This window comes from Staphylococcus sp. 231237_7MaSpsaltlick (assembly GCF_043107035.1).
On sequence record NZ_JBICNX010000001.1, the window covers coordinates 403,700 to 459,808 of the forward strand.

General features: G+C 39.5%; 69 protein-coding genes and 3 pseudogenes (2 of these 72 only partly in view). 6 read left to right on the forward strand and 66 right to left on the reverse strand.

The features are described from left to right. From ACF91D_RS01950 to ACF91D_RS02010, 13 genes and pseudogenes are all read right to left on the reverse strand, one after another. A protein-coding gene (locus ACF91D_RS01950; RefSeq protein ID WP_039069282.1) for a GNAT family N-acetyltransferase crosses the window boundary here: on the reverse strand, positions 1–182 show its 5' portion. The gene continues 337 nt to the left of window position 1, outside the view; 182 of the gene's 519 nt are visible here — the first part of the coding sequence; it begins with the start codon at positions 180–182; the stop codon falls past the left edge of the window. Between the two features lie 295 nt (positions 183–477). Further along, positions 478–807 carry a thioredoxin family protein gene (locus tag ACF91D_RS01955; RefSeq protein ID WP_039069283.1) on the reverse strand — a complete coding sequence of 110 codons (330 nt, stop codon included), beginning with the start codon at positions 805–807 and terminating at the stop codon, positions 478–480. Positions 808–930: 123 nt separating this feature from the next. Next, entirely contained in the window at positions 931–1,335 is a 405-nt protein-coding gene (locus ACF91D_RS01960; protein WP_039069284.1) for an acyl-CoA thioesterase, read from the reverse strand. Positions 1,336–1,471: 136 nt separating this feature from the next. Beyond that, positions 1,472–2,461 carry a D-cysteine desulfhydrase family protein gene (locus tag ACF91D_RS01965; RefSeq protein ID WP_039069285.1) on the reverse strand — a complete coding sequence of 330 codons (990 nt, stop codon included), beginning with the start codon at positions 2,459–2,461 and terminating at the stop codon, positions 1,472–1,474. A gap of 29 nt (positions 2,462–2,490) precedes the next feature. Continuing rightward, positions 2,491–3,012 (reverse strand): VOC family protein, encoded by a 522-nt coding sequence (locus tag ACF91D_RS01970; protein ID WP_069793133.1) that lies wholly within the window; start codon positions 3,010–3,012, stop codon positions 2,491–2,493. Positions 3,013–3,038: 26 nt separating this feature from the next. Beyond that, positions 3,039–3,596, reverse strand: coding sequence for a GNAT family N-acetyltransferase (locus tag ACF91D_RS01975; protein WP_069793235.1), 558 nt, complete (start codon positions 3,594–3,596; stop codon positions 3,039–3,041). A 316-nt stretch (positions 3,597–3,912) separates the two neighbouring features. Next, positions 3,913–5,946, reverse strand: coding sequence for a glucose-specific PTS transporter subunit IIBC (gene ptsG / locus ACF91D_RS01980; protein ID WP_039069287.1), 2,034 nt, complete (start codon positions 5,944–5,946; stop codon positions 3,913–3,915). 230 nt (positions 5,947–6,176) lie between these two features. Next, the gene (locus tag ACF91D_RS01985; protein ID WP_392436357.1) at positions 6,177–7,571 is read right to left on the reverse strand and encodes a YfcC family protein; all 1,395 of its coding nucleotides are present in this window, start codon (positions 7,569–7,571) and stop codon (positions 6,177–6,179) included. A 336-nt stretch (positions 7,572–7,907) separates the two neighbouring features. After that, positions 7,908–9,650: a pyruvate oxidase gene (locus ACF91D_RS01990; protein WP_039069289.1), complete on the reverse strand. Its 1,743-nt coding sequence runs from the start codon at positions 9,648–9,650 to the stop codon at positions 7,908–7,910. 87 nt (positions 9,651–9,737) lie between these two features. Beyond that, positions 9,738–10,424: an LrgB family protein gene (locus ACF91D_RS01995; protein ID WP_039069290.1), complete on the reverse strand. Its 687-nt coding sequence runs from the start codon at positions 10,422–10,424 to the stop codon at positions 9,738–9,740. After that, complete coding sequence (locus ACF91D_RS02000; protein WP_039069291.1) at positions 10,425–10,811, reverse strand: CidA/LrgA family protein; 387 nt, start codon at positions 10,809–10,811, stop codon at positions 10,425–10,427. It abuts the gene before it with no gap. Positions 10,812–11,185: 374 nt separating this feature from the next. Beyond that, positions 11,186–12,061 (reverse strand): cidABC operon transcriptional activator CidR, encoded by an 876-nt coding sequence (cidR, locus tag ACF91D_RS02005; protein ID WP_039069292.1) that lies wholly within the window; start codon positions 12,059–12,061, stop codon positions 11,186–11,188. A gap of 174 nt (positions 12,062–12,235) precedes the next feature. Beyond that, positions 12,236–12,457 (reverse strand): annotated as a pseudogene (locus ACF91D_RS02010) (Na+/H+ antiporter NhaC family protein); the annotation flags it as partial. A 127-nt stretch (positions 12,458–12,584) separates the two neighbouring features. On the opposite strand from ACF91D_RS02010, the gene ACF91D_RS02015 reads away from it, so the two are divergent. Then, positions 12,585–12,812, forward strand: coding sequence for a hypothetical protein (locus tag ACF91D_RS02015; RefSeq protein ID WP_392436358.1), 228 nt, complete (start codon positions 12,585–12,587; stop codon positions 12,810–12,812). A gap of 48 nt (positions 12,813–12,860) precedes the next feature. Here the strand turns inward: ACF91D_RS02015 and ACF91D_RS02020 are convergent, their stop codons facing one another. From ACF91D_RS02020 to ACF91D_RS02195, 36 genes and pseudogenes are all read right to left on the reverse strand, one after another. Further along, a complete protein-coding gene (locus ACF91D_RS02020; protein WP_392436359.1) occupies positions 12,861–13,085 on the reverse strand; it encodes a hypothetical protein in 225 nt (74 codons plus the stop codon). A 22-nt stretch (positions 13,086–13,107) separates the two neighbouring features. Then, positions 13,108–13,557, reverse strand: coding sequence for a hypothetical protein (locus ACF91D_RS02025; protein ID WP_392436360.1), 450 nt, complete (start codon positions 13,555–13,557; stop codon positions 13,108–13,110). A 1-nt stretch (position 13,558) separates the two neighbouring features. Next, positions 13,559–13,714, reverse strand: a complete 156-nt coding sequence (locus ACF91D_RS02030; protein WP_392436361.1) for a hypothetical protein — start codon at positions 13,712–13,714, stop codon at positions 13,559–13,561. 12 nt (positions 13,715–13,726) lie between these two features. Next, positions 13,727–13,915 (reverse strand): hypothetical protein, encoded by a 189-nt coding sequence (locus ACF91D_RS02035; protein WP_358246596.1) that lies wholly within the window; start codon positions 13,913–13,915, stop codon positions 13,727–13,729. A gap of 47 nt (positions 13,916–13,962) precedes the next feature. Further along, positions 13,963–14,190, reverse strand: coding sequence for a hypothetical protein (locus ACF91D_RS02040; protein WP_392436362.1), 228 nt, complete (start codon positions 14,188–14,190; stop codon positions 13,963–13,965). Positions 14,191–14,238: 48 nt separating this feature from the next. Next, positions 14,239–14,571, reverse strand: coding sequence for a hypothetical protein (locus ACF91D_RS02045; RefSeq protein ID WP_392436363.1), 333 nt, complete (start codon positions 14,569–14,571; stop codon positions 14,239–14,241). Between the two features lie 547 nt (positions 14,572–15,118). Further along, on the reverse strand, positions 15,119–16,174 hold the full coding sequence (locus tag ACF91D_RS02050; RefSeq protein ID WP_392436470.1) for a CHAP domain-containing protein: 1,056 nt from the start codon (positions 16,172–16,174) through the stop codon (positions 15,119–15,121). A gap of 237 nt (positions 16,175–16,411) precedes the next feature. Next, a pseudogene (locus ACF91D_RS02055) lies at positions 16,412–16,852 on the reverse strand (N-acetylmuramoyl-L-alanine amidase); the annotation flags it as partial. Further along, positions 16,852–17,148, reverse strand: coding sequence for a holin (locus ACF91D_RS02060; protein WP_392436364.1), 297 nt, complete (start codon positions 17,146–17,148; stop codon positions 16,852–16,854). The pseudogene ACF91D_RS02055 and the gene ACF91D_RS02060, both read right to left, overlap by 1 nt. A 174-nt stretch (positions 17,149–17,322) precedes the next feature. Then, positions 17,323–17,673, reverse strand: a complete 351-nt coding sequence (locus tag ACF91D_RS02065) for a hypothetical protein (protein WP_392436365.1) — start codon at positions 17,671–17,673, stop codon at positions 17,323–17,325. A 17-nt stretch (positions 17,674–17,690) separates the two neighbouring features. Beyond that, positions 17,691–17,843: a hypothetical protein gene (locus tag ACF91D_RS02070; RefSeq protein ID WP_392436366.1), complete on the reverse strand. Its 153-nt coding sequence runs from the start codon at positions 17,841–17,843 to the stop codon at positions 17,691–17,693. Then, positions 17,833–20,343 (reverse strand): annotated as a pseudogene (locus tag ACF91D_RS02075) (tail tube TT1 domain-containing protein); the annotation flags it as partial. The pseudogene ACF91D_RS02075 and the gene ACF91D_RS02070, both read right to left, overlap by 11 nt. Positions 20,344–20,367: 24 nt before the next feature. Next, complete coding sequence (locus ACF91D_RS02080; protein ID WP_392436368.1) at positions 20,368–20,601, reverse strand: DUF2977 domain-containing protein; 234 nt, start codon at positions 20,599–20,601, stop codon at positions 20,368–20,370. Further along, positions 20,601–21,887 carry a V-type ATP synthase subunit I domain-containing protein gene (locus ACF91D_RS02085; protein ID WP_392436369.1) on the reverse strand — a complete coding sequence of 429 codons (1,287 nt, stop codon included), beginning with the start codon at positions 21,885–21,887 and terminating at the stop codon, positions 20,601–20,603. Before ACF91D_RS02085 ends, ACF91D_RS02080 begins: the two co-directional genes overlap by 1 nt. Positions 21,888–21,901: 14 nt before the next feature. After that, a complete protein-coding gene (locus ACF91D_RS02090) occupies positions 21,902–22,819 on the reverse strand; it encodes a phage tail domain-containing protein (protein ID WP_392436370.1) in 918 nt (305 codons plus the stop codon). Positions 22,820–22,892: 73 nt separating this feature from the next. Next, entirely contained in the window at positions 22,893–26,315 is a 3,423-nt protein-coding gene (locus tag ACF91D_RS02095) for a phage tail protein (RefSeq protein WP_392436371.1), read from the reverse strand. A 15-nt stretch (positions 26,316–26,330) separates the two neighbouring features. Next, positions 26,331–26,654 carry a hypothetical protein gene (locus ACF91D_RS02100; RefSeq protein ID WP_392436372.1) on the reverse strand — a complete coding sequence of 108 codons (324 nt, stop codon included), beginning with the start codon at positions 26,652–26,654 and terminating at the stop codon, positions 26,331–26,333. A 68-nt stretch (positions 26,655–26,722) separates the two neighbouring features. After that, a complete protein-coding gene (locus tag ACF91D_RS02105) occupies positions 26,723–27,094 on the reverse strand; it encodes a tail assembly chaperone (RefSeq protein ID WP_232198610.1) in 372 nt (123 codons plus the stop codon). 133 nt (positions 27,095–27,227) lie between these two features. After that, a complete protein-coding gene (locus ACF91D_RS02110) occupies positions 27,228–27,797 on the reverse strand; it encodes a phage major tail protein, TP901-1 family (RefSeq protein ID WP_392436373.1) in 570 nt (189 codons plus the stop codon). 57 nt (positions 27,798–27,854) lie between these two features. Beyond that, positions 27,855–28,247, reverse strand: a complete 393-nt coding sequence (locus ACF91D_RS02115; protein WP_392436374.1) for a hypothetical protein — start codon at positions 28,245–28,247, stop codon at positions 27,855–27,857. Between the two features lie 11 nt (positions 28,248–28,258). Continuing rightward, entirely contained in the window at positions 28,259–28,612 is a 354-nt protein-coding gene (locus tag ACF91D_RS02120; RefSeq protein WP_392436375.1) for an HK97-gp10 family putative phage morphogenesis protein, read from the reverse strand. A gap of 300 nt (positions 28,613–28,912) precedes the next feature. Continuing rightward, positions 28,913–29,248 (reverse strand): phage head-tail connector protein, encoded by a 336-nt coding sequence (locus tag ACF91D_RS02125; protein ID WP_392436376.1) that lies wholly within the window; start codon positions 29,246–29,248, stop codon positions 28,913–28,915. A 13-nt stretch (positions 29,249–29,261) separates the two neighbouring features. Then, on the reverse strand, positions 29,262–29,531 hold the full coding sequence (locus tag ACF91D_RS02130) for a fibronectin type III domain-containing protein (RefSeq protein ID WP_392436377.1): 270 nt from the start codon (positions 29,529–29,531) through the stop codon (positions 29,262–29,264). Positions 29,532–29,602: 71 nt separating this feature from the next. Then, complete coding sequence (locus ACF91D_RS02135) at positions 29,603–30,526, reverse strand: capsid protein (protein WP_392436378.1); 924 nt, start codon at positions 30,524–30,526, stop codon at positions 29,603–29,605. A gap of 20 nt (positions 30,527–30,546) precedes the next feature. Beyond that, positions 30,547–31,176, reverse strand: a complete 630-nt coding sequence (locus ACF91D_RS02140) for a DUF4355 domain-containing protein (protein WP_392436379.1) — start codon at positions 31,174–31,176, stop codon at positions 30,547–30,549. 111 nt (positions 31,177–31,287) lie between these two features. Beyond that, positions 31,288–31,434, reverse strand: a complete 147-nt coding sequence (locus ACF91D_RS02145) for a hypothetical protein (protein ID WP_392436380.1) — start codon at positions 31,432–31,434, stop codon at positions 31,288–31,290. A gap of 172 nt (positions 31,435–31,606) precedes the next feature. Next, complete coding sequence (locus ACF91D_RS02150) at positions 31,607–33,472, reverse strand: minor capsid protein (protein ID WP_392436381.1); 1,866 nt, start codon at positions 33,470–33,472, stop codon at positions 31,607–31,609. A 4-nt stretch (positions 33,473–33,476) separates the two neighbouring features. Then, positions 33,477–34,892 (reverse strand): phage portal protein, encoded by a 1,416-nt coding sequence (locus ACF91D_RS02155; protein WP_392436382.1) that lies wholly within the window; start codon positions 34,890–34,892, stop codon positions 33,477–33,479. 3 nt (positions 34,893–34,895) lie between these two features. Next, positions 34,896–36,173 carry a PBSX family phage terminase large subunit gene (locus ACF91D_RS02160; RefSeq protein WP_392436383.1) on the reverse strand — a complete coding sequence of 426 codons (1,278 nt, stop codon included), beginning with the start codon at positions 36,171–36,173 and terminating at the stop codon, positions 34,896–34,898. Beyond that, entirely contained in the window at positions 36,154–36,588 is a 435-nt protein-coding gene (locus tag ACF91D_RS02165; RefSeq protein WP_392436384.1) for a helix-turn-helix domain-containing protein, read from the reverse strand. Before ACF91D_RS02165 ends, ACF91D_RS02160 begins: the two co-directional genes overlap by 20 nt. 237 nt (positions 36,589–36,825) lie before the next feature. Then, a complete protein-coding gene (locus ACF91D_RS02170; protein ID WP_392436385.1) occupies positions 36,826–37,248 on the reverse strand; it encodes a transcriptional regulator in 423 nt (140 codons plus the stop codon). Positions 37,249–37,261: 13 nt separating this feature from the next. Further along, positions 37,262–38,620, reverse strand: a complete 1,359-nt coding sequence (locus tag ACF91D_RS02175) for an SNF2-related protein (RefSeq protein ID WP_392436386.1) — start codon at positions 38,618–38,620, stop codon at positions 37,262–37,264. Further along, entirely contained in the window at positions 38,610–38,894 is a 285-nt protein-coding gene (locus ACF91D_RS02180; protein WP_392436387.1) for a VRR-NUC domain-containing protein, read from the reverse strand. The genes ACF91D_RS02175 and ACF91D_RS02180 overlap by 11 nt, the downstream gene beginning before the upstream one ends. A 415-nt stretch (positions 38,895–39,309) precedes the next feature. Beyond that, complete coding sequence (locus tag ACF91D_RS02185) at positions 39,310–41,784, reverse strand: virulence-associated E family protein (RefSeq protein ID WP_392436388.1); 2,475 nt, start codon at positions 41,782–41,784, stop codon at positions 39,310–39,312. 14 nt (positions 41,785–41,798) lie between these two features. Further along, entirely contained in the window at positions 41,799–42,008 is a 210-nt protein-coding gene (locus ACF91D_RS02190) for a hypothetical protein (RefSeq protein ID WP_392436389.1), read from the reverse strand. A 1-nt stretch (position 42,009) separates the two neighbouring features. Continuing rightward, positions 42,010–42,270 carry a hypothetical protein gene (locus ACF91D_RS02195; protein WP_392436390.1) on the reverse strand — a complete coding sequence of 87 codons (261 nt, stop codon included), beginning with the start codon at positions 42,268–42,270 and terminating at the stop codon, positions 42,010–42,012. Positions 42,271–42,352: 82 nt separating this feature from the next. Between ACF91D_RS02195 and ACF91D_RS02200 the strand changes: the two genes are divergently transcribed. After that, positions 42,353–42,667, forward strand: a complete 315-nt coding sequence (locus ACF91D_RS02200; RefSeq protein WP_392436391.1) for a hypothetical protein — start codon at positions 42,353–42,355, stop codon at positions 42,665–42,667. A 22-nt stretch (positions 42,668–42,689) separates the two neighbouring features. Here the strand turns inward: ACF91D_RS02200 and ACF91D_RS02205 are convergent, their stop codons facing one another. The 14 genes from ACF91D_RS02205 to ACF91D_RS02270 form a co-directional block, all read right to left on the reverse strand. Beyond that, positions 42,690–42,812, reverse strand: a complete 123-nt coding sequence (locus ACF91D_RS02205) for a hypothetical protein (protein ID WP_392436392.1) — start codon at positions 42,810–42,812, stop codon at positions 42,690–42,692. After that, positions 42,800–42,970 carry a hypothetical protein gene (locus tag ACF91D_RS02210; protein ID WP_392436393.1) on the reverse strand — a complete coding sequence of 57 codons (171 nt, stop codon included), beginning with the start codon at positions 42,968–42,970 and terminating at the stop codon, positions 42,800–42,802. Before ACF91D_RS02210 ends, ACF91D_RS02205 begins: the two co-directional genes overlap by 13 nt. Then, positions 42,970–43,281, reverse strand: coding sequence for a MazG-like family protein (locus ACF91D_RS02215; protein WP_392436394.1), 312 nt, complete (start codon positions 43,279–43,281; stop codon positions 42,970–42,972). Before ACF91D_RS02215 ends, ACF91D_RS02210 begins: the two co-directional genes overlap by 1 nt. Positions 43,282–43,346: 65 nt before the next feature. Then, the gene (locus tag ACF91D_RS02220; protein ID WP_392436395.1) at positions 43,347–43,814 is read right to left on the reverse strand and encodes a nucleoside 2-deoxyribosyltransferase; all 468 of its coding nucleotides are present in this window, start codon (positions 43,812–43,814) and stop codon (positions 43,347–43,349) included. Then, positions 43,815–44,225, reverse strand: a complete 411-nt coding sequence (locus tag ACF91D_RS02225; protein WP_392436396.1) for a DUF3310 domain-containing protein — start codon at positions 44,223–44,225, stop codon at positions 43,815–43,817. After that, positions 44,226–44,816, reverse strand: coding sequence for a hypothetical protein (locus ACF91D_RS02230; protein WP_392436397.1), 591 nt, complete (start codon positions 44,814–44,816; stop codon positions 44,226–44,228). 1 nt (position 44,817) lies between these two features. Next, positions 44,818–45,036 (reverse strand): hypothetical protein, encoded by a 219-nt coding sequence (locus ACF91D_RS02235; RefSeq protein WP_392436398.1) that lies wholly within the window; start codon positions 45,034–45,036, stop codon positions 44,818–44,820. A gap of 14 nt (positions 45,037–45,050) precedes the next feature. Further along, positions 45,051–45,347 (reverse strand): hypothetical protein, encoded by a 297-nt coding sequence (locus ACF91D_RS02240; protein WP_392436399.1) that lies wholly within the window; start codon positions 45,345–45,347, stop codon positions 45,051–45,053. 16 nt (positions 45,348–45,363) lie between these two features. After that, positions 45,364–47,313: a DNA polymerase gene (locus ACF91D_RS02245; protein ID WP_392436400.1), complete on the reverse strand. Its 1,950-nt coding sequence runs from the start codon at positions 47,311–47,313 to the stop codon at positions 45,364–45,366. Positions 47,314–47,365: 52 nt separating this feature from the next. Continuing rightward, positions 47,366–47,926 carry a DUF2815 family protein gene (locus tag ACF91D_RS02250; protein ID WP_392436401.1) on the reverse strand — a complete coding sequence of 187 codons (561 nt, stop codon included), beginning with the start codon at positions 47,924–47,926 and terminating at the stop codon, positions 47,366–47,368. Positions 47,927–48,031: 105 nt separating this feature from the next. Beyond that, the gene (locus ACF91D_RS02255) at positions 48,032–49,210 is read right to left on the reverse strand and encodes a DUF2800 domain-containing protein (RefSeq protein ID WP_392436402.1); all 1,179 of its coding nucleotides are present in this window, start codon (positions 49,208–49,210) and stop codon (positions 48,032–48,034) included. Continuing rightward, positions 49,203–49,574 carry a hypothetical protein gene (locus ACF91D_RS02260; protein WP_392436403.1) on the reverse strand — a complete coding sequence of 124 codons (372 nt, stop codon included), beginning with the start codon at positions 49,572–49,574 and terminating at the stop codon, positions 49,203–49,205. Before ACF91D_RS02260 ends, ACF91D_RS02255 begins: the two co-directional genes overlap by 8 nt. An 80-nt stretch (positions 49,575–49,654) precedes the next feature. After that, a complete protein-coding gene (locus ACF91D_RS02265) occupies positions 49,655–49,813 on the reverse strand; it encodes a hypothetical protein (protein ID WP_392436404.1) in 159 nt (52 codons plus the stop codon). A gap of 114 nt (positions 49,814–49,927) precedes the next feature. After that, a complete protein-coding gene (locus ACF91D_RS02270; protein ID WP_392436405.1) occupies positions 49,928–50,116 on the reverse strand; it encodes a helix-turn-helix domain-containing protein in 189 nt (62 codons plus the stop codon). Between the two features lie 379 nt (positions 50,117–50,495). Here ACF91D_RS02270 and ACF91D_RS02275 point away from each other — a divergent pair, with 379 nt between their 5' ends. Continuing rightward, positions 50,496–50,837: a helix-turn-helix domain-containing protein gene (locus ACF91D_RS02275; protein WP_392436406.1), complete on the forward strand. Its 342-nt coding sequence runs from the start codon at positions 50,496–50,498 to the stop codon at positions 50,835–50,837. Between the two features lie 15 nt (positions 50,838–50,852). Then, a complete protein-coding gene (locus tag ACF91D_RS02280; RefSeq protein ID WP_392436407.1) occupies positions 50,853–51,458 on the forward strand; it encodes an ImmA/IrrE family metallo-endopeptidase in 606 nt (201 codons plus the stop codon). 43 nt (positions 51,459–51,501) lie between these two features. Here the strand turns inward: ACF91D_RS02280 and ACF91D_RS02285 are convergent, their stop codons facing one another. Beyond that, on the reverse strand, positions 51,502–52,059 hold the full coding sequence (locus ACF91D_RS02285; RefSeq protein WP_392436408.1) for a DUF4352 domain-containing protein: 558 nt from the start codon (positions 52,057–52,059) through the stop codon (positions 51,502–51,504). Between the two features lie 99 nt (positions 52,060–52,158). On the opposite strand from ACF91D_RS02285, the gene ACF91D_RS02290 reads away from it, so the two are divergent. Continuing rightward, a complete protein-coding gene (locus tag ACF91D_RS02290) occupies positions 52,159–53,547 on the forward strand; it encodes a recombinase family protein (RefSeq protein ID WP_392436409.1) in 1,389 nt (462 codons plus the stop codon). Here the strand turns inward: ACF91D_RS02290 and nhaC are convergent. Further along, positions 53,544–54,758 (reverse strand): Na+/H+ antiporter NhaC, encoded by a 1,215-nt coding sequence (nhaC, locus tag ACF91D_RS02295; RefSeq protein ID WP_392436472.1) that lies wholly within the window; start codon positions 54,756–54,758, stop codon positions 53,544–53,546. The genes ACF91D_RS02290 and nhaC overlap by 4 nt on opposite strands. Positions 54,759–55,126: 368 nt before the next feature. Here nhaC and ACF91D_RS02300 point away from each other — a divergent pair, with 368 nt between their 5' ends. Next, complete coding sequence (locus tag ACF91D_RS02300; RefSeq protein ID WP_039069294.1) at positions 55,127–55,558, forward strand: CHAP domain-containing protein; 432 nt, start codon at positions 55,127–55,129, stop codon at positions 55,556–55,558. Positions 55,559–55,657: 99 nt separating this feature from the next. Here ACF91D_RS02300 and ACF91D_RS02305 read toward each other — a convergent pair whose 3' ends face one another. After that, positions 55,658–56,109 carry the end of an SMP-30/gluconolactonase/LRE family protein gene (locus tag ACF91D_RS02305; protein WP_327620976.1) on the reverse strand. Its footprint extends 523 nt past the window's final position, so 452 of the gene's 975 nt are visible here — the last part of the coding sequence; the start codon falls outside the window, past its right edge; the stop codon is at positions 55,658–55,660.

The window sequence follows — 56,109 nt, forward strand, 5'->3', positions numbered from 1 at the left end:
ATTTGATTATTTTCCGACTTTACCCCTATATAAAAATTGCGCTGTATGTCATCAATAAAACGTTCTTTATCGAAACTTCTTTCATCTGGCAAATAAAGCATATATTGGGACTCTTGATCAATTGTTCTCATACAATCATACAGCGCTTCCGCTTCATTTGGACAAATTCTTTCAATTCGCATAAACATCCCCCTTAGCACTATGAATTTTTCTTATCATACATTATTTAATATAATTATGACAGTTTTTATCAAATTTTCCACTCTTTTATAATGGACAATTTATTTTTTTAACTATATAAAGAAAGGGAGCTGTGAATACAATGAAGGAGGCTAAGACAATTAGTATGTCTAGCCTCCTTCATTATTTTTGCTTCATAGATTTTAATTCTATATTAAAACCGCTAGAAATCTGTATTAAAAAGAATGTATTTACCCAATTAGATATGACTAAATATAGAAAAACGCTTATCAAATTTTAACTATCTAAACTTTGATACATTAAGTTCAATTGGTGTTCAAATTGTTGCATATCAATGAAACGACCTTGCCGATGCATTTCTTTCCCATCTAAATATATCAAATCTACTGGTACAGTAAAGATAGATAATTCACCCGCTATCTCTTCTAACTCACTTTGATTAACAATGCCCAAAGGAACATTAGGAAAATCCTTCACTACGTCCGCTATTTGAGGTAATACTGCATGACAAACACTACAATTATCTCTCATAACGTGTATGACAGCCAATGGATGACGAGCTATAAAATCATGAAATGAATCTATCGTTGCCAATATTTGTTGCATGGTTGAACACCACCTTCATTTTTATATATTGAATATTATTATGCTGTGTTTAAATGTCATATGTTAAATTTTTGCTTACCTGTATCATACGTAACCCCGTTCACATATATTGGTAAAATAATATTAATCTTGAACTACATTTTGAAAGACTTCAGGTAACTTTGTCACTTTTTGTTTTTGTAAATCAAAAAATGTACCGTTTTGGTAGCCTAAGCAATGTACTTTTCCTTCAGACACAATCTCGAACTCGAATTCCCAACGCAATTTGCTTGCTTTTACAATGTAGCAACGACCTTTAGGCTTATCATGTATAGTTATAGGGGTTTTATATTCTGCCGTTGTTTTCATTAATATTGGCGAAATATGTTGGTTCATCATTTCAGAATAAGGCATGTATTGATTTATAAAATCCGTACGTAAGTCTTCGAACCACCTGATATATACTATGTTACTTACGATACCCATCGCATCTATATCGTAACCATTTACTTCTATTGCTTTTTCTGATACCAATTTTCTAACGGTCATGCTTCATTACACTCCTTAGATATTCACACTGTGTGCCACATCTCATATTATAAGTATAGTAGTAATAAAATGCACCAAAATGAAATGCAAATATTATACACTAGCTTAATATATTAATAAAATAGTGATGCTTATATTACTGCTTTTTATCGTCTGTGATTTCTGGAAGTAACTGTTGAATACGTGCTCTTGTCTCTTGTGTGTAACCTTGTAACCCGCCTGTGTGAATAAACAAAATATTATTTTGATCGTCGTAATTACCAGCTTTAATTTCTTCTACTAAGCCTCTAAAAGCTTTTCCAGTGTACGTCGGATCTAAAATAATACCTTCTTGTTGGGCAATATCAATATAAAATTGCAATTCTTCATCTGTGGCTTGTCCATAACCTAGACCAATATAATCATCATTAATAAATAGTGTTTCGTATGATGCTATATTATCATCTAAATGATTTAATATTTCGATGATTTTTGTTTTAAATGCATCGGTACTTTGATCGACTGCGAAACCTATGATATTTTTATTTAAATCGTGACTTATATTACCATACCAAAGACCTGCATAAGTGCCACCTGAACCAACTGCTAAATTTATGGAATCAAATTGGACGTTCATATCTGATTCTTGTTCAACAACCTCATCAAAGGCGTTGATATAACCGTGCGTGCCTATCCAATCGGAAGCACCTACCGGTATGGTAAATGGATGTTTCCCTTGTTTTTCTAGCTCAGCTCGTAATTGTTCCATTGTTTCTTCTCTTGAAACTGATGGCTCAATAATGTGGATATGGGCGCCCAACATCGCCTCTAAAAATAAATTACCTTCAAACTCTGCCATGTTACCTCGAAGTACTAAATAACATGTTATATTGAGCTGCGCACATAATGCAGCAGTTGCTCTTGCATGGTTAGATGTTATGGCACCTGTTGTAATCACTGTATCGTAACCATTATCCAAAACATATTGCAATGTGTATTCTAATTTACGCACCTTATTACCAGAAATTTCAGTTCCAGTATAGTCATCTCTTTTAATATAAATATTTTTATTTAAAGCAGCACTTAACTGTTCTAATTTATGAATTGGTGTGTTTAAATTAGCTATGTTTAATTTGTTTTGTAACATTTTTCTTTCCTCCTTATGCTCATATGCGTTTATGGGTCAGGTGTAAAAACGGTTGCTTCACTATTTTCTGGATAATAAAAGCCATTTGGTACTGTTTGTAACTCAATCAGACTGCCCCATGGCGTTTTAATATAAACTGTTTGATTGCCTGCCGTATCCTCATACCTCGTATTAGCATGGGGCTCAGAGATAGGTAAACCGCCTGCTTGTTTAACTTGAGCAAGTGTTTTGTCAAAGTCATCTACGTAAAAGGAAATATGTGTAAATCCTATATCCTGTAAGGACACTGGATTATTTTGTGTAGCATGTTTAAATTCAAACATCTCTATATTAGGGCCATTATTAAATACCATCATTCTTTTTTTAATAATTACTGCCCCTTGTTCAATATTTAAAACATGTTCAACATATGAACCCCCTCGCGGCTCTTCTGCTTTAGTCTGACTATCATACGCAATTTTTCCGTCTAAAGCTTCTTTGAAAAATTGGGTAGCACTTTCAATGTCAGGAACTGTTAAACCTATATGATTAATACCTCTAGTGAGTGACATATACTCCTCCCTTTAATAACAAATTATTATTGTTGCTGTTCAAATTGTTTTTTTAATAGGACATACCGATTCATATCTCTATAATTTTCACCGTCAAAAATGTCTTCTACATCTGTAGCTAGAAAAGTAAATCCTGCTTTTTCAGCCACTTTATTGCTGGCTATATTTCTAACATCTGCTTTAATTATAAGTTTGTTAAGAGATAACGTTTCAAACGCAAAATGACATAAATGATTAACACAATTTGTTACTATGTTTTTACCCGTATATTCTTCAGCTATCCAATAACCTACTTCTGCTTTATGATTACTATTATCTATTTTATGTAAATCAACAGTACCTATAAGTGTTGTTTCATAATAAATTAAGAATAATCTCGCTTTATTGTCCGCATGTTGCTGAATCATCATTTTTAAGTATGCGCGTTCATCTTCCACTGTCACATCTTCTGTTATAAAATCTAAAAATGGAGCTAAGTGTATAAAATTATCTTTAATAGTTTGATATAGTGGTTCGGCCATGTTTAATTCTGGTGGTACCAATGATACCTTTGGCATTACGTTCATTGCTGGTTTAAATTCCATTTCATCACCCACTACTTTCTCTTTTGTTAACTCTAATGATATTTACAATTTCAGAATATTTCAACACTTTTATTTCAAAATAGGCACTATAAACTACAGAACAAAGCAATTATTTTTCTAAGAACAATATATTTTTCTTACAATTCTTTATATAAATAACTGATGATAACGCGTAATCAATGATAAGTGGAAAACCTGTGTTTAAACGTTGATTACGAACTTTTAATTTTGTAAACCATTATCATGATAATAAACAAAAAGCTCGCGACATATCATAGTATGCCTCGAGCTTTCTTTGTTTTATTTATGTCAGTTATTATTTTTGTGTGATTTTCATAATTACTTCTTCAACAGTTACATTTTTCGCATCAGCCGTTTCAATAATACGATCTTCTAAATTGGTTACGATTAAAGGAGTAACGATACTTGGTGCGTTAGACTTAATAAAGTTTAAATCAACTTTCATAATCGGTTGTCCTTGCTTAATCGTATCTCCAGTATTCACAAGGCTTTCAAAGCCCTCACCATTTAACTTAACTGTATCGATGCCTATATGAATCAATAGTTCTAATCCTTGTTCAGATTCTAAGCCAATAGCATGTTTTGTCGGGAAGATTGTTTTAACAGTTCCATCAAATGGTGCAACAATTTCTCCATCTTCTGGAATAAAGCCTACACCATCGCCCATCATTTTTTGAGCAAATACTTGATCAGGCACTTCTGATAAAGGAATAAGTTGTCCTTTCCCCGGAGCATAAACTTCTGTATCTGAGACTTCACTTAATTGAACAGTATTTTCCTCATCTTCTTCAGTGATTGTTGTCTCACTAGGTTTTGTGATTTCACCTTTCATAATTAAGGACATATCATGTTTGATTTGATCAGATTTAGGCCCAAAAATTGCTTGCATATTATTACCTACTTCAAGTACACCTGAAGCACCTAATGCTTTCAATTCAGCAGTATCCACTTTACTTTTATCTGCTACTTCAACACGTAATCTCGTAATACATGCATCAAGGTGTTTAATATTTTCTTCTCCACCCATTGCGTTTAAAACATTAAACGGTAATTCGCTTGCAGATGAATTCGAAGCTTGCGCTTGTTTATCTTCGCGACCTGGTGTTTTGTATTTAAATTTAAGGATAAAGAATCGGAATACAAAGTAGTAAATCACTGCGTAGACAAGCCCCACAGGAATGACTAGCCACCATTGCGTTTTATTAGGTAAGACACCTAACAAGACATAATCGATAAATCCACCTGAGAAAGTATAGCCTAAATGTATATCTAGTAAATATAAAGTTAAGAAAGAGAGACCATCAAGTATTGCATGAATTAAAAATAGTAATGGCGCTACAAATAAGAATGAAAATTCTAATGGTTCTGTAATACCTGTTAAGAAAGAAGTTAAAGCTGCTGATCCCATTAGCCCAGCTACTACTTTTTTATTTTCAGGTTTTGCTGTGTGATAAATCGCTAAAGCTGCTGCTGGGAGACCAAACATCATAACAGGGAATTCCCCTTGCATAAATTTACCAGCAGTTAAATTACTACCTTCTTTAATTTGTTCAATAAAGATACGTTGGTCACCGTGAATTATTTCGCCAGCAGCATTTTTCCAAGCACCAAATTCAAACCAAAACGGTGCATGGAAAATATGATGTAAACCAAATGGAATTAACAAACGTTTAATAAATCCGAATAAGAAAACTGCGACCCCTGTATTTGAATCTAATAAACCTTCACTAAATGCGTTTAAGCCAGTTTGAATACTTGGCCATATTAATGCCATTGGGAACGCTAATACAAACGAAGTGGTTGCCATCATAATAGGTACAAAACGTTTACCAGCAAAGAAACCTAAGTAAGATGGTAATGAAATATTATAGAACTTGTTATAACACCAAGCTGCTAACGCCCCAATAATAATACCGCCAAATACACCCGTTTGTAATGTAGGAATTCCTAAGACACTTGCGTAACCACTTGCTGCATCGTTAACGTTGTCTGGCGTCACATGTAAAAACGCACCCATCGTTTTGTTCATAATAACATAACCGACAAATGCTGCAATTGCTGCAACACCATCTCCGCCTGCTAAACCTATCGCAACACCCAAAGCAAATATCATTGGTAAATTATCAAATATACTACTACCGGCGCCGGCCATCATTTCAGCAACGCTTTGTACGCCAGCATTTTGAATAAATGGTAAATAGTGTTGTAGTTCCTCACCTTGTATAGCTGTACCTATTGCTAGCAATAGTCCGGCAGCTGGTAAAATAGCGACTGGTAACATTAAAGCTTTACCTATACGCTGAAGTTGTCCGAATAGCTTTTTAAACATATAAAAACATCCCTTCCAAAAATATAATTTGATCGCTATTAACGCGCAAAAAAAGGCATGAGCAAACAGACTATTCCCTATAGTCTTTCTGTTTGCTCATGCCTGCTTAACCAGTAACACGCAAAGTAACGATATGTTTTTTTCATTATATAACGCTTTCATAAAATATACAATATAAATTTTGAATTTTAATTTGTATAAGCTTATATCATTGCGCCAAATGATTCACGTCAATATCCAACTAAAAGCGCAACGGACATACCGATACAACATATGATAACCCAAGCTAAAATGACTTTCCAAGCAAATTTTAGCCATTGTGTATAGGTTATTTTGCCTACTGCTAAGGCTCCCATTAAAATAGCTGACGTTGGAAATAATACATTACTAATGGCATCGCCGTATTGGAATGCTAACACTGTAATTTGTCTATTAATATCTAACAAATCAGAAATAGGTACCATTAAAGGCATTGTGGTCAAGGCTTGGCCAGATCCTGAAGGTATAAAGAAATTGAGCATAAACTGCAATATAAACATAGCAATAATAACTAAAGAAGATGGTACATCTGCAAGTAACGTTGTCATCCCATGCACAATACTATCAATAACTTGACCATTTTCTAAAATAACAATAATACCTTTTGCAAATCCAACTATCATAGCGCCAAACAGAATATCTTTCATTCCGTCAATCATCGCATCAAATGTACCATTTAATCCAAGGCCACCAATGAAACCAGCGAGCAAACCAGCAAATATAAAGTTAGCGCTCATTTCATTAAATGACCACCCATACGTAAAAATACCATATACATTTAATATAATTACCATGACTATTAATCCTAAACCAACTGCTTGTCTTTTTGTAAAACGTGCTGCTTCCATCACACTGTCATCGAAACCTTCAACTTGTTCCAATTCATATACTAAAGATTTAGACATGTCGCGTTTTACAGTACGTGCATATAACATAACGGAAGTAATTGCAGCAGTTAAAATAAACACATAAATGATGGTCCGTAGCCCCCATCCTGAAAACATAGGTAGTTCTGCCACTGTTTGTGCCACGCCTACAGTAAAAGGATTTAACATCCCACCGATAAAACCACTTGCCGCTCCCCAGATAACCATTGCTGCACCAGTCAGTGCGTCATACCCCAATGTACGTGCGATAATAATTCCAATAGGAACAAAGATAATCGTTTCTTCTGCTAATCCTATTGAGAAACCTAATATTGAAAAGATAGTCATCGTTAAAGGAATCATCAACACTTTATATGAACCTAGTGTTTGCATTACTTTATTTACCCCATTTTCAAATGCACCAGTCTTACGTACAATTCCAAATGCACCACCGACTAGAAAAATATAAAATACAATTTCTCCCCCACTAATTAGTCCTTCTGGTATAGCTCTAAAAATATCAAAGAATGATACACCTTGTTGCTGAACTTGTTCATATGAACCTGATATAACTAAAGTCTGTCCATCTTTCTTCTCTCTTGCATACTCACCAGCAGGAATTAAATATGTCAATACACTAGAAAAGATGATAATAAAGAGTAATAGTGCATACGTATGCGGTGTTTTTAAGTGATTATTTTTAAATATTTTTTTAATCATTTTTACGTCCTCTCCATTTTAACTACACTATGCTATAAAATAACCAAGGCACTATAAATCCTAAATGTTATTAATGCATAATACATGCTTTTCTTCTTTTGTCTGAAAATTTAGTTAACTCTATTATTCCATAGTCTGGGTTTTTATCAATATCTTAATACATAAAAAAGAGCGAGACACAAACCAAAAGTTACTTTGATTTCGTGTTCTCGCTCTATAAAATCACTTATTTTGTTTATCTTTGCCGACTATCTTTCAATAAAATATCTCATCAACTTTTATTATTAAGAAATATTTTAACGCTCTATCTATAGCGACTAACACCTCATCGTTATTTTAGAAGAAGCGTTTTACTGCTGTTGAAATAGGTGGTAATTCATCAAAGTCTAATTTTTTATCTTCAGTAATAGATCTAAATGCCCATTTACCATAATTAATTGCCTCTTCATTCACAATTTTACCTGGTAATGGGGCTGCATTTTCATCTACATAAACATTAACTATCGTTGGTCTATTTTCAGCCATAGCCGCTTCAACGACTTCATCAATTCTATTTGGATCTTTAAGTGTATAACCTACTCCGCCACAACTTTCAGCAAATTTTTCTAAGTCAATATCAGTGAAGTTAATGGCATATTCTAATTCACCAGCAGCTTGTTGTTCATATTTAATAAATGAAAGTTGTTCATTATTTAATACAAACAATGTCATTGGTAAGTCATACTGCACTGCAGTTGCAAAGTCTTGCATGACCATATCAAACGCGCCATCACCAATAATACCAACTACTTGGCGGTTTGGATATTCACGTTTTGCAGCTATTGCAGTAGGTAACGCACAGCCCATTGTACCTAACCAGCTGGAAATAATAAATTTATTATTAACTGTTAAATTTAAATAGCGTGTAGACCATACTGTTGCTGTACCGACGTCTATAGAGAAAATGGCATCGTCTGTTCTAACTTTATTTATAGCATCCATTAAGCGTTCAGGTCTAATAGGTTTACTGTCATTAGCCATATCTTCAGCCATCCAAGAATCCCATGTCGCTTTTCTTTCTAATGTTTTATTTAAGAAATCACGATCTGTAACATGCTTGGCCATATCAGTTAATTGTAGTAATGCTAGTTTGCTATCGCCAAGAATACCCACATTAACATCAAAACGATGTCCAATGTTTTTTGGATTTGTATCAATTTGTATTGCTTTAATATTTTTCTTTGGTAAATAATCTACATAAGGATAATTAGTACCTACCATAATTAATAAATCTGCATCTTGCATCGTTTGATAAGCCGTTTTAGTACCAATTTTACCCAGATTCCCTATGTTGTAAGGATGTGCATCTGGAAGAACTGTTTTTGCTGGTAACGTTACAATCGTTGGTATCTTAAATGCTTCTATAAATTCACGGACTTCATCTTTTGCATGTTGTGCACCAGTACCTAGTAATACTACTGGTTTTTTACTTTTGTTAATAAGTTTAGCCGCTTTCTTTATAGTATTTGGTTTGGGTGCTACACGAGCTGGTGGCGCAGTATCTACTTTTTGATTAGTAGTGTCTTTAACTTTGCGCGTCAATAAGTTGTTTGGCAAAATTAATACAGATACACCTTTTTTCTCGTAAGCTGTACGTATTGCTTCGTTTACAATTCCAAAAATATCTTTGTCATTTTCAGTTACTTGATGTTTATATACTGCTACATCATCAACCATTTTATTAACGTCTGTTTCTTGGAAAGCTTTTGTTCCTAAAGCAGTACTGTCTGTTTGACCTGCTAAAATTAATTGTGGCACATTATCCATTTTTGCATCGTACATACCATTTAATAAATGGATAACTCCAGGACCGCCGATACTTAATGCGACACCGATTTTACCAGTTAATTTTGTATAACCCGCAGCAGCTAAACTTGCAACTTCTTCGTGACGAACATGAACAAATTCAATATTATTTCTTTCCGTTCTTAAACTATCGACCACTGCATCAATAGAATCACCAGGAATACCATATAAGTGATCAATATCCCATGCTTGTAATGCTTTTACTAATGCTTCATTTGCTTTAATTTTTGCCATTATCAAAATAGCTCCTTTCAAAATTCAAATTGATTTCCCATAATTTTTAATTAACTTCGCAATCTATCATTACTAAACAGTATATATTTAGTATAAGAAAAGGATTAAAATAGGTAAGATGATTGAACTGAGAACCGCTGTTAGTATCATTCCAATAGAGCTAAATGCGCCAGATTCTAAGTCTATTTCTAATGCTTGGGCCGTGCCAAAAGCATGTGAAGCATTCCCATAAGTCAACCCTTTCGCAATCGAGGTTTGAAACCTACCTAATCTCAATAAATAAGAACCTAAAATACTACCAATCAACCCAGTAGTTACTATAAACATAACTGTAATAGTATCGACGCCTCCAAGTTGATTTGACACTTCTATGCCTACCGCAGCAGTCATTGACCTTGGTAACATTGTCACAATCACTTCTTTTGAGTATCCTAAAATTTTTAACACACTATATACAAATATGAAATTTAACATCACTGCTGTCAGTACACTACTAAAAATAATACTTGCATTTTGTAGTATTTTATGGCGGTTTTGATAAAGTGGAAATGCTAAACAAACAACAGTGCAATTCAATAAATAATGAATCCATTTTCCACCAGTCATATAATCTTGATAATCTTCTTTAAATAATAGAAGTACAATAATAATTCCTATCGATGATATTAAAGCCGGATTTAAAAATGGTGTCTTATATTTTACCTGTAATTTCTTGGCACCTATAAACATAGCTAGTGTTAAAACAATCATTAAAAAGCCTTTTAAAAATATCATCTAATTTTGTCCATTCCCGTATCGCGCAGTTTTAACCATTTTCTCAGCTATAAAACCGGAAATTAACGCGACACAACACGTTCCTAAAATAATCATTGAAAAGAATAGGATGAAATTTAAATTAATGTCAGATACAACGTCCATAACACCAACTACTGATGGGACGAAGAAAAATACCATCGTTGTCAGGAAAAAGTTAGAGCCTTCATTCACCCATTTTGACGGAATTATTTTAAATTGTAATAAGAGGAAAAATACAAGTAATCCTACAATGCTACCTGCAATTGGTATATGCAAAACAGTCTGAATTACATTGCCTATATATGTGATTCCCATAATTAATAACACTTGCAGTAAAACTTTTGATACCTTCTTTGATATTTGCAATATTCATCATCCTTTATTGCATTATTGTCTTAATACTTTATTGATTACATCTCTTAGTATAAGGCCTCTAATTATATAATAAAAATATTGATTTTTAATATTACTTATTACTTTTATGAATGGAAGCGATTTATCCAATTATATTTATTTATGATTATGTCATATGAATTAATTTCTAACAGTTACTGGCAACATGGTTAGTAGACCTTAAATTTGCTTCCTTGGTTAAATCTTTTTAAATAAAAAAGAGTGGAACAACGAAAACACGCTGTACTTAAATGTTTTCGTCGTCCACTTCTTTTAAAATGATGGGGTGCTTAATATATTTTATAATGAAGATTTTGTTACTAGTGCAGTCCGTTACAAGTCATACTTTATAAACGTTCTTTCATAAACTCAATCCATTTTCTCGTTGCATGACTAAGATATTTATCCCGTTTCCAAATAACACCTAACTCCCAACGCATACCTGGGTCATCAATTGTAATATTTTTAAAGTTGCCATCTAATAAATTCACAATATTTTCCGGTAATATGCTTACGCCTAAGTGGGCACTTAATAAATTCTCAATAAAATTCCACTGTGAAATTTTAGATATTGTTTTAGGCACATAACCAGCATTTTTTGCTGCTTCAATAATTTTATCATTTAAATAAAAGTCTTCATTAAATAAGATAAAGTCTTCATCTTTTAACATAGCCATATTAATCTGTTCACGATTCGCTAACCTATGCTCTTTATTCACTACTAATTTTAAGTCTTCTTGGTAAAGTGGTATAGAGTGAAAAATATCTTGGTCTACGGGTATCGTCGTGATGCCAATATCAATTTCATCATTGATCAATTGTGTCTCAATCATTTTGCCACCTTTCTCAACAAGATTGTAGGTCACATTTGGGTATTGCTGGTGAAACTCTCCTAGTATATGTATAAATTTATTCATGTTCATTACTGCTGATAACCCAATACTTATATGGCCTGTTTCTAATCCTAATAAGCTATTAATTTCTTTTGGTAGATCTTTATATAACGTCAATATTTCCTTACATTTCTTGTAAAATACTTTTCCTGCATCTGTTAAAACGAGTTGCCGCTTACTACGATCAAAAAAAGTCATATTAAGTTCTTTTTCTAAGTCTTTTATCGCTTTACTAATCGTAGGCTGAGCTATATATAATGATTTTGAAGCGTTAGTCATTCCTTTTTGATCTACGACTTCGACAAAATATTTCATATGTTTAATATCCATATGTTCACACCTCTATTTGAAACATAGTTAATACTGTACAGTATACGTAGAATTTCTAATAATTCAATCATATATTTTATATAGTCCTTCACAAACTTTTAGTATAAAAATCAGAGCGGAACATCTAAGATGCCCCACTCATTCGTATATATTACAAATATTACTCTATTATATTTATGCTAAATTTGTATCGTTTGATTTTGATTCTTCTGTTTGTTCACTTTCCGATTCATCTAAACCAATAATTTTAAAACCGATATAACCAAATATAATCGAAATGATTGGTACAGTATAATTTAAAATAGCAAACGGTGCATATTCTATCACTGAAACACCTAAAGTTGATGCAATAAACACACCACACGTATTCCAAGGAACAAACACAGACGTCAATGTTATGAAACACTAACAACTTTATTGCTTGCTACACATGGTCTGAGCGCTTTTGTGTGTTTCAAGTCTGTTTTAGTTTCTGCAAATATTCTATACTATTAATTGAGTTTAAAATACAAGGAGCGATAATATGAGACAATTTACGGAAAACGAAATAGAAAAATATTTAATTTACACAAATGAGAATGTAATTGACGTAAACGACGAGGATATAAAAGGTCGTTGTCATTCATGCGGGAAACTTTTAATCGAGGTTGATGTTCCTGCTGGTGCTGAAAGCAAAGTGACATGCTCAAACTGTGTAGAGTATTTCATAGAAAGGTACGAAAGTTTAGAAGATGACGGCGAACTTAATTAAGTAGGAGCGCCAAAATAAGAGCCTAGCCTCATTTGAGGTTAGGCTCTTTTATTGCTCTTTTAGAATTGTATCAGAATATTCATATAGCGTCATAGCTTTTTGAAATGTTACGTTTTCAAGTTTAACCTCGCCACGTCTCAACTTGCTTATAAGTGAACGCTGTAGGCCTGTTATAGCTTGTATTCTATTTGCTGGTACATTTGACCCTAATACTTCATTTATGCGCTCTGTGAGTCGCTGAGTGGCCTCTGTGTTGATTTTAGCATCTGTCATGGTCAGCACCTCCTAGTCAATATTATTGTGTCCAGCCTCCGTCAAGGTCTAGTTCATCTGCATGTTGTGTTGCATAATCATCTAGTTGTGACTGTAGTTCGTGTAACTCGTCTGCGTCAGCACCTTGACTTGCTCTCTCTTTCATATGTTTTATTAATCCATTATATTGCTCCTGTATATACTGATTATCTGACATGCCTTGTTTCATGTCCTGTTTCTCTGTATTTTCATTCTCATGTGATGGTATGGTTGCTGGTGCTGTTTGTCCTACATTTTCAGTATTCTCTTGCTGTGCTGGTGCTGTCTGTTCGTTATCAACTTGTTGTGCTGGCGTTTCATTTGATTGGTTGTTCTGTTCATTTGTTTGTGCGCTATCATTTTCGTTTGGTTTAAGTTCTTTATAGGCGTATATGCCTGTTAAGGTTAGCGCAATGATTACTGTTGCTGAAATAAACCCGATGAAGAATTTCATATTATCCTATGTCCTCCCATGTTAAGTTTAGCTCTTTCATTACTTCTTTGATTTCCCCGTCAAGTCTGTCTCTCGTTGCTGGGTCGTTCGACTCTTCCATAATCTCTAATAGGCTGAGAAGTAGCCCTGAAAATACTGCATGTTCTTTTTTATCCATTGCTTAACCCTCCTAAAGTTGGTCGTAGTTTTCGCCTTTTTCAAACACTATTATGTCAGGGGCGTTGTTAAAATCTTTATAAACTATATAACCTCTTTTCTCAAGTTCATTGAGGTTTCTGTAATCCTCTCTTGTTACATTGTGCAGCTGTTGGTCTTGGTTTGCTACGGCCTTTTTAATTAATCTAATTAATTCATTCATTTTATTGCCTCCTAATTTGTATTTAGGGGCTTAACGCCCCATGTGTTTTATTGTAGTCTCTCTAGTTTCTTGTGAACTTCTACAAGGTCGACATCTTCTAAGTCGTACTCATCTGAGTTGACTGTGTCCTCGTCCCAAAGCATATCGAAAGCTCTTTCGTCTATATCCATGATATTTTTCACTATCGTTCTGAAATCGCCGTTATATCCACAGCTATCAAGTGCCTTTGCGATTTTATCCTCTGCTACTTTAAACATATCTTGTAAATTATTCATTTTATTTTAGCTCCTTTTTATTTAGTAGGGGCTGTGCGCCCCTGTGTTTTATAATACTGTGTGTATTCTATAGCGAGTGCCTGCTGCATCTTTGTCGTTCAGCATAGCTTGCAGCAAGCCTCTTTTAGTTTTGTATGTTTTAACAAGTTGCTCTTTACCGATTTGCATTTCCTGCATTTCTTCTAGTGTCGTATCTTGTTCTACCATGATAGTAGACTCATAAACCTCATAGTGAGTTATGCCGTCCTCTGTTTGTTCCTGATAGTTCACTAAGGTCATTAATGTAAATTCAAATTCATCAACTTGTAAATAGGCTTTGACTTGAGTCAATACGTCCTGCAATTCTTGATTAGTGTAATTTGATAAGTTTTTAAGTTTCATTTTATTCGCTCCTTTGTTTTCGTCTACGGTTACTACTATAAATCATTTGTACCAATATTGCAACAAGTTTTATGCATAAATGCTAAAATCTTTCATTTTTTCTATGGACACGGCTCTCAGCCCTAGAGGCTCTAATGCTCAACCCTTTGCGTATCCACTTGGTCGACTCACACACGCTCAACATTTTATAAAATGCTTGTTAGGGAGTATAGCATATACCCTCTATTCCCTGTACTCTGTTTAAAGTCAGTTAGGGTTTTTATGGATACTATGGATACGATACCCTTTAATGTGTTGGTGTGATTGAGATTGAGCCGTATCCATTGCCGTATCCAAAATGTGACAAGTGGATACTATGGATACGCAGGAAAATTTACACTTTGATAAAAAAGGATACTTGGATACGCAAGGATATTTGAATAGATATGCAATTTTTATCCTTATATTGTATTGATATGCAGCTTTATGCACATAAAAAAAATAGGGCAAGCACAAACCAAAGTGCCTACCCTAAACATAATATAGTATTGAATTTTTATTTATAACTTTAGTAAATCTCTGTAACTCTTAGGCGTTCATGCCACACCCAACCATTATTGCTTGAGCTGTACACGCGCGCCCAACCGTCTAATATCTCAAATATATAGAAATCATCATAGCCCGCTGCATAACTTTCATTTGTAAGATGCCATTTGTATTTGTTTTTCTTCCCTGTACGTTTTGCAATCGTCGCGCCGTAATAGTCGAGCTTACCTCTGAACTTCGCCTTACGACCCCATTTGATTGTATCGGGTGGAATACCTCCGACTCTTAACTTGCTAGCTGCTTTTGATTTCTCTTTTTGACTTACTGCTTGTTTGTCAGCCTTGTCGTGTTTGCTGTCGCCACCTGCTGGCTTGTAAATCTCAGTAATGCGTAAACGCTCATGCCAAACATAACCATTATTGCTAGGGCTGTACACGCGCGCCCAACCGTCACGTATTTCATAAACATAGAATACATCACCCTGTCCGTATTCTTCGCTAGTCAATGTCATGACATTATTATGATTAGGCTTGCAAATTGTAACGCCCTCATTGTCTGCGACTGCTTTGAAATATGCCTGATTTGACCATGTAAGGTTTTGAGGCGGTATCGTGTTGAGTTTCAACGCTTTGCCTGATTTCTTCTCTTTAGGCTTAACTGCGCCGATGTCTGCAAGGTCGACACTGTCGTCAGCAAAGTCAGGGACGATAAAGTGCGTTAAGCCTGAGTAGTCATCGACTCTTAGCTTAGCTGGGCTGTTTGCTAAAGTATCAAAGTTCTGCTCTAATATTGTGAATGTCTCAGTACCGCCTGAGTTATCCCACACTAGGCCTGTATGCCCCCATTTGCTATAGATGCCCTCTGTATATACAGCAATTGCTGTTACAGGTGGTATATAGTTTTGCGTGTTCTCGACAACTTTCCAGCCTTTAGGCATAACATTATTGATAAGGTCTTTTGCGTTGCCCCAAAATCTGACACCTTTTGTGACATGATGTACAAAATCAGTAATAACATCGACACATTGATATGCAAACTCGTCGTCAAAATCAATGTATTGGCCTTTCATACTGTGCATGTACTCAATAGCCTCTTTCAGATTGACATGCGACTGAGGTGATTGCGTCGGTTTTTCTTTTGTCGGCTCTTTGACCTCATCGGGCATGTTGTCATCTTCTTGCACACCGCCGATGTATTTGTTCACTAGCTTATCAAGATTGCTGATATTGCGGCTGTAACCTGCTGCCTCGAGTAAGTTGCCAGGGTCAACCTTACCTGCTTGAATGTCTTGGTGGCCTGGCATCTCTGTTTTGTGGTCTATCTTCCAGTAGTCGCAAAGATAAGCCAAGATACGCGCTAAGTTATCAAGTGACTTTTTAGAACGTGCTTTATCTGTGAAATACGACCCCTCAACGCCAAATGCGGCATCGTTTGAGTCTAGGCCGTACCAGTTGTTATCCGTAACAGCATTATAAAGCACATGCCATGCTTTCTCTGTAACAGGTATGCAAATGATTGCCTCTTTGTCATCAACGAAAACATGCGCACTCGCTACAAGCGCCCAATCAATGTTGTAAGAATTTCTATAATAATCCACGTTGTTTTGTGCTGTGGTGTTTAAGTTGCCTGTGTCATGTGCTACTGCAAATGCAGGCGTGCCTGTTGTGAGCTGTTGCCCACTGCGTCTTGTGCCAATCGGCAATAAGTCGAAATATACATCTACGCCGTTCCATTTACCTATATATTCTCTTGCCATTACTTAACGCCTCCGCCTCCGATTTTATTTACGTTTTTGCCCTCACGTTTCTTGAATGTTTCCCAAATACCAGTTGCCATTAAGCCACTGATTAGACCAGCTAACAATCGACCTCCAATAGACAATTCTGAAACTATTTCAGGAATGAAAGTTGTTACACCGCCAATGACTACACCGACAACCATGCCTGCAACGGGCAGCCAATTTTTAGGTACTACATTCAATTTCTTTAATACTTGAACTAATGCGATTGTGATAACTGAAATCACACCCGCAAATGCGATAATCTGCTCCATTTATATAAACCTCCGATAATTTAAAATAAAAAGGCCACCACAATAAGTGATGACCTAACTGAAAAGTTAGCCGCAATGGTCAAACCAAAAACACGTCCAAAAATCAACGCCGCCTAACGCTAAACTGTTAAATATATCTAACATATACTCACCTCCTCTCAGTGCAGCATTGAGTTACAAGCCTGCCCACATTCTCAAGCCCGCCCATGCTGCTGAGGTAAGTATCGTAATAACCCCGCTTATTATAAGCCAAGATAAACGGCTAAACCGCTTTTTACTTTCTTCTCGCTCCTTGTTGACTGCATCAAGTGTAATATTCATTTTTTGATTTGTTAGTTCTTGCGAATGTTGCCCTCTTTCAATTTCGCGTAACGAGTCGTTTATCTTCTCGATAGAGTCCCGAAAATGCTGCCTGTCCTCTTTTTGTATATCTTCGATTTTCCGAAAACGTTTGTCGTTATACCTGTCTTTATCCTCCAGTATACCGACACGACGCTCAATATCATTCGTTTCTACCTCTGCCAAAGTTACACCTGCCAATGCTACTCGTCGTTATGGTCTACTTGCGATTTGTACGCCTCTAATTCTCTATGAGTCGCCTCTAGTTCAGTTTGTAGCTGCACTGAGCGTTGAATTTCTTCAAATAGTCTGTTTTGTAATACTGCTTTTTCTATATCTTGTTCATTATTTGCCATTTTCTAATGCCTCCAATTGTTCAATTCGTTTTTGCTGTTCTTTAATAACGGGAATTAAATGCACCCAAAGCCTGTCGTACTCAATGCCCTCAACTTCGCCGTTCTCATTACGAACAACATGCTCGTTGAGACCTGCACTTTCAACTTCTTCGGCTATTAGGCCTACATGTCTATCTAGTTTAAATGCGTCAGCACTGCAAGCGCCCTCAACTTCGCACTCTTTTGCCGTTATTTCCGACTCCTCTTTATCAAACCAGTGGCGGACATCAAGATTTAATAAATTCTTAGAATGGTTGAGTTGCTCACTCTCAGTTTTGAATTGATTTTCTATGCTCAATTTGTATTTACTAGCTGATGTAGCACGGCCTAACGTGCCGTAACTCGTAACGTAAACGTTGGCACTGCCTGAATAAGCCCTGTTGTAAATCGTTTCCGATGCCACTCTGTCTTTACCGTCACTACCGACTTTAAGTAATTGAGGGTGTACGATATTCAGATATTGGTTTCCGTCACGTCTGCTGACTGTGTTGAAACTACCATAGCCCGCCTCTAGTGTCGTGCCGCCGCCTGTACTGTAGTTCGTATCTACGACCTCAAGTTTTGAGTAAGCTCTGCTAAATCTTAAGCCACTTGCATATACGCCGTTGTCTTGGTCGCCAAACATAATATAGCCGTCATTATATTTTCTATTATTTGCTATGTTGAATGAGAATGAATTTTCGCCTAGTTGGCTTGTATCAGGACGTATATAAATGTTTGAGTTTGTACTTTCCAAATTGACTGAGCCGCCCGCTGCGACCATGACTCTGTTTTTATAACTTGTAAGTGCAGCAACGCCTCCGTATGAGTTGATAGTGATACCATTTGCACCACTAGGGCTATATGTTTTATCCCACCAAGCAATCGTTCCTGACGAGTTACCAGGTGCATCTAAATACTCGCCCGTTTGGTCTACATAGGTAGATATGCCGAACTCTGACATGTAAAGAGAACGACTTAAATCATTATTTCTAAATCTCAAATAACCGTTTTTCATACTTGTAAATACGTTTGCAGTTGTCGTCTCGCCTCGCCACATTCTAGTGTAAGTACCATTTAGCCTTAGCTCATCGTTTGTTAATGAAATATATTTGTCGCCGTCGCCACCGACCACATTGACAAGGTTTGCATCTAGTGTGCCGCCTCTGATGTAATCAGCGTTCAAGGAGCCTGCTGTAATCAAATCGGCGTTTATCTGACCGCGTGTGATTGCATTGTGGAACGTTTCGCCCCCGTCCTTGCTGACACCTAAACCGCTTGAGTTGAGCAGCGTCACATAGTTAGGGTTGTCTTTATCAACGGCCATGATGCCTTGTTCACTGAATGACAGCTCACTTGCTGTGTCCATTAGCATTTGAGTTGACTCTTTGATAGCTGCAGGCAGCACAGACTCTTTTATTTTCGTACGTCCTGCAAGCAAATCATTCATGTTAGATATTGCGCCCGATTGGGCTTGCTTGTATCTCGTCTCACGTTTAGGGTCGCCGACCACGATTGACTGCTTAATAACTTTATGGTGAGCGTCACGTGTTGTTTTAATCTCTTGTATTCTCAGCAATCTATTAAAGTTGATTGTTTCATCAATAACGGGTATCTCGTCACCTATCTCGGGTTGTGCAAACGGGTAATTTTTACCAAGCGTTACGAAATCAAGCTCAATACTCATCTTGAGTGATTGCTCAACTTGTTGCCTCATCATATCGTCCATAAGGTCTTTATCTGTCACACGTCCGTCAGTGACGGGAGGAGCCTCTCTGATACCGAATAGCTCAATCATCGGGCTTGTCTTGCCTTGAGGATATTCCAGCTTATAGTTAGCTGCATGTAAGTTGTCAGCCCCGTCATAATCAAAATAACCTTGAACATAGGTATAAAAGTTTGTTGCGTCCTCCTCAAAACTGATGTCATTCGCGTTGAGTTTCTTAGAAATGTAATAAGCTGGACGACGCGAAATGCGTTTGCCCAGCCTAAATGTTTTTGAAGATGCTACATACTGAAACTCAAAGCCGTAACGGTCTAGCCAATTAAGGAACATTTCAAACTTGCTTTGCCCGTCGCCTGCGTTTTCCCATTCCTTAGCGTATACGCCGTCTAGCAATGTATAGCTGTATGGTGTGTCATCAAATATATAGTTTAGGAAATCTACGCCTGTGCGGCTCCCTGTGATATTCTCATACACCCTGTGTGTTTCTAAATAGTCGAACTGTGCCTCTTTAGCTGTGATTTGCACGACCTGCTTATCTTTATACGCTTTTCGGTTTGCGATAACGACAACATAAACCATGTCGTCAGGTCTGCCTGTGACGTTCTCTACTTGCCATAGTTTAGAAATGTCATTAATAAAATGCGCTGTTTGGTCGTTTTCAATCACATTGAACGTCAGCATGCCGTCACTGTTCATTCTAACTGTGTGATTGGTAACGGTTTCTACAGGATAGGCTTTCCCGTCTAAGTCTTTAAGAATTAAAGCCATGTAATGCACCCCCTACATTTCATTTATAGGTTCTTCATAATCAGGGTTTTCTGAGATTTCCCCGTTTTTATATAAAAAATATTTAGGAGCAAAAACCTCAACAAAGTTTGCGGGCGCTTTCTCGTAAGGAACGCTTATTTGTCCTGAAATACCCCCTACAATTGCATAACCGATAATTTCGTCTTTATCATTTACATATATTTTTAGTTCATCATTTCTGTTTGCATCTTCGTTTTCAAATTCCATTATTTAACACCTACAATTCTTAATATATCGGGTACATAGTCCTTACCTGTTGCGGTATCTGTTTCAACGCGCACACTGTTTGTTATGTTTAATATTTTAGGGTCGTCGGCATCAAGCCTCATATCTGTCTCAATCATCGTTGCCCCGCTGCCACTATTGCCTAAGTTGAAACTTCTCATTACAACGTAATCTTTTATAAAACTTACAAAAGCTGTATCGTCGCCGCCTATAGTGTTTAATTCTATTTTTATAAACTCATAGTTTCTAGGGTCGTCGGATAAACCTATAGGAACATCTTTACTAGAAACGCTACCGCTGAAAAGCTCTACATTAGTTCCGTCTACAGGCTCCCATTCATTCCACTCGTTATAATATCTTTTTACAAACTCTTGATTTGAGTTGTAAGGTCTAAATCTAATATGTTTTAAATTATCATATTCACTGCGTGTAGAAACCTCTGTAAAGCCTGCTGTTGAAGATACGGGAAGGTCTATAGGTGTGTCTGTCGTGTAGTGAAAACCTGCCTCTAAAGCGTGCAGCTTGTCATAATCTTCATCTAATGAAATTTTTCCATGAGCGCCCTCGTCTGTAGTGAGTTTATATTTCTGCCAATTGCTAGTGTCGATATTTTGAAAATCTTCAATCGCTGCAATAGCTGCCTGTTTGGCACTATCCACCTCAGCAAGTGCTGTATCTTGCTTGCTAGTGAGCTTATCCATTGAGTTATTAAATAATGTCGTCAGTTCTTCCGTTTTACCTTTAAGCGCTGCCGTACTATCGCTTATTTGGCTCTCAGCCTCTTGCTGTGCTTTATTAATTGAATTTACGGCGCTTTGTTCGGTTTGTTTAATATTGCTCTCAGATTGGCTCTGTGTGCTTTCTAAGGACTCGATAGCTGAGTCTTTTGTAGATTGCACCTCTTGCGTGATGTTTTTTATTTGCTTTTCATAAGCAGCAACGATTTCAGATAACTCATCTTTGAACGGGCTGAACGGGTCTAGGTCTATCTCGCTGAATGGTTGCCATTCACCATTTACAAAGCCATAAACACGTTGCTCGTCAAGGACTGTAATGAGCGATTTGTCAGCCGCCTCACTTGGCAAGTCTGCAGCCGTCTGTACTGGCTCAAGCATTTTCATTGTGTTAGCGTCTTTGATTTCTTCCCACATGTCCTCGCTGATGCGTCTGTCGGTTTCATCAACCAAACCGTATAGCTCATCATAGTTGGAATTGTGATTATCAAGGTTTTTCAGGTCTAATGGTGTGGTGATTTCTTTTCTTGCCATATTGTCATGACCTCCTATAAGTAGTAAAAACGACACTCGACCTCGATAGTCAGGTCATAAGTGCCGTCAAACATTAATTTGTTTAAGCCCTCTTGTAAATCGGGCATTTTGTAATTTGTTGCGTTTAATATGCTTAAATCATTATTGAAATAGCCGCCCATTTCATAAGTGATAGTGTCGCCTGCGCTGATGTTAGCTGCAGCACCGTCAATATGAATGTCAGTGTCGTTAAAACCAAATTTTATCGTGTCGTCTAAATCTTGATTGAACTTAAGCCTTAAAACTAAATGCTGATTGAATTGGTCTATAGGCACATCGCCGATATTGTACACATCGAACTCAGTGCTTGTGTTCACATCGAACGTATATTGTCTTGTAGCAGGGTCTCTATTCAAGCCCATGCCGTATGACCATATAGGGTTTTTTGTGTAATGCAAACCGTCGCGCTCTAAGTCTATTGATGTGCCTATGCTTTCAGCAAATGGCAGCTCTGTCGTATGGAACGCTAGCTCGCCTTTGCCTTTAGCATTATGCTTGTTTTGCTCTATCTCAGTAGCGCCTGAAAGCCTTACAAGGTAGCGTTTGCCTGTGCTGACCTCATTCTCTGATTGCGTCTCATCAAATACGGTATCTTTGCCGTACTGGCCAATTGATACTGCGTTTGAGTCCTTTACATCTTTGAATGTATAGCCTGCCACTTGTGGCCTGCGCATTTCCTGAATATAAAAAGGCTCAGTTTTAGTCGTTAATTTATATATTAAATCTCTGAATAGTGGATAAGATGCCAAATTCTGACCTTGAAATGAAAAAGGAACGCTAATATCGCGCCCCTTGTATGTTGCCCCCATGTCAAAAGTGCCGTTAAGCCCTTGTATGTCACGGGTTTGCTCCTCCATTTCGACACCACTAATCACAATATCAGTAACGTCCACGCCGTACTCACCTAATGTGAATGAGTCGCCGTTTTGTCGTGTGATTTTTAGGTCGATAGGTCACACCTCCTTATTAGAATGATAGAACTTCGCCGTCACGTGCGTTTACGCCGTTGACCTTAGCTGTCAGAACTTCGTCGTCAGTGTCTAGCTGTATGCGTAAGTTCATTGTGCTAGGCTCGGCTTTGACTGTCGTCGTATGGTTTGCCGTAACATGACCGCGTGTAGATAAGTTGTTTAATTCGCGATTAATGCCTTTGACTGCAGGTCTAGCCTGTAAGTCAGGGTTGAAACCTTGTGACATCGCTTGAGCTATTCTGCCTGTGTCGCGTACAACTTTTCTGCCTCGGTCATTAAGGCCAATCTGCATACCCTGCATAGTGTATTGTCCGATTTCTTTGAACACTTTAGAGGGTGAATGTATGCCTAATAGGCTTTTAGCGCCGTTTACTGCGTTAGATACAACGCCCTTAGCAGCACTCACTAATGAGCCTGCCATGTTCTTGATACCGTTTATCATACCTCTGATTAAGTCGCCACCTGCTGACACCATGTCACCAACGAATGACTTAGCCGCACTCACTGCGTTTGATACACCTGATGTGACTGCGCTGACTACGTTGCTCATACCTGATGTGACTGCACTGATAATGCCGCTCATTGCTGATGTGATAGCGCTTAGAACATTGTTCCAACCTGATGTTACTGTGCTAACAATATTTGAAATGAATGAGCTTATCGTGCTAACGATTGACGACCAAATGCTTGATACGGTTGATGCAATTGAGCTTAGAATTGATGAAATCGTACTCATCACATTATTCCAGCCGCTTGATACCGTACTAACGATATTTGAGATAAAGCTAGAAATCGCACTCACGATTGACGACCAAATGCTTGATACGGTTGACGCAATTGAGCTTAGAATTGATGAAATCGTACTCATTACGCTGTTCCAACCGCTCGACACGGTACTGACAATGCTTGAGATAAAGCTAGAAATCGCACTCACGATTGACGACCAAATGCTTGATACAGTAGATGCAATCGAGCTGAATATTGATGAAGTCGTGCTTGATATGCTCGACCACGCTGAACTTACTGCGCTTACGATACTTGAAACGATTGAGCTTATCGTGCTAACTAGCGACCCCCAAATTGAGGACGCTATGCCGACCAATCCTGACCACATAGAGCTTGCTGTGCTAGTGATAGCCGACCAAATAGAGCTTAATATGCCAACTAGCCCCTGTACTACGGCTTGAATACCTGAAACGATACTCTGCCAAATTGATGAGGCCTGCCCTTTAAGCGCGTTCCACGCTGTTATAGCGTTTTGCTTAATAGAGTTCCACAAATTCATAAGCCAATCTTTTAAAATATTAAAAATATTCTGTGCTGCTGTAACAATGGCCTGCCAAATATTCTCGCCTGCTGATTTAATCGTCTGCCAAGCGCCTGACCAATCACCTGACAAGGCTTGAAGTAGTGCCGTTATGGTACTAACCACAACCTCCATTGCGACTGTTATGACCATTTTGATAAGCTCCCAAGCAACCTGTGTTGCGGCCTTAATGGTATTCCACGCTTGCTGCACGATTGGGGCGATTAAGTTTACCGCCGTCTCTACAACAGTGACAATATCCTGCCAAGTTTGTTGGAAAATTGGCACAAGTGGCGCTACGATTTCTTGTATTCTTGAAATCAGTTGAGATACAAATTGGATAATAGCCTCGACGGCTTGCATTACTGCATTTTTAATCGCGTTCCATGCGTCTATCATTTGGCCTCTTAGCTGCTCTGAGCTAGTAAGTAGTGCTGCGAATATGCCTATAAGTGCTGCTACTACGCCGATTATAGCCCACACTGGAGCTGTAACTGCGCCAAATGCAGCCGCTAGGGTTGATAGCATACCTTGAACTACTGTGCCAATGCCTAGAAAACTAGAAAATTGAGACGCTAAAGGAATGATAACCTGTATCACAAATTGAATTGCTGGCCATAATGCCATAAATGCGCCTGCAAGTGAAGTCACAACGCCGATTAATACGCCGATGACTGGGTGTGTTGCTGTCAATTGAGCTAACCACTCAGCAAATGCGTTTGCGACTTCTAGCACTTTAGCTCCTAGTGGGGCTAACGCTACGCCGATATTGACTAATACTCTAATAATATTGCCTATTAGGCTGATTAATACAGGGCCATTTTCTTGCACATATTGCACAAATTTTTGGAAACCGTCTGACTCAGCAATCGTCGCGCTCCACTGCTCGAAACGGTTGGCCATTTGAGCTAGTGACTCAAATATAACCTGTGAGTTAGGCGCAAATGCTTTCATTAGGTTGAATATGCCCTTAAATGTTGAGCTGAATATATCGCCAATGATAGGCAAGTTCGTTTTTACAAAGTTTGTAAAGTCCTGAATGGCTGTGCTGCCCTCAACACTTGTCGCCCACTCATTGAACGATTTACCCATGTTCTCAAAGCCTTTAGACACCCATTCAGTTAGTGGCGCAAGATTGGTTAATACTGCGACCAAGCCTGAGCCGAAATTGCCTGCTGCGCTTAGCATATTGTTGAATATGCGCACGCCTGTGCTACCCATCATATCAAAGAAATCAGATGCGACTTGTGAGTTTTTAGCCCAATCAAGTGTCGCTGCACTGGCTGTTTCCATGCCTTGTGCTACACCTGATAGGAATGGTGTTAAACCTGCAAGTGCGGCCTTAGCTGCGTTCACTGCATTGGCTAATGTGTTGAATATCTCAGATTGGTTTTGAGAAATAACGCCTTGCCATGCTGATTTAAGACTCTGTACGGCTGATTGATAGTTCTGCACTTCGCTAGTAACTGCAAGTGTGCCGTCCTCGACCATTTGCAATGCACTCATAGCCATTGCTCCGAAACCGACAACGCCTGCGCCTGCTGTAGCGAACGCGCCAACCATTCCTATTGCTCCCCCGCCTACGGCTGCTGCTGCGTTAAGTACAGCCATTAAAGCAGGAACTAATGACGCTATTGCAGGAACTAAGGCTGTGATACTTGATAGGAACATTCCTTTGAACACGTTGCCTGCTACAGTTCCGACTGTGCGGATATTGCCTGCTATTGTGCTTAATGTGCTTTTGAAATTATTAGTTGCTGCTGTAATAGCCCTGAAAGCACTTAGTGCAGGTCTACTGTTTACATCGAGCCGTGTGCGATGTCTGTTCGGAATTGATTTCAACATGGCTTTAAATTTTGCAATTTTAGCTGATGCTGCTGAGCTGTTCACGTCTAGTGTTGACTTAGCTCTCATTCGGCTGAAACTTTTCATCGAGTTTCTTGCTGCTTTCATCTTAGCCCTGAAACTTGAAGTATCAGCGTCAACGTCAGTATCTTCCATACCCTCAGTAGCAGCTTTAAACTGTTCAGCTATACGTTTAGCCTTATTGAAAGCACTTCGGAACTTCGACACGTTAGCATCAATACTTGTACTTATCTTGTAGTCTGCCATGTATTCCCTCCTCTGCTATGATTTATTATGATTTCTGATTTGTTTCAACACATCAAGGGACGGTTTGTCATCTTCCTTATTTGCTGACTCGCCCATTTGTACTGGCTCACCACGATTAAGCCTGTCAATGTTCTCTTGATAGTTGATAATATCGTCAGCTCCATTATATTTGAACTCATTCTCGCCTTTTTTGCCGCCTTTTTTCTTTTGCTCAGCTTTGGCATCACGTATAGCAAAGGCTAAACGATAGATGTCGTATTCTTCCTTGAGCATCTCGTACTCGCGGGCATACATGCGATAATTGAACTCAGTCAATGTCATCATTTCAATTTCTTTCATATCATAAACGCCTAGCTCACTCATGCAAAGGATAACCGCTCTGTCATAGGTGAGCTTGGGCTGTTCTTCTATTTCTTCGCTGCTGCTTTCTTCGCTTGTCTGTATTCTTCGGGAACGAGGTTTTGGGTCATAGGTTGCTTTCCCAGCTCCTTAATGATTTCTTCTGCGAACTCGTCGAGTCCTTGCTCTGAGGCAATATCATTTAATACTTCTGAGATTTCTGCATCTGTTTTAGGGGCTTTCTTGTGGTGAGAAGTTGCAGCAATGATAGTATGACCAATTGCTACGGGGTTGCCGCTTTCTAAGTTAGGCGCTAGCATTTGAATACCTTGTCCGAAACTCATTTGCTCCATTTCCATGCCTAATTTCTTATCAATGTCATTCATGAACTTAAAGCCAAATGATAATTCGATTTCTTTTCCGTTAAATTTAATTTCCATAATATAATTACCTCGCTTATTTTTGTATTAAGTAAAAAGACGGGCTATGCGCCCGCCTGTGCTGTCTTTCATTCCCTACTGAACTGATAACCTAACGCTTTTAATATTAGGCTTTACCTCAGTTATTTCAGGCTTAACTGGGTGTAGACTCACCTGTGCCGCCGTCACCTGTGCTGTCGTCAGGTTGTGGAATAGCCACAAGTCCGTCGTCTGCAGGGTCGTCAGATGTTGTATCGTGGAAACCATAAGCCGTTTTGTTTTGCTCTACGATTTCAGGTAGTGAGGCATAGCCTCTTTGTTTCTTAGCGTACACGCCGAACTCAGTCTCGAACTCTGCAATAGAGTCAGCCTCATTGGTACGTGTAATGCTGTTCCAAGTGCCTTGACGGTACTCAGCCTTATATTGCCCTTGTTCGTTTTGGACTTTTTTATTAATAATCCATAACTCGTAAGCCGTACCCTCCTCAGTAGCGTCCTCAATCTCATCGCTCAACTCGTCCTCAACGTCCATATAAGACGTGATAGTTACAGTTGACTCTAATGTACCACCTGAGCTAACTGAGCCGTCAATTGTCGCCTCTTGGTCTGAGTCGCGTTCTGTTTCACGCTCAAGTTCAGTTATCCACATAATTTTGTTTGCCTCTACGGCCTCGCCTGCTTTACGAATTAATGCAAGCTCGTCAGTACCTTGTTTAATTGCCATAATGTCATGACCTCCATTTATTTAATAATAAAACGGCACACCTGCTGTGAGGCATGCCTAAATTGTTTGAAATTCTGCATCAACGATACTGTGCTGCAAATTAGTGTTTGTCGTATCGTCGTTTATGTCATTTGTATTGATGCTGACCAATGAAACACGATAGGAGGGTAGCTGCTCAGTTTTCATGAGAATATCTTGAATTTGAATATATAGCCTGTCATGCGTCTGTAGGTCGTCCGCGTCGCTCCATAAGTGAATACGTGCATTAGGCTCGCCGCCGTAATTGTCGAATGATTGAACTGTTACAAGGTCTTGTATTTCTTCAATCGCAATAAACGGATAACCTAGTTCTGTGTATTGGTCTACTACTCTGACGACTGGAACGCCTAGCTCGCTGAACGCTCTATATAAATAATTAAATAGTTCATATTTTATTGATTGCTTAGCCACTGTCTTGCCTCCTAACTGTTTATAAGTCGCTCAATATCTGCGTGAATTTGCTTATCATATTTCTGATAAATTTGATACATGAAAGTCTCAGGTGCCATGTAACGCGTACCATATTCAAGAAAACCTGAATAGTGGGCGTTTGAGGTTATGAGGTAGCTCAGCTTACCTTGCTTGGTGTCCTCGACCATGCGGGCTAGGTTGCCCGTCCAATAACCTTTGGTCATAACACGGCGTGCCTCTTTCACTGTATCAGCCCGAAACTGCTGACTTCTTTTCTTGAGAATGAAATCAACATCGTCCTCGATGTCGTCCTCAGCATCTTCTAACGCCGCTATTAGCTTGCCAAGCCCTTTAACCTTTGCCATTGTTCACCTGCTCTAAATACATCACTGTATCGTGTCTGTAATAGGTATGGCGTACAACAATGTACTTGAGGTCATTTATATAGGCATGGCTGACGTTATCTAATATTTGGCCTCTTAGCCTTATGATGCTTACATCACGCTGCACATTGCCGAACTCGACGGCTGTGCGTTCAGGTGATAAGGGCGACTTGTGACAAGGTATGCTCTTATAGATAATACGTTCATCTTTTTCGGTCTTACCTGTGCTGGGGTTGTACCGCTTATTCCCCTCAAACACAAGTTTAGCGCGTTGGTCATACCTCAATAGAATGTCACACTGCCTGTGCGGCCTGTGCCTTGCTGAGGAGGGTATAGACGCTCAATGAAACTCAGGAACTCGTCAAAGTCATCGTCTTGGAACTTTGTTGAGTGTCCGTCTAATGTTTCTGAGGTCATGCCCTCTGCACCGACACGGTTATATCTTTTGACCGCTACCTCCTCGACAACGAAATCAAGCCTTTGCGGTACATCTTTTTCGTTGAGAGGTAGGAATGTGAACAAACGTTTTTCAGTATTATCTATAATTTTGCTGAGCAATTCGTCCTGTTCATTATCCGAAATGGATAACAAAGTCTTAACATTTTCAAGGTAAGCCATTCGCTATGCCTCCTTATTCAGCGCTTACGTCTGCTGTGTCCTCAGTTGTTTCAGTTGATACATTTTGAGGCTCAGCAGGTGCGCTTTCCTTAGTAGTGAAAGCTGGTACGTCAACCTTAGCTGACTCACCTGCATCATTGCTGAAAGCCACTTGATAAGTGCCTGCTGCGTACTCAGTAGCAGCATCTAAGCCGTCAATCGTAACTGACGCTGTGCCGTCTGATGCACGCTCTGCTTGTCCTACAACGTTTTCACCTTGATATACTTTTAATACGTCTGCCATATTGTAAAACCTCCTAAATTTATTTCACTGTCAGCCTAGCTGATTTGACGTTCGGTCTAACATCAATGCTATTAGGCTTCACTGGGAGTAGTTTCGCCGCCGTCTGCAGGTGCCTCAATTGCTACTGACACAACTGCGTCAACGTTTTCAGGGAACATTGAGATTGCTGATGCGAACACTGTATCTGCTGTTAAGCGGTTTGATTGGATATCGTGTAGCACGCCTACAAAACCTGTTTGGTCTGTTGCAAAGTTAAACGCACGGCCTAACTCACCTTGAGGGTTTGCATAAGCAACGTTTAAGTTTTCTGCTGTAGTCATGTATACAGTGCCTTGTGGTACGTCAGCGAACTCGATTACTTGCACGCCTACATATGGCGTTAATAAGTTTAAGCCAAATTGTGAGCCGTTTGAGTTGATGAAACCGTCTGCTAAATGACCCGCTACATCATTAGGGTTTACTAATGCGATAGGTGTCACTTCATCATCAAGTAATACTGATAAGTTAGCGCGGCCTCTTGATAACGCGCCTTGTAAGTTCTTAGCTGATAACGCCTCGTTGTTCGTACGGTCAGGGTTGTTCACTGCACCCTCGATAGTTTCAAAGAAGTCAGTTCTGAATTTCTTCTGAACATAGCGGATAAGCTCAGCGTCTGTACGGTTGATTGCTAAATCATAGCCGTGTGACTGAATAGCCTCTGCTGATGTTGACTTACGGAACTTGCGGAACTCAAGCTCTGTGATGTTCACTAGCTCACGCTCAACTTTAGTTAATGGAATGATGTCGCCCTCAGCAACGTCACCGTTTGGAGCCTCTGACTCAATTACGTTGAAACGATACTGTTTTAATGCTGAGCCTACGTTCATTGGAATTTTGTTTGTGATGCCTAATGCTGTGAACAATTTGTTTAAGCGTTCACCCATTTTATTTGCGAAATCAATCGACTTTGCCTCTCCTAATGCCTGTACATCAATTAAGTTGTTTTCTACTGCCATAATGTAATACCTCCGAAATTTTATTTAAATAAATGCATATTTTGTGCAATGGCTTGCTGACGTGCTGAGTCATCTTTGATTTGTTCGATTGACTCACGTGTAACGCCGCCACTGCCATTTGAGTAATTCTTAGGTGTGCCTTGATACAATTTAGCCTGTACCTGCTCTTTGACCATGTTATTAAGCACATCATTGAAAGCCTGCACGTTTGCTTGAGTTTGGTCTGCTGTATCAGCCGTGACTATCTCAAGCAGCTCGTCGTTTGGTGTGATTTCATTATTCTTGAATACATCGCTTGCATGCTTTTTCATTTCGTTGCGTGCCTCTTTAGCCTTGTAAGCGTCTAGCTCTTTTTGCATTTGCTCGCGCTCATATTCAGCCTTTTGGTCTTTGTTCATTTTTGCCAACTTCTCAGCCTCTTTGACTGCGTCCTCTTTGTTTTTCTTCTCACGTGCTAAACGGTCTTTAAGAATTTGGTCAACTTCTTCCTGTGTGAACGTTTTTCCGCCTTGCTGGTCGTCTTTATCGTCAGAGCTGTTGCCTTGTTGGTCGGTTTTGTCCTCATTGCCGCCTTGCTGGTCGACTTTGCCCTCATTGCCGTCGCCTTGCTCAGCGAAATGTTGTAAATTTAATCTTAATTTTTCAGTCATATTGTTACCTCCATTTATAGCCCGTCGGCTGTGATTTCCATACATGCTTTTAATGCCGTCAGCACGTTTTGGGCATAATAAAAAGCCACCCCCCAGCAATAGGGAAGTAGCTTAAATAAAGTTATTTGGTTTAAATTGCTTTTCTTTTTCTTCGGGTTTAGCTTGATTGCTCGGGTGCGTTTGATTAAGTTTTATCAGCTCTTTGTGTATGCCATATAGGCTTTCAGCAATAGAGCGTAAACATTCAATAGCTTTCATTATGAAAAGTAGCCCTCCTCGTTGGCATGTTCGCCGAAACTCTTGCCGTCCGCTACACGCTCATTGATTACTGCAGCTTGTTCATCTAACGTTAAGCCTCTCAGGAACATTAGGGGCGGCTCCTCATCGAACTTAGCCTCATAGGCCTTGTATGCTTTATCTAATTCAGTCATTATAACCCCAACCTTTTCACTATAGATTTGAGCATTTCTAAATATAATGCGTATGATTTGGGAACTTCTTTTTGTAAAACTTCCCGTTTGCTTTCACTCATAAACGTTTCTGACATCTCTGCAAAGGCCTCAAGGTTTGCTTGTAGAGGCGTTTTGTATGCAGGGTGTTTCTTCCAATATGATTTGCCGTGACCATATGCAATGTTAATTCTGCCGTTAGTCGCTGCCTCAATCATATCAGATAAGCCGTCAGAGTCGCCTAGATGATATTGCTCTCTGAGTCGTCTGACCATTTTTATGCGCCCGTCGTCTATGCGCGGCTTGCTTGGTCTGTCCCATATATCCGTGTTGCCGCTCTTGTGTGCGTCTTTAAGCGTCTTAAGCTCGGCTTTGGCCATGTCGTCTATTTCTTTTTTCAGAACGTCCGCCAACATTTCGCGCTCGTCCGTTTCTTCATTCATGAAATAGTTAGGGTCGGCTGAATAAGCCCCATTCAGCATGTTTTTAGCGCCTTTCAGCTCTTTTTGGATAGATAGGTCAATCATGTGCGAAAACTCGTGTATGACTGTCTTATAGCTGTCTGTACCCTCACGTATTTCGCCACTTATTCTTACTTGGTCACGTTCACCAAGATTTGAGGTCTGCATTTTCACTTTTTCTGACATCGGGTCGAAATGAGCCGTTTTGTTACTAGGCAAGTTTTGAATGGTCATATCAGGTGCAAAGTGATTCCATATTTTACGGTATTCCTTAGCGCCCTCAGCATCTTTGTTGTTATCAAGCTGACGTTTTATTTCGTCTATTTGCTCCTCACCAAATGCCTCAGTGAGCTGCTCATTGAAAACTATTTCTTCGGGTGCTGGCTCAGGGTCGAGCTGTTCATCAAGCTCATCATCAACATTCTTGAGATTATACTTGCCCTCACGCTCTTTGAAAAACGCCTCTAGCTCGTCCTCAATCTCATCAACGGCTGGAACTGTTGTTGACCTGCAGTAAGGGTGGAGCGGCGGAACGTTCACGCCTGCGACCATTTCAGAAACTTTTATCTTATTGCCGTCTGCATGTCTGCACTCGTCGGACGTGCGGTCATCTAGCTTAGCGACAAATTCGATTGTGGCATCTTCCCCGATTGTTTCCTTGTAGTGCAGCTTTTGTGCCTCTGTCTGCACTCTAGCCGTTTCTGTGATAAGCAATCGCTTAGCATCTGAGGTTGTAACGCCTAATTTCTTTTTAAGCTCAGGAACGAACTCGTCAGGGTGTCGACCTCTCAGCATTGTGTTTTGCACTGTCTTGAGTACGGTCTTGCGTGTCTGCTCCATATCTGCCCATAAGCGTTCGCTCCATGTTTCACCGTGAAAATCAGCGTTTACAATAGCTCTTACATGATTAGGCTTGATAAGTGCGCTCTCGCCTAGTATGCCTGCCTGACGTTCGACCTCTCTGTCGACTGAATTTGTCAGGTACTCGTTCATTTCTACCTCAGTGAGCGCTGTGCCGTTCACCATGATAGCCGAAAGCTGCTGCAATAACATGCGCTCACGGCTTACATACATTTTAGTATTGTATTGTCTGAGTTCAGCATTGGCTTTCTCGCTGAAATCTTTATTCTTAACGTATTGAGCGACTCTGTCCTCGAACTCTTTGATGTCCGTCTTTTGAATTTTCTTCTTAGCCTCGTCGACTGATATGCCCTCAGCGTCTGCATATTTAGCATAAAAGCTGTATATCTCATTGGCTAACTGGCTCATTGTCGAGTTGGTTATGCTGCGTACCTCGTCGATAACATCATCGTCTTTTTTAGCCTCAACTGCTATGATACGTTTTGCTCTATCACGCCAATATTTTTTGCTTGTTAAGTCTGCCATTTAATCACTCTTTCAGTTCGTCGTTAAAACTGTACTCGCGATTGTCCGCACGTGTGAGCTGTTCGTCCTCCTCTTGCTGCAAGCGTTCAAGCTCAGCGTCAGGGTCGTCGATAAAGTCCAACAATCCTAAACGCGTTTTCTCTGATATTGTGCCTGCAAGCAAGTTGACTACTTCCACATTGTCTTTCATGGACTTAGGCAGGTTAGGCGTAAAGGATATATCCATTTCTTCATGGTTATGCGTTTTAGTGCCTAGAATGTTTAAGTTATTGAATAGCAGCTTGTAGCGTTTAGCCAATCCTTTTTTAAATAAACGCTCCTTAACAGCTCTTGCTTGCTCTAATCCGAATAATTTATATTTCATCGCCTCACCTGACTGCGCACCTGTGAAATTCTCATCTGTCAGGTCAGGGGTGTTAGTAAATTTATGAATATCGTTTTGCAATCTTGTTTTGTAGGCCTCTGAGCCTTGCACATCGTATTGCTTATAGATGTATTTGACATCGGCATTACCCTCGCTGCCGTTTGCGTTCATTTCAGGCTTAACATGTATCATGTTTGCATCTTTGAATTTCTGTGCGTCCTCGCCGTCCATTTCAACGTTGCCGACTACTGCAAGCATTGCATCGTTTGTGTCAGTCATATAGTTCGCTGTGTCTGATTGAGCTGCATCGTACAAGTCAATTAAGCTGAGGACGTTCTCAAAGTCGCCCTGCTTAAATTTATTGTTCAGATACTCAATGATTGGCACATCGTTATAATGATGTTCAATGTCCTGTACGCTGTTTAGCTCACCTTTGCGGATAGTATAGCTGTGCAGGTGTGTTGCTGTGTACACATCAATATGATTGGTTGTATAGCCCTCAGCGTCCACTGTGTCATAATATCTCACGCCTGCAACAATTTTCTTATCAATATCATAATTGTAAATAACGAACGTATTCTTAGGGTCGAGTGTCAGAAATCTATCTTGTTCATTTTCATCTCTGAATACAATCTCGTATGCTCTGCCATATATGCTTAAATCAAGTGCAATGTCACTGTTCACTGCATCTGCATCGTTTGCATCGTTCAACTCATATATAGCCTGCTGTGTGTCCTCATCATCGTGTGCGAACGTCAGCGGATTGCCTGTCAGATAACCGACAATAAACTGCGAAATGTATTTTGCAAAATTATGCACTGCTCTATGGTCAGCTTTCTCTGCGTCTTTTCTGCGCTCGCCTGTCATTATGCCTGTGTTATCGCTTAGGAAATACTGCTCTAACATATTTAGGCGTGGTGCCTGTTCTATTTTGTGTCGCTCTACTAGCCTCTGCAGCTTAGTATAGTCCTGCACAATCTCGTCAGCATTTTCTGCCAATAAGTCTGCGTTTGCTAATGTGCTAAATTTCTTTTTCAGTTTAGACAAGTGCTGCACCTCCTAGAAAAATTGTTTTAATCTGCGCAATTCGTTTGCGTCTTTCTTTTCTTCTCTGTTTTTAATCATAAGCTCCTCAACTGCATATCTGAGTGAGTCAATACAGTGATTGTAAGTATCAACAGGCTCGTTGTAATACTCATCGGTTTGCTTATCTTTTTTCCATGTGTAATTGTCTAGCTCCTCAATTGTCTTGTAGCATCTTTCATCTACCACAATATCGAACTGGCTTATGAACTGTATGCCTGACATGATACTGTCAGCGCCTTTCATCGACGGCTTGATGCGCTCAATGCCCTCGCGTTTCATTTCTGCAATTGATTTCTTCTCAGCACTGTCTGCTGTGATGCGTTCCTTTGCATAGCCTAGCTGATTAATGACATTGGCTAGCTCATCGTTTAACATGCCTGTCTTGACGTATTCCTCTAATATATAAAGTTTCTTATTTTTCTTATCAATCTTCACATGGATAAAAGCACTCGGGTCGTTAATGTAACCATAATCGAGGCCGAAAAACGACGGTAAGTGCTTTAAATCATCTTTGTTTAATATGTCTGTGTCGTATTTAGGAAATACGCGCTTATCGAGTGTAGCAAATTCACCTAATGCGTATATTTTGTAATATGCAGGGTTTCTGTTCGCTAAATCTTCAAGGTTTTGCTTGGTCATTTCATCAAGAAACTTATTATCTTTATAGCTTGATTGCTTAATCAGTGTATTGTCATGCGGCTCACCTGCAAAGAAATATTTATATACCCAATTCAATTTGCTTACAGGGTTGAACATCAAGAATATTTGCTTGTTGAGGTGTTTCTTTTCTCTCAGCCTTAATGTGAGCTGTGTATAATCGTTCATCACAAACTCTGAGGCCTCCTCCATGACTACATCACTAATGCCTTTGATTGATTTAATCTTTTCTGAGTTATCCATGCCCTTGAATAAGAACACGGCTCCATTTGGCAATGTGACACGATTGTCTGTTTTGTTCCATTCGCAAAGCTCCCACACCTTAAAGTCTATAAGGCAGCTTTTCACGTCTTGGAATAAGCTGTCTGCAATCGTTGCGCCAACTTTCCTGAGCCATAATATCTTGCGCGGATATTTCCAATCCTGCAGCGCTTTGATAACTACCTTTTGCACGACACCATGTGACTTGCCACTTGAGCCGCCTCCATAATGCACCTCTGTAAAATGGCTGTAATCTGTCAGCACATCAAATATATTGCGGTTAAATACTCTGTGCGGCTTTGAGATGTTAAGGTTAATCTTCGCTGTCGTCATCGTACTCACCTATGTTTATATCAATATTGCGCTGAGTGATTTCTTGCTCCACTTTATCTCTGTACTTAGCAGGTAGCCTATTTTTCAATGCGAAAATGAGGCTGGTAGGGTTTGCGTGTTCATATTTCTTAACCTCTACTACATCACCTGCATTGGTCACGGCCTCCTCTGTATAGTAGTAGCCTATTGCTCTATTGTGCAGGGCGTTCTCGAGTTCGTAATCAGAAACCTCTTTGCCCTTTTTTATGGCGTCCTTAAAATCCTTTTTCTCTTTTTTCCATTTGATAATAGAATTTTTTGAAACGCCTAGATTTTCTGCAATCTGTACATCGGTCAATCCGTCACGTTTCCAACCCTCGACCAAACCTAGTTTATCTTTAATATCTAATTTCTCGTATAGTGTTTGACGTGCCATGCCAAATATCACCTCTTTCACGTTAATAACTTGTTTAAATTTGTATATAAAAATAGCCGCCTGAGTGTTCTCTCAGACGACTTAAAGGAGTATAAAATGCGTAAAGGAAAATTATTAATGCCCTAGAAAAATCAGTAACCACATAGAAACAACTTGAAACGTATGTTGTTCAATTAAGAACATAATACTATAATAAGACTTTTTTTACCGAAGTTTAAGGGGGGTAAACTATCACTTTTAAACATAACCGATATATTTTGCTAATTCATTAAGCATTGCTGCACGTCGTCTATAGATAACGGCCTCAGATACGCAAAAATGATTGGCTATGTCTTTCCATTCACAAGCATTAATAGGGCAATCCCAATATCTCAAACGTATCAGCTCTTGTGTGTCTAGGTCTGAATTGTCATATAAGCGCTGCACACCGCTGACTACATCGTTCAGATGTCTGTATTTCTTATCTTCATTCTTCTTAATGACCTCAGCCTCAACTGGACGACCAATCATATTGCTTTGGCCACCCTCTAAATTGTCAGGCTCGTGATTTTCCATGATTAAATACTCAGTAAATCTCAATTCCCTTTTATAAAGTTCAAAATTTGATATATATTCTTCTAATTTCTTACGGTCTAATCTGCTAAGCTCTAACATTTGCATATAGCAGCCTCCTTTAAAGTATTTGAGCCTTTACGGCTTGCATTAAAGCATTTTGTCCTAACTGCTTATTTTGCAGCCCTTTATACACGTCTTGGTCGACGCTGTTCTCAGTCATGATGTGATGTATAACAGTCGTTTCAGTCTGTCCTTGTCTGAACAGTCGTGCATTGGCCTGTTCGTATTGTTCTAAGCTCCACGTAAGCCCAAACCATACGGCAATTGAGCCTCCATATTGTAAGTTAATTCCGTGGCCTGCACTTGCAGGGTGTGCAATAAGCAGCTTAATATCACCATTGTTCCAACGCTCCATATAATCACCCTTTAGCTCCTCTGCAAAGTCATAACGTTCAAGTATGCGCTCTTTGTCATGTTTGAAACTATAGAACAATAATATCGGCTTACCTTGTGCCTCCTCGATGATTTCATCAAGACGCTCAAGTTTCCTGTCGTGTATGGGCTTATATGTGCCGTCTGAGGTGTATACAGCCCCATTGGATAGCTGCAATAGTTTTTGCGTCAATGTGGCGCTTGTGAGTGCCTCTATATCTTTATTAGCATCTGCCTCGTCCTCTATGACCATATCTTCTTTCAGTTGGTCGTATACGGCACGCTCTTTTTTACTGAGTTTCACCTCTTGTACATTGTCTATACGCTCAGGCATTTCGAGATAGTCCTTACTTTCCATGCTGACTGTGACATCGCTTATCTTGTCGTATATTTCATCTTTCGCACCCTCTTTCAGTTCCCAATTGAAAACATGCTCTGTCAGTTGATGCGTCGGATAGAAAAAGTTTTGCCTGAACTTAGTCATAGACTTGCCTAAACGTTCACCGCCGTCAATCAGATAAATCTGTGACCATATATCTATTAAGTTATTAGGTGCTGGCGTTCCTGTAAGGCCTACAAATCGGTTGACTAAAGGCATCTGCTTTTTAAGTATTTTAAAGCGTTGGCTGCTTGAACTTTTAAATGTCGATAATTCATCAATGACTAACATATCGAACGGCCAATCTTTTCGATACTTCTCACATATCCATTTTGTGTTTTCTTTATTTGTTACATAAATATCAGCATCTTTAGCCAATGCCTCTGTACGCTGTTTAGAGGTACCTAGAACAAGCGAAATGGTCAAATTGGATAAATGGTGCCATTTTTCTATTTCTTGCGCCCATGTGTCCTCTGCAACGCGTTTAGGGGCAATCACCAATACTTTATCCACTTCAAGATAATCATATTTGAGTTGTTCAATGGCTGTAAGGGTTGAAACTGTCTTGCCTAATCCCATATCCAAGAAAAGCCCATACTTTTTATTATTTATGATTTTATCTATGGCATGCGCTTGATAGTCATACGGCTTAAAATCAATAGCCATTCTTGACCACCTCTTTTATAAATTTATCAACATCATTTTTCGAGTAAGGCACATAAACATGTACGCCTAACCTTTTAAATTTCTTATGCAAATATTTTTGAGGTACTGACAATTTGCCCTGCTCGTTTTTCAACTCAACAAAATAAATTCTATTTTCAGGAAGTAAAACAATTCTATCAGGTACCCCTCGAATTGAAGATGTAAATTTCAGGCACAAACCGCCTAATTTTTCCACCTCATCTTTTAAATATTTTTCAATTTTACTCTCTCTCATTTTCCTGCCTCCTAGTTAGTACCAATAAAGAGCGTATCCATTTGGTGCATCCACAACACGCTCAACTTTTATACAATGCTTGTTAGGGAGTACAGTATATACTCTCTATTCCCTAACACACTCTCAACTCTCAGAGGGGTTTTTTTTGGATACTATGGATACGATAGGGTTTAGCCTTACGGGCAGTAAATGGCAAGCCGTATCCACCCCCGTATCCCCGAGTGGTTTGGTATGGATACTATGGATACGCCCAATATTGGCACGTATCCACTTTTTGGATACGCGGATACTGGTAATTTTACACTATTTACGCCCTAACAGGCATTTTCAAAAAGTTGCTAGTGAGTGGATACTCGGATACTTGGATACAAAAACCTTGAAAAAAGTTTATAAATAAGTGGATACTTTGGATACTTTACTCATCACGAACATATGCTTTTTGTAAGTCGTAACCATTTCCAAATTTCAATCTGCCTCTACTACCTTTCGTATATGGCTCCCAATTTTTCATACCTTTTAGGGCTGATTTTATTCTGTGCTGCTCAGCTTTCGGAAATCTGCTGCGGTCATTACCTAGACACTCACACCACACCTCAACTGGGCTTATCTTGTCTCTCAGCTCCCAATCTTCATCGTTGTCAGGTATCAGGTTAGCTGGTAGTACGCCCTCATCGCCTGATTGGATAAATTGACGTTTCGTGTCTACGTCTAAATCACGCCACTTAGGCGGTATTGGTGTGTTCACGTAAGCCTCAATGATACCCTCGAGATAATCGTCCTCAGTGTGTGAGGCCTGTCTGTCGTTCATAAGCTCCTCAAGCTCAGCAGGTAAATAAAGCTGCTCGCCCTGCTCATAACGATATTTAGCCTCTGCCCACATCTGCGCAACGAGTGCAGGGTCTTTCAGCTCTGCAATTGGCTTACTTGCATTGTGCTTGTCAACGGATAACGTCCAGAAACGACGGCCACCTGTGTCATCACGTAAGAAATCAGGGTTGTTTGTAGTTCCAAAAAATACACACTGGCGCGGAAAATCTTCATTATGTCGACCATAAGCCACACGGAATGAGTCGGTTTGCTTACTGATAAAGTGTTTTATAGCCTCCACTTCGGCTTTCTTAGTAGCTGAAAGCTCGGCCATTTCTATGAGCCATTTACCTTGCAGCGCCTCAAATGCGCCTTTGCCTGTGACTTCACTCAAGCTGTCACTAAACCAATCGCCGCCCATAAGGCTTAGGATTGTAGACTTGTTATGCCCTTGTTTGCCGTATAGCGTTGTCATATAGTCAAACTTGATTGCAGGCTGATAAATACGTGCCACCCCTGCCGTAAAGGCTTTTCTCGTCACTGCTCTATTAAGCTCTGAGTCCTCAGCGCCTAAATAATCAATGAATAACGTATCAAGACGCTCTACGCCGTCCCATTCAAGCCCATTCAGGTATTCACGGACGGGGTGGAATGTTTTCTCTAATGCAATTTCGCTCACTGCATCATCGGTCTTGCTGCGGTGGTAGATGCCATGTTCCTGTTCAAGGTACATTCTCAACCCTGCATCATCTGAGTCGCGCCAATAGCGCACCTTGTCCTCTTTGTGCCACGGTACAGAGCCTAGTACGCTCAGACGGCTGTTAAATTCATCATAGGCTATCTTGCCCACTAATCGGTCATCATTACGCAATATCAAGCCTATATTAGGCGTTGTCGCTAACACATTACCTGATTTATCCATTTCGAGCATTGTCGCCCATTTGTACTTATCACGCTTAGCGTCTTTGTCTATAAGCTCAGCGAACTCGTCCTCAGCGTCCTCATAGCGCTCAACCATTGTATTGATTTTAACCTCTGAGTCGTTCTGTGCTAGTTTCTGCATTGCTGTGTATGAGGGTAGGCGGTTGATTGGCGTATCTTCGGGCGCGTCCTCATCTTGCAGGCCGAACTTGTGTATACGCAATAGGTCGAAACTGTTGCATAGCTCGCCGCCTGCAGGGTCTGTCCCGTGATGTGAATAGGCAAATTTGCCATTTTCATAAGTGACTAAACCGCCTGCCGTTGAGCCTCCAACGTAAGTGAAACGGTTATCGTCGTACTTCTCATATACGTCAGATAGGAATTGCTCGATTACGTCCTCAATGTCGTACGCTCTACAGAACGCGCCGACGATGCCTGCTTTCTCGTGCGGGTCGCCCTGCTTATCTGCTAAACGGTTATAACTTGCACTCTCACGCTCGGAATATGGCCACTCTAGCGGGTCGCGCCAATCTTTGTATTCTTCCAATATCTCGTCAGGGTCAAGGAACTGCTCATCTGCATATGTGAAGTAATACTCAGCGTCATCACTTGTACTTGGCCAATACATAAGCCTGTGTGGCTCGTATGTCGTATCGTCAAAGTAATCAATGCCGATTGACTCGGCCACCTTACGTGCTACTGCCTCATACTCGTCACCGTCAACGTGGCGTTTAAGTGGAATGACTAAACGCAAACGCGGGTTTGAGGGTCTATGCTTATGTGTTGAGTAAAGGGCGTAGGCCTTATCAAAGAATAACTCTATAATCTCGTGCATGTTCTCGTCAGCAAAGTCAATGTCTAACGTCAGCATTGACCTGTTCATCACGTAACCTTTACGGCGTTTGCCCTCTTTAAGGAAACCTCCGACAAAGCCTCCGACGTCCTTGATTTCTGATTGCTCATCACGTTTCATGCGGTTGTACTCGTCAATTGTTTCCTTTGTACGTGTCGTGTGGGCTAGCTTATTAAGAAATTCGCCCCATGTTTTCTCGCTGTTCTTCCAATAAGTTGATTTTCTGCTTGTTGCAAATGCGTAAGTGATTTTCCCGTCGTGTTTAAGCGCTTGCTGCTCAAATGGTGTTACGTTGTCTAATGCGTGCATTGATATGCTCCTCCTTAATCTATTTCAACCGTTGTATGGTCTGCCCATTCATTAGGTACGATGTCGCTGTCATCTTTAATTACTTGCTCTATTAGGCTCATGTCCTCAGTGCTGAGGCCTAATCTCATCTGTAAGGCTTTCAGCCTCTCAGGGTCTCTCAGTTCCATTGTGTAGTGTCGTGATAATTGGTTTTTATCCTCTAACTCTTGTATTGTTCTTAGCATTTTATTCGCCCTCCTTGATTGCTTTCTCATATGCCTCGTTGGTAAGTGGCACACCTTGCACGCTGCTATCTTTAGTCAGTTGCAATTCAGTCATAGGCTGCACACGTCTCAAAGCCTCATTCTCACGCTCTAACCTGTTGACTTTAGCCTTGAGAATAATCATTTCATTAATCATGCTGTCGTTTTCTTCCCATGCGTTCACTAATCGGTTGTAGTCATCGCCTGTCATTGTCACTGTGTCGTTTTTAATATCTATGTTCATGTTTTAGCCTCCTGAAAATTAAATGTGTGGCGGTAAACTTTTCTGGTATACTTAGTTTATTAATATATGAAAGGTTGATTAAATGAATTACTTCATACCACCGTCGCTGTATTTCAAAATGTTTACTGCCTATCGGAAAGGTGAGGTTAAAATACCCGATGATTACAAACACCTAGATTGGATAAAAGAAGATAAGCTGCTCGAGGCCGAAGCCACTGGGGGAGGCATAATTGATAAAAGGAGCCGTACCCCGCGCCTGAAACTCTTCTATAGTGATAAATTTAAGTTAACTACTAAAGGTAAAACTTTATTTTTCCGTATCACATGGGGCTTATCTATTGCTGCGTTCGGTCTTGTAGGTGCTGTTATTGGTTGGGCAATTTCATTTTTTGCTTAATTTGAGGGGGTGCTTTAGCCTCCTAGATTAATAGTGAAAATATGCTCTGTATGCCTAACATCAATAAGCCTGTGAGTACCAAGCCAATGCCAAATACAACGATTAGAACAATAAGGTGTACAAGGTAAGTAATTACTTTCTCCATTGCTTAACCTCCTCAAGTTCGTTGATTGTTCTTTGAAGTTTGTCTATGCTGCGTCTTTGCATTTTATTGATTTCTGATTGGTGCTTAGCATCTACAAAATGCAGCAGCAGCAAAGCAATCGTTATGCCGTGAAAAACTGCGTCCATTAGCTCACTCATTACAGGTCAGCCTCCTTGATAAATGTGCCGTCTCTCATTTCGCCCTTGCGGCCTTTAATCTCGTTATAAGCATATGTTGTGCATTGCTCAAGCGTTAGGCCTAGCTGCTGCGATAAGATGACAAGTGTCACGACTGCATCGCCTATGCTATCTATAACTTGCTCTCGGTTATCTTTCACCAATCCTTGACTTAACTCGCCGATTTCTTCTACGACTTTAAGCATTTGCTTATTAGGGTCTGAGTTGTGCAACCCTTTATCTGCTGACCAATCCTCTATATTTTCTACTAATGTCTGCATGTCATTTGTCATTGTTTTTGTCCTCCTTATGATTGACGCTTTTACACCCTGCGCCTCTAGGGTTTGCTTAATGATGTTCATTTTAGTGCTTGTCGGATAGCCTCAAAGTCTTGTATGCCTACACCCTCAGTGATTTCTAAGATTACGCCATACACATATTGATTGATTGAGAACTCAGCTCTGTCCTGCTCAGTTGGAATGTGGCCTGTGCCTTGCCTAACATCGGTACAATGTACATAAACCTCAAGCTCAGGTTTGTCACGTTTCAGTTTTTGGATATACCCCAACTCGCAAATGCTGCCTTGTGCATGCGTCAAGTAGTCAGCGACAATGATGTCTGCGCTCTCAATACCTGCTGTATCATTCGCCACGATACGCTCTGCTAGGCCTTGCTGGTCAGCGTTTGTTTTGTCATTGATGCTCTTGTCGTCTTGAGGGTTATGCACGTTATAGCCTAAGTCCCTGAAAGCTGATTTTTCATAAGCTCGGCGCAATTGCTGCCCGTGACTTAGCATGTCGCCTAAAATGTAGATTGTTTTAGCCATTTAGTCAGCCCCCTGCAAGTAGTTTCTGTATCGTTCTGCATAGTCGATAATCTTATTAAGCTCTTTGGCCTTATCGTCTTTACGGCCTAAACGTATAGCGTATTTGCTTATTTGCGACTTCATAGCGCCCTGAAATTCTTCATCGGTCATTTGCATATGCCAAAAGTCTATAAGGTCAATGCCGTCCTCTGTGTTGCTCTGATAGTGTTTCTCTTTAGCCTTTTCAGCTTTTTCAATAATTCGGATAGCGTACTTGTCATCAATGTGATGTGTTTCTGTGCCGTCGTACACTGTCGCTCTCATAACATCGTGGTGCAGCTCAGTCACTTGCGCCTTTATAGGCTGTCCTGAGTTAATCGGATATTCAAACTCTATAATGTCGTCAATATCTAACAAATGTATCTGTGTCATCTATTTGGTGGCCTCCTTGCATTTAAATGTGTAGCTGTCTGCTAGGTACTGAGCGTATTCCCCGAAACTGTGTTGCTGCTTTGTGCCGTCGTACATGTGAGGGCGACGCTCTTTGTCTCGCTCAATTCTGTACATTTCCTTAATTTCCCTACGGCGCTCAGCCTTACGTGCTTGCAGCCTCATGTTCTTTAACTGTCTATCTTTCAATATTTCAGTGTCGTCGATTGCTGCAAGCTCTGCAGCAAGTTTTCTGTCGAATATGCCGCCGAACATGTTAGATACTGCGTTCTTCAAGCTCTTGCCCATACTAAGGTTATATGTCAGTTTGCGTGTGCCGTCGTGGCGTATACCTAACTTATCAATCATAAATAAAGGAATGTATAGCGTTCTCACGTTGTCGTCGTATCTTAGGCAAACATCGCCGTCCATTAATACATAATTCTTACCTAGCTCTACGGCATCAAAGAAGTCCCAACCTGTGTCGACTCTGTTTTGAACTTGCCCTAATGTCAGGCCTTTATTCCAAATAGCCTCGGCTTGGTCTTTTGTCAATTGTCGCTCTGTGTCTTGGTCATAAATTACGCGTTGCATATTAGTAAACCTCCTTAGTTTCTTTTAGTTCTGATTTGCCTGTCATGGCTACGACTTCGCTTGCTATGTCGTCGTAATATTCGTTGATATACTCGTCGACTTTCTCGGAAATATCATCACTGCTATTAGCTGTTACTGTAACTGTCGTTTCATATTCAACCGTGAACTTAACAGGAACTTGATATGTTCCCCACTCGCTCACGTTATCTAGTGCGCTCATGCTTTAGCCTCCTTTTAGTATTCAAACATTGTGAAATTTAAATTTCCTTTATGATTAGATTGAATTAGGACTATGTCTTTATTCTCAAATTGTTCGTTCCACCCAAACATCACTACAAAAGTATTAGCACGGGAGCCACAAAAGTAACTGTCATTTTTTTCTACAGTTGCTACTTCATTAGTGTGAAAGCTATCCAATAAAAATTTCTCATTATCTCCCAAAAAGTATAAAGAGTTGTCAACTATAACTAACTTCTCTTTCTTGGCTTTCATATAAGCATTCTCAATAAGTTTTGCTTGTACATCTATCATTCTCAATCTCTCCTTTTTAATCTTTCATATAGAACGGGCTGACAAAGCCGTCGCTGTCTAGGTTTAAACCCTCAGCCCAATCAATCGGTTGGCTCATAATATGCTCTATATCTTTCAAATGGTCGTGTCCGTCGTCAGGTACTTCAAGAATAAGCTCATCATGCACATGCGCGACTATCTTGTAACCTTGTTTCTCAAGTCGTTCCATTGATATGCCTAACGCGTCACGGGCTGTAGCTTGTACAATGTTCTCGACGAGCTTGCCGCCGTATGTCTTGATTGTGTCCCATTTCCGCACGGCATTTAGTCCTTGAAATTCTACTATTGTTGCGCCCCAACTGTTTTCGTTGAGTTGTGCATCTCTGTATACTAACGCTCTGCCACTCGGCAGCTCTGCCAATAAGTGACCATTCTGAATGTAAAACTTAATGCCGTTGGCCTTTTGCATTGTGCCTTTATTGACTGCTTTGATTGCTGCTTTCTGACAATTAAACCAAAACGCTTTAATATTCGGATTGGCTGCACGCCAAGCGTCAACTAAAGGCTTAAGCTCTGATTGTTCAAGCCCCATTTTTAAGGCTCCCATTGACTCAAGTGCGCCTGCGCCTCCTTGATAGCCTAGTGCTAGCTCGGCCACTTTGCCTTTTTGTCTTAAAGGGTCGCCTTTGCCTATGCTCTCGATTGGTACATCGAACATCTGAGCTGCTGAGGCCTCGTATATCTTGCCGTGAGTATCAAATACATCAAGTCGCCACTGTTCACCTGCAAACCATGCAATCACTCGAGCCTCAATGGCTGAGAAGTCGCTGACTGCTAACTTGTAGCCGTCTTGTGCTGTGAATGTCGTTCTGACAAGTTGGCTTAATATGTCCTGATACTCGTAATCGAGCATTAAGTCCAGCCAATCGAAATCTTGCTGCTTGATAGCCTCACGTGCGATGTCTAGTTCTTCATCTGTCATGCTGTGCTTAGTGAGGTTTTGCATTTGTACGCCCCTGCCTGCCCAACGGCCTGTGCCTGCTCCGTAAAATTGGAACATGCCTCTTATTCGGTTATCATTGCAGGCCATGTTGTACATCTTGTCGTATTTCTTAACGCTGGTCTTACTCATCTGCTGACGTAACTCAAGCATCTTGCGTGCTTTGCCTGTGGCTGTCTGCAGGTACTCGTCCACTGTTGCTTTTCGTAAATTATCAATTTCGAGGCCTTGCTCCTCAAACCATGCAAGCAATTGCTGCGTGCTGTTCGGGTTGTCGAGTCCTGTCAATTGTTTGGCCTGTTTCATTAAATCTGATTTGCTGATTTCATCTAGTTTGTAAGCCCCCAGCATTAAAGCCTCATCTATATGAACGCCTCTATCATTTATTTGTTGGTCTATCGTCCATAACTGCTGCTCTGAGTCAGGATATTCAATACTGCTGATTTCATTTGCTATGGCCATTTCGACCCTTACGTCTTGCTCACAATAATCAATGAACTGCTGCCATTTCTCTGTGTCGTGTTCAGGATAATTTCGAGTACGTCCGCCGTTCACTTTTGTCGGCTTACATGGCATTGAGAAATATTTAATCAAGTTCTTACCTTTAGCATCTTTTTGCATGTCTATGCCTAATACTTCGGCACACATTTCAAGTGATGCTGGCAATCCGACTCTTGTCGAGTTGACCATGCTGCAAACCCATTCACTAGGTGGCATTGTAGCCTTAAAGTGTTTTGCTAGTGCTGTACGTTCAAATGCTGCGTTAAAGGCGTATTTTGTGACCTCAGGGTCGAACAGTAAGCCTCTAAATTCTTTGTATAATTCTTCATCACGGTCATATAGGTCAATTGACTTCACTGCGCCGTTGTCTATTGAGTAAGCAATGATTAATATTTCAAAATCAGGTGCCTCTACATATCTATGTGCGCCTGTTTTCCTTAAATCAAAGCTGCTATATGTTTCTACGTCTATGCTTAATGTTGTCATGTAGCTCCTCCTTTATTAATATGTATAGGAGGCTCAAGGCCTCCTGTGTTCATTAATCTAGGAACTCATCAAATTCAGAGTCAGTTAGGAACTCAGCGAAATCGTCCTCAGCTTTAGCTCCGCCGCCACCTAATGGCTCACCGTCTGCAGCTTTCATAATGTTACCTAAGCCACATGCAATGCCTTTGTTGCCTGATACTGCGAACGGATAAAAGTTAACTGTTGCGTGGATATAGCAACCGCTATATACGTCCTCAGAGTCGTCTGTGCGTCTGCCGTCCATGTCTAGCACTTGAGGCTTGCGTTTCGTGTTAGCGTTTAAGAAATAAGCATTTTGATACGCCTCATCGTCCTCACGTTCCACGTCGCCGTCTCTTAATGGTGTTTTAAGACTCTTAGGAATTTTTCCACCGAATTTTTCCTTGCCGTTTTCTTTCGCGTTCTCTACTGCTTTATTAATTTTGTCGATTGTTTCTGTATCATCTTTAGAGATAATTAAGCTGATATTATACTTAGGCTCGTCGCCCTCATTGATTGCTTGCGGCTCGAAAATGTGTGCATAGCTCGCTCTTGCTTTTTTAACCATTACTTTTGTTTGTTTTTGTTCTGCCATTTTGAATTGCTCCTTTAAATTTGATTTATAATATAGTATTAAGATTTGTTACATAATATAGTTTGGTTTGATGTTGCATAATATAGTATTAATGGCCGTGGCCTTTTATTTATTAATAAACTCGTCAAAGTCTTGTTCTGCACTGTCTACAATAGGTTGGCGTTTGTCATCTTCTGTCACGAGTGCGGGTTTGCCTTGTGGCTTAGTGACTAAATCACTCAGCAACTCAGAAACTTTCTTTTTGCCTAGCTGTTTCTCTAGTTTTGAAATGCTTAACACTTTTGTCTCTGAAACGTCTTTCGGGTCGTAATGTTTCTTGAGCCTTTCGTAAACTTGTTCGTCATCAACATATTTACGATTAGCTTTGCCCTCGACGACTTTCCAACCGTCAAAATTTCTGCTGTTTTCATAAGCCTGCTGTTTGCAATATTCTTCAACATCACTCGCCCAACGTTTAATCTCAGGCAGCTTATGAAGTAGCTCAGCTAGTTCGTTGTCTGTGAGGGTTGCTGGGGACTGCATGTCCTCACTTTTAACGTTGTTAGCCTCTGCTCTTGCTCTGCAGGTGTGACGTATCTTGCAAAATCGGCAATGACTGCCTGCATGAAACTCGCCTTCGCCGTTGTAAGCCTTGATTGCTTGAGGTTTAACTGTGTTCAGACCCCAATCTACAAGGTCTGCAGCATCTACTGTCTCACTTGATATGTTGTTCAATCTCGGCTGCACAATTGTCATTTTGATTGTGTGAACGTCCTCAAAATCTTTGAGTAGCTCATAGGCACCTAGTCCATATAATCTGAGTTGAGGGTTGTTGAGGGCGGAAACCTCGACACCTTTACCAAACTTCAAATCTATGATTTCTACTGTGCCGTTGTAATACACAACCACATCGCCCGTACCGAATGACTCAGGCACATATCTCGTGAGGTCGAGTCTGTGTTCAAAAAACAATATTGGCTCGTCTTGAGCTTTCGCCTCGTTGATTTTTTCTTCAACAATATCGACGTACTGCTCAACATACTCGCGTAATTCTTCGGAATAATATTCATTATCTTTTCTATGCTCGAGCTGCTGCTTAAAATCTTCATCACTCAAGCCCTCATACAAGTTACTGAAATATAGCTCTGAAAGTTCATGAGCGAATGTTCCCTCTCTTGCGAACTCACTCGACGAGTCACCGATGCCCTCACTCGCTTTAATGCTTGGCGGACAATTCAGCCATTGGTTTGCGCCACTTGCGCTGAGTTTGGCATGCGCTCGGTTTGAATGGTCAAGGCTAGGCATTGTCTAACTCTGCCACATAATCAATAATGCTTTGACGCTGTTCAGGCTGAATGTCCGATACTTTTTTCGCTCCGATTTCATTTATCTTCGCTTTGAGTTTTGTCTTTTTCTCGGTGTCCGTGCCTTTGATTATTTTAGCAACTGCTTTCTTCATTTCTGACTCGTCTGCTATTGGCTCCTCTTTAGCTGGTGCCTCTTTAGCTGGTGCCTCTTTAGGCTGTTGCTTTTCTTCCTCAGTTGGCAACTGCGTCCAGCCTGCTGGCTCGTTTGAAATGTCTGTGAAATCTTGTAGCTGTTTCTCTTTTAAATCATTTGAACGTTTTAGCTCGTCTCTGATTTCTGTCATAATTGCCTCTAATGTCATCTTGAATATCCTCCTTTTTTGTTTTACAATGTACGTATATCTTTATTTCAAATTACTTAGGTCTTACTCACTGCTATGAGTTAGGCCTTTTTTACGCTCCATTTCTCTGCTGCAAACGCCATTACGAATGTTGCCCACACGCCCAGCACAATGCCGACGAAAATGTCTGACATCATTGAAAATAATACGGTTGACGCTATCCAAAAACTGAAAACGCCCAGTTTTGCTAAAGCTCTCATACTTTCGCTCCTTTTCCATTTTCTAGTGTTTTCTGTATTGCTCCACGTTCCCACATAAAATCAAACCAGTATTGCACTGTAGCTTGTGACGGTTGTGTCATTGTTTGCACCTCCTTATTTGCTTTTAATCGGTTTACTGTTCAAATAGTTAAAAATTCTTTGTTTCTGTGTTGGCGCGTCTCTGTGATTGTTGAGAATATCACTCAAGTACGGGGCTGATATGTTTAAATCTTTGGCCATCGTTCTTTGTGAGATTTCTCTTTTTTCCAATTCGCTGCGGACTAGCGCCCCGAAATCTTCCATTTTTCGACCCCCTTTTAGTTATTTGGCTATTTTTTATCATGAAAGCACTTTACGAGCGTTAGCTAATATGCTAATATTAAAAATGTAGTAATTAGCTAATAAGACAGACTTATCCCGTTGGCTTAGTCATGATTTTTCAAAACTTATTATTGCTACTGCGCTACTTGAGCTTACTCAAACAATCAAATCAACAAAATTAATGTTTTGGCGAACTGCGTTTTGTTTAAGTTGTTTTTGTAAGCTAATCACTAGCACGTGTCTAACTATAATATATCAAATGGCTATTTGCAACCATAAAATTATGTTAATTGGCTAATATTAGTTATTCGATGTATTTAAAGTTGACAGTGGTGCGGCTTAAAAGGAGATAAAAAAAATTATGAATTTATACGAAAAAATCAAAACCTTATGTAAAAATAGAAACATCACTGTCGCTGAATTAGAAAGAAAGTTAGATATTTCAAATGGTCAAATAAGAAAATGGCAGGGTGGGAAGTTTCCGACTGCGGATAGATTGAAGAAAGTTGCGGACTACTTTGAGGTTTCCACTGACTCACTTCTATATGAAGAAATAGACGAAAAAGAAATCGAGCTTGATGAGGATATCCGTATCATGCAACGTGCTGCTCAGAATATGAGTGAGGAGGACAGGAAGAAAGCTATTAAGGTTTTTGAGGCTTTCTTTGATAACTGGGACGAAATAACAAAAGACGACAAGTAGTAAGGGAGTTTTTGGGTGGATTATGAAGAAAATCAAGCATTTATACGTGCGATAGAAAAAGCGAACTCATTCTATATAGAGGGAAAGTTCCCTGTACCTATAAAGGATATGATAAAAGATGATAAAAACGTCACGCTGCTCACGTTTGGTGAGTTTGGGAAACTTGCAGGTGTCAAAAGGTCTGAGGTCGCTGTTATCGGCCAATCAGATGAGGCATTTCATTTTAAAAAAGGGAAAAAGTCGTTTATTGTCTATAACGCACTTAAAAGTGTCAGCAGGCAGCGTTTTACGCTTGCTCATGAGTATGGCCACATCAAACTTAATCACGCTGGGAAGTCATTATATGACCGTGAAAAAGGAACTGGCACATACACTCGAGAAGAATTTGAGGCTGACACTTTTGCAAGCTGTTTATTGTTTCCTTTGCACAAACGGTATGAGTATAAAGGGAAAAGCTCATATGAGATAGCCAATAAATTCAGTATCAGTTTTAGTGCTGTGGAGGTTTGTATGCGTATATTAGAACGTCATCTTGATATAGGCCTTGAGAATTACCTGACTCGCTTTGAGCATCGAAAGAGTGACAGTTACATCAACTTTTTAAGAGATTGCAGCTTTTAGGCACAAAGAAAAAAGCCTCACATCATGTGAGGCTTTCAGCATATTAATTTAATTTGATGTTAGCTTTTTTAGTGCCGAACATTCCTGATGACACTTGCATTTTCAATTTATCAGATTGAGCGGTTTTTTCTGATACATCAAATACGACTTTCCCTGTTTTTTCGCTGCTTGGGTTAAGCTGCTCTAAAAAGAAACCTATATCGCTCGGATTGGCCTCTGTTGATGCTGCAGCGTCTGCTCCATTTGTTGCATCTCCATTCAGTATTTTGAATAGCTCAGTGTCGATTGTGATTGACTCATTACCGTTATTCTTAACAGTTACATCAGCGACAATGTACTTGCCGTCAGCCGTGCTTGATGTGTATTGACCGCCTACAGTGTCTGCTGTTTCAATGCTGTTAACTGTGTACTCTAGGTCATCAACTTTGACTTTCTCGCCGATTGCAAACTCTTGCTTTTCGTCTTTGCTTGAGTCTGACTCGCCACCTGACTCGCCACCTGACTCGCCGCCTCCCATGACAGCGGAAATAATCGCAATAATGATAACAATTACGACTACAACACCTAAACAACCTAAACAACCAAATAATCCCTTTTTCATAACAGTCCCTCTTTTCTGTAATTTTTAAGCGTTGGGTCTAACTTTAGCAAATATGAAAAAGGATTTAAAGGATAAATTTTATAAAAGGAGCAGTACAACATGAAAAAAGTTGCAATATATACACGTGTCTCGACTATGGAACAAGCCAATGAGGGCTACTCTATAGAAGAACAGAAAAATAAACTCATTTCATTTTGTGACATTAATGACTGGCCTAAATATGAGATGTTTGTTGATGCAGGCGTATCAGGTGGCACGATAAATCGTCCTGCCCTGCAAGACCTGCTGCATAGAATAAACGAGTTTGATTTGGTGCTAGTCTACAAACTAGACCGTTTAACACGTAATGTGCGTAACCTTTTAGACCTATTAGACACTTTCGAGAAAAACAATGTGGCATTTAGAAGTGCAACCGAGGTTTATGATACAACGAGCGCAATGGGTCGCCTATTCGTCACGCTAGTCGGTGCTATGGCTGAATGGGAGCGCTCCACCATATCTGAACGTACTGAAATGGGTAAAACCTCAGCAGCTAGAAGTGGCGTGCATGTTTCAAAAGTGCCATTCTACTACACTAAAACTGACGGCAAACTATATCCTAATGAGTATGCACCTGTGCTGCGTTACATGGTCAAGCGTATCAAGGAGGGTGCAAGCTCCCTCAATATAGCTGATGAACTAAATGCTAGTGAGTACAAACACCCTAAAGGGCTGAGCTGGTACCCTATGCTCGTTAGGCGTGCATTAAAAAACCCTCAAGCTAGAGGTCATAGCTTTTACGGTGATATATTTGTCGAGGACACACATGAGGCGTTAATATCTGAGGACGATTTCAAAATTATAGAGGATAGACTAAAAGAACGTACCAAAATTAGTAATAACAAACACACTTCAATATTTAGAGGTAAGCTGAAATGCCCTAACTGTGGTTTAAATCTAACGTTGAGCGTCCACCACAAGAAAACCAAATCGCAAGGCACTAAAAAATACGAAACGTATTACTGTGATAAATGTAAAAGCGACCATATACCAAATGAGCAAAAAGTCAGTTTTAGCTTGAAACGTGCTGAGCGGGCGTTCATCGAATACTTATATAATTTAGATTTCGACAAATACTTAGCAGCATCTGCTGACGACAACGAGCCTGTGATTGACGTTAATAAAGTAAACAGACAACGTGAGAAGTTTCTTGATGCTTGGTCTAACGATTTAATTTCTGATGATGAGTTCAATAAGAAAATGGACGAAACTAAAAAGCTGCTTGATACTTACTACCAACAATCAAATAAAAAAGAGCGTAACGTGGATATTGAGGCGCTGAAAGAATGGCAAAACATTGTGTTAGAGTCGTGGGGGTATTTAAGCAATGAAGATAAAGAAGAACTAATAAATAGCACAATCAAGGAAATCAAGTATACATTCCTAAAAGGCAATTCGCGCAAAAACCCTAGCACGATAAGCATTGAGGACGTTATTTTTTATACTTAAATTAGTTGGGGGTTTGTAACACTTATGGACGTTAATGTTCCGCCATCTTCTAGTGCTCTAGATAAATTTTTCGGATGAAGCTTTTTATCTTTAAATGTATTTATGTACATACGTGAGGGTACAATAATTGATATATATTGCTCTGAACAAGTAAGATTAGTCCCAATACATGATACAATTACTGATGCAATCAATGATCCTGTAGATTTGGCCACTTTCAAAATAACTGCAATTAATGCTGTGAGCATACCAGAATATTCGAGGACGCCCCCAAAAGTCATTGCTACAAGTGTCAGTGATATTGTGTAGAACATTGATTCTAATCCACCTCGATTGAACAATTCATCTACAAGTTTGTTACCTGAATCAATTGTATAACCCGTTTGTAGTGCTGTAAGTGCTTCTGTAATAGAACCATCTTGCAAAAATATCTGGGCAAAGAATCCTAATATAATACCTACGCAAATTGCTGGTATTGCAGGAACTTTTACTACAACGAGTGCGATTACAATGATTGGTATAAGTAATAACCATGGTGTGATTAAAAAATTATCTTGCATCGTAGCAAGGATGTCTTTAATATTATTTGCGTCAAAATTCCTTCCACCAAAGCGTTGTCCTATAAAGAAAAAAGCAATTAATGAAATAACTAATGCTGGAATCGTCGTATAAAACATATGCTTTATATGTTCAAACAAGTTAACACCAGTTAATCCAGAAGCTAAGTTCGTAGTGTCTGATAGAGGACTCATCTTGTCACCAAAATAAGATCCACAAATTACTGCACCAGCAACCATACCAGGTGAAATACCCATACTAATGCCAATACCCATCGATGCAACCCCCACAGTCGCCATCGTAGACCAACTACTACCTATAGCTAAAGCTACAATGCCACATAAGATAATAACAACTGCTAAAAAATATCTTGGGTCTATCAGTTGTAACCCATAGTAAATCATCGTGGCTACTACACCGCTGCCTATCCATGATCCAATTACTAATCCTACAAGTATGATGATTACGATTGCTGGTAAAGCATGACGAATCCCCTTATACATCATTTCTTCAACTTCATTAAATTCGTAACCGTGTAACATTGTAATTAGTATCGCTACAGCTGTTCCAATTAATAAAGGAATATGTGGTTCCTTTTCAAGGACTGCAACTGTAAAAAGCATTGCTGTAATCATCGTCACTAACGTAACAATTGCCGAAACAAAACCTAACGGCCTTTTGACTTTGTTCTTACTACTATTGTCTTTAGCGTTTCTACTAAAAATAATAGCCACCTCCTTTGTTAGTTAAATCATACTCAAGTTGAGAAATACTTTCAATACTTCCTTTATCATTTAAATTTCTATTTAATTTTAATTTTTATAATCAATAAATAATATTTACTATAATTCAAAAATAACCGATACACTTTCACTTTAAGTATTTGTTGAGTTAAATTACAATTGTATGGCATATATTTCAAATACGTTAAATTTGCTTGTAATAATGATTGAGTTCATTGTATTTTTCACTTTAGCTACTTATGATAAATATATAATTTTAAAAATGTCTGGAGTAATGTATGAATATTAAAAGATTTTTAACGACCATATTTATTGCCACTACGATACTTGTAACTGGGATAACAACCTTCCAAACGACATATGAAAATCAAACCGCTAATGCAGCAGTTAATTATTACAGTAAAAATCAATGTACATGGTATGTATTTAATAAAAGAGCGAGCGTGGGTAAACCTGTGCCAAATAGTTGGGGCAACGCTAAAAATTGGTATTACAAAGCAAAAAATAGTGGTTATCGTGTAGGTAGAGTACCGGCAAAACGAGCAATAATGCAATCAACTATAGGCACATATGGGCATGTTGCTTATGTAGAAACTGTTTATAAAAATGGCAGTATTAAAGTATCCGAATATAATTACAATCGTCCTCTAGCTTATGGCACAAGAATATTAAGTAAATCAGCAGCTGCCAAATATAATTATATCTATTAATAACTTTATTCCACTCGATAATTTATAAAGTATTTAAATATTTCTTTCGATAAAAAAACGTTGATTTGCAACGAAAACTGCAAATCAACGTTTTTTATTTTATTGGAATTGGTAGCTATGGTGTCCTTTAGCGAATCCTTTCACTGTATAAATCCAAGAACCACCATCATTTTCAATATCATTTGAACAAATAATCAATTGATCTGTTCCTGGAATAAATGCAGGGTGCGTTGATCTCAACATATGGCCGGAGTCTCGACCAGGGATCAAAACTTGACCAATTGGATAACCTCTCTTATTAAATACCAGAACTCTTCCTTGACCATACATTGCGACATATAAATTATCATCACTATCTATACAACACGAATCAGGACCTTCATGCCCTGTGAAATGATAAGGTATAGACGCTCCAAATGGTGCGATAGTCACGCCGTCTTCTAATAAATCAATACGATGTAATCGGTTCGCATTCGTTTCTGTTACCCACAGTGTTTTTTCATCAGTACTAAGTGCTACACCATTGGCAACTGCTAAGTTTTGTAGAACAG

Coding starts and splice junctions, on each gene's coding strand:
- ACF91D_RS01955 (WP_039069283.1), bottom strand. CDS start 807: ATGCAACAAATATTGGCAACGATAGATTCATTTCATGATTTTATAGCT.
- ACF91D_RS01960 (WP_039069284.1), bottom strand. CDS start 1,335: ATGACCGTTAGAAAATTGGTATCAGAAAAAGCAATAGAAGTAAATGGT.
- ACF91D_RS01965 (WP_039069285.1), bottom strand. CDS start 2,461: ATGTTACAAAACAAATTAAACATAGCTAATTTAAACACACCAATTCAT.
- ACF91D_RS01970 (WP_069793133.1), bottom strand. CDS start 3,012: ATGTCACTCACTAGAGGTATTAATCATATAGGTTTAACAGTTCCTGAC.
- ACF91D_RS01975 (WP_069793235.1), bottom strand. CDS start 3,596: ATGGAATTTAAACCAGCAATGAACGTAATGCCAAAGGTATCATTGGTA.
- ptsG (WP_039069287.1), bottom strand. CDS start 5,946: ATGTTTAAAAAGCTATTCGGACAACTTCAGCGTATAGGTAAAGCTTTA.
- ACF91D_RS01985 (WP_392436357.1), bottom strand. CDS start 7,571: ATGATTAAAAAAATATTTAAAAATAATCACTTAAAAACACCGCATACG.
- ACF91D_RS01990 (WP_039069289.1), bottom strand. CDS start 9,650: ATGGCAAAAATTAAAGCAAATGAAGCATTAGTAAAAGCATTACAAGCA.
- ACF91D_RS01995 (WP_039069290.1), bottom strand. CDS start 10,424: ATGATATTTTTAAAAGGCTTTTTAATGATTGTTTTAACACTAGCTATG.
- cidR (WP_039069292.1), bottom strand. CDS start 12,061: ATGGATATTAAACATATGAAATATTTTGTCGAAGTCGTAGATCAAAAA.
- ACF91D_RS02015 (WP_392436358.1), top strand. CDS start 12,585: ATGAGACAATTTACGGAAAACGAAATAGAAAAATATTTAATTTACACA.
- ACF91D_RS02020 (WP_392436359.1), bottom strand. CDS start 13,085: ATGACAGATGCTAAAATCAACACAGAGGCCACTCAGCGACTCACAGAG.
- ACF91D_RS02025 (WP_392436360.1), bottom strand. CDS start 13,557: ATGAAATTCTTCATCGGGTTTATTTCAGCAACAGTAATCATTGCGCTA.
- ACF91D_RS02030 (WP_392436361.1), bottom strand. CDS start 13,714: ATGGATAAAAAAGAACATGCAGTATTTTCAGGGCTACTTCTCAGCCTA.
- ACF91D_RS02035 (WP_358246596.1), bottom strand. CDS start 13,915: ATGAATGAATTAATTAGATTAATTAAAAAGGCCGTAGCAAACCAAGAC.
- ACF91D_RS02040 (WP_392436362.1), bottom strand. CDS start 14,190: ATGAATAATTTACAAGATATGTTTAAAGTAGCAGAGGATAAAATCGCA.
- ACF91D_RS02045 (WP_392436363.1), bottom strand. CDS start 14,571: ATGAAACTTAAAAACTTATCAAATTACACTAATCAAGAATTGCAGGAC.
- ACF91D_RS02050 (WP_392436470.1), bottom strand. CDS start 16,174: ATGCACAGTATGAAAGGCCAATACATTGATTTTGACGACGAGTTTGCA.
- ACF91D_RS02060 (WP_392436364.1), bottom strand. CDS start 17,148: ATGGAGCAGATTATCGCATTTGCGGGTGTGATTTCAGTTATCACAATC.
- ACF91D_RS02070 (WP_392436366.1), bottom strand. CDS start 17,843: ATGGCAAATAATGAACAAGATATAGAAAAAGCAGTATTACAAAACAGA.
- ACF91D_RS02080 (WP_392436368.1), bottom strand. CDS start 20,601: ATGGAATTTGAAAACGAAGATGCAAACAGAAATGATGAACTAAAAATA.
- ACF91D_RS02085 (WP_392436369.1), bottom strand. CDS start 21,887: ATGGCAAGAAAAGAAATCACCACACCATTAGACCTGAAAAACCTTGAT.
- ACF91D_RS02095 (WP_392436371.1), bottom strand. CDS start 26,315: ATGGCAGACTACAAGATAAGTACAAGTATTGATGCTAACGTGTCGAAG.
- ACF91D_RS02100 (WP_392436372.1), bottom strand. CDS start 26,654: ATGAAAGAAATTGAAATGATGACATTGACTGAGTTCAATTATCGCATG.
- ACF91D_RS02105 (WP_232198610.1), bottom strand. CDS start 27,094: ATGGAAATTAAATTTAACGGAAAAGAAATCGAATTATCATTTGGCTTT.
- ACF91D_RS02110 (WP_392436373.1), bottom strand. CDS start 27,797: ATGGCAATTAAACAAGGTACTGACGAGCTTGCATTAATTCGTAAAGCA.
- ACF91D_RS02120 (WP_392436375.1), bottom strand. CDS start 28,612: ATGGCAAAGGTTAAAGGGCTTGGCAAGCTAATAGCGGCGTTAGAAGAT.
- ACF91D_RS02125 (WP_392436376.1), bottom strand. CDS start 29,248: ATGGCTTACCTTGAAAATGTTAAGACTTTGTTATCCATTTCGGATAAT.
- ACF91D_RS02130 (WP_392436377.1), bottom strand. CDS start 29,531: ATGGCAGACGTATTAAAAGTATATCAAGGTGAAAACGTTGTAGGACAA.
- ACF91D_RS02135 (WP_392436378.1), bottom strand. CDS start 30,526: ATGGCAGTAGAAAACAACTTAATTGATGTACAGGCATTAGGAGAGGCA.
- ACF91D_RS02140 (WP_392436379.1), bottom strand. CDS start 31,176: ATGACTGAAAAATTAAGATTAAATTTACAACATTTCGCTGAGCAAGGC.
- ACF91D_RS02145 (WP_392436380.1), bottom strand. CDS start 31,434: ATGAAAGCTATTGAATGTTTACGCTCTATTGCTGAAAGCCTATATGGC.
- ACF91D_RS02150 (WP_392436381.1), bottom strand. CDS start 33,472: ATGGCAGACTTAACAAGCAAAAAATATTGGCGTGATAGAGCAAAACGT.
- ACF91D_RS02160 (WP_392436383.1), bottom strand. CDS start 36,173: ATGACGACAGCGAAGATTAACCTTAACATCTCAAAGCCGCACAGAGTA.
- ACF91D_RS02165 (WP_392436384.1), bottom strand. CDS start 36,588: ATGGCACGTCAAACACTATACGAGAAATTAGATATTAAAGATAAACTA.
- ACF91D_RS02170 (WP_392436385.1), bottom strand. CDS start 37,248: ATGCAAATGTTAGAGCTTAGCAGATTAGACCGTAAGAAATTAGAAGAA.
- ACF91D_RS02175 (WP_392436386.1), bottom strand. CDS start 38,620: ATGGCTATTGATTTTAAGCCGTATGACTATCAAGCGCATGCCATAGAT.
- ACF91D_RS02180 (WP_392436387.1), bottom strand. CDS start 38,894: ATGAGAGAGAGTAAAATTGAAAAATATTTAAAAGATGAGGTGGAAAAA.
- ACF91D_RS02185 (WP_392436388.1), bottom strand. CDS start 41,784: ATGCACGCATTAGACAACGTAACACCATTTGAGCAGCAAGCGCTTAAA.
- ACF91D_RS02190 (WP_392436389.1), bottom strand. CDS start 42,008: ATGCTAAGAACAATACAAGAGTTAGAGGATAAAAACCAATTATCACGA.
- ACF91D_RS02195 (WP_392436390.1), bottom strand. CDS start 42,270: ATGAACATAGATATTAAAAACGACACAGTGACAATGACAGGCGATGAC.
- ACF91D_RS02200 (WP_392436391.1), top strand. CDS start 42,353: ATGAATTACTTCATACCACCGTCGCTGTATTTCAAAATGTTTACTGCC.
- ACF91D_RS02205 (WP_392436392.1), bottom strand. CDS start 42,812: ATGGAGAAAGTAATTACTTACCTTGTACACCTTATTGTTCTAATCGTT.
- ACF91D_RS02210 (WP_392436393.1), bottom strand. CDS start 42,970: ATGAGTGAGCTAATGGACGCAGTTTTTCACGGCATAACGATTGCTTTG.
- ACF91D_RS02215 (WP_392436394.1), bottom strand. CDS start 43,281: ATGACAAATGACATGCAGACATTAGTAGAAAATATAGAGGATTGGTCA.
- ACF91D_RS02220 (WP_392436395.1), bottom strand. CDS start 43,814: ATGGCTAAAACAATCTACATTTTAGGCGACATGCTAAGTCACGGGCAG.
- ACF91D_RS02225 (WP_392436396.1), bottom strand. CDS start 44,225: ATGACACAGATACATTTGTTAGATATTGACGACATTATAGAGTTTGAA.
- ACF91D_RS02230 (WP_392436397.1), bottom strand. CDS start 44,816: ATGCAACGCGTAATTTATGACCAAGACACAGAGCGACAATTGACAAAA.
- ACF91D_RS02235 (WP_392436398.1), bottom strand. CDS start 45,036: ATGAGCGCACTAGATAACGTGAGCGAGTGGGGAACATATCAAGTTCCT.
- ACF91D_RS02240 (WP_392436399.1), bottom strand. CDS start 45,347: ATGATAGATGTACAAGCAAAACTTATTGAGAATGCTTATATGAAAGCC.
- ACF91D_RS02245 (WP_392436400.1), bottom strand. CDS start 47,313: ATGACAACATTAAGCATAGACGTAGAAACATATAGCAGCTTTGATTTA.
- ACF91D_RS02250 (WP_392436401.1), bottom strand. CDS start 47,926: ATGGCAGAACAAAAACAAACAAAAGTAATGGTTAAAAAAGCAAGAGCG.
- ACF91D_RS02255 (WP_392436402.1), bottom strand. CDS start 49,210: ATGCCTAGCCTTGACCATTCAAACCGAGCGCATGCCAAACTCAGCGCA.
- ACF91D_RS02260 (WP_392436403.1), bottom strand. CDS start 49,574: ATGACATTAGAGGCAATTATGACAGAAATCAGAGACGAGCTAAAACGT.
- ACF91D_RS02265 (WP_392436404.1), bottom strand. CDS start 49,813: ATGAGAGCTTTAGCAAAACTGGGCGTTTTCAGTTTTTGGATAGCGTCA.
- ACF91D_RS02270 (WP_392436405.1), bottom strand. CDS start 50,116: ATGGAAGATTTCGGGGCGCTAGTCCGCAGCGAATTGGAAAAAAGAGAA.
- ACF91D_RS02275 (WP_392436406.1), top strand. CDS start 50,496: ATGAATTTATACGAAAAAATCAAAACCTTATGTAAAAATAGAAACATC.
- ACF91D_RS02285 (WP_392436408.1), bottom strand. CDS start 52,059: ATGAAAAAGGGATTATTTGGTTGTTTAGGTTGTTTAGGTGTTGTAGTC.
- ACF91D_RS02290 (WP_392436409.1), top strand. CDS start 52,159: ATGAAAAAAGTTGCAATATATACACGTGTCTCGACTATGGAACAAGCC.
- ACF91D_RS02300 (WP_039069294.1), top strand. CDS start 55,127: ATGAATATTAAAAGATTTTTAACGACCATATTTATTGCCACTACGATA.